A 55,504-nucleotide genomic window follows, 5' to 3' on the forward strand; every position below is an offset into this window, starting at 1 on the left:
ATCACGATCGGCATCTCGGCGCCGAGCGAGGAACTGCTCGGCGTATCGGCCGATGGGCGCGTCGTCGTCTGGGACGGCACGAGCGGTGCCGCGCCGATCGTCGCGGGTGTCGCCGCGCTCGTCCGATCGGCGCATCCCGCGCTCGACGCGAACAACGTCATCAACCGCATCATCCAGACCGCGCGTCCCGTGCCGGGTGTGACCGCCCGTCCGGATCCGCTGTACGGATACGGACTCCTGGATGCCGCTGCGGCGGTCTCCGCGTCCGTGCCCGCGGTGTCCGCCAATCCCATGGGCGACCTCGCCGAATGGATCCGCATCTACCGGCGGGCGGAGCAGGAACCCGCGCCGGCGCCCACGAGCACTCCGGTCGCTCTGCCGGAGCTGCCCGCGGCGGATTCCCCCTCCGGGCCGCCCCCGCCGTTCCTCCCCAGCATCGACACGCTCGTGTACGGCACCGTCCCGCTCTCGGGGGTCACGGTGGTGGCTATACTGGTGGCGCTCGGCGTCACCGCAGCTGTCCGGCGCATCCGATCGGCCCGCGCGTCGCGCTAGCCGAGCCCCCGATCAAGGAGTTCTTCCGAACGTGTCCACTTCCGTGCCCCAAATCCTCGTCGTCGGCGGCGGCTACGCCGGCTTCTACACCGCGTGGAAGCTCGAGAAGCACCTCCGCAAGGGTGAGGCCGAGGTGACCATCGTCGACCCGCTGCCGTACATGACGTACCAGCCCTTCCTGCCCGAAGTCGCCGCCGGCGAGATCGAGGGGCGCCACGTCGTCGTCGGGCTGCGCCGCCACCTCAAGCGCACCAAGGTCGTCAGCGCGAAGGTCACCAAGATCGACCACGCGACCAAGACCGCGACGATCACCCCGACCGACGGTGCGCCGTGGGAGCACCGGTACGACCAGATCGTCGTCACCGCCGGTGCGGTCTCGCGCACCTTCCCGATCCCGGGCATCGCCGACAACGCGATCGGCCTGAAGACGGTCGAAGAGGCGATGGCGATCCGCGACCGCATCCTCACCAACTTCGACCGCGCCGCCAACCTCCCGGCCGGCCCCGAGCGCGACCGCCTGCTCACCGTCGTCGTGGTCGGCGGTGGCTTCGCCGGTATCGAGGTCTTCGCCGAGCTTCGCGCGATGGCGTCGTCGCTGCTGAAGGACTACCCGCAGCTGCGTTTCGAGGACACGCACTTCCACCTGATCGAGGCCATGGGCCGCATCATGCCGGAGGTCTCGCTCGAGACGAGCCAGTGGGTGCTCAAGGATCTCGCCAAGAAGGGTGCCAACGTGCACCTCGACACGCAGGTCCAGGGCGCCGAGGGCGGCAACGTCGCCCTGTCGACGGGAGAGGTCATCCCGAGCGACGTCATCATCTGGACCGCCGGTGTCATGGCGAACCCCACCGTCGTCCGCGGCAGCGACCTCCCGGTCGAGGAGCGCGGCCGCATCCGCACCCGCGCCGACCTGCGCGTGGGCACAGCTGAAGAGATCGTCGAGGGCGCGTGGGCGGCCGGCGACATCTCGGCCGTCCCCGACCTCACCGGTGGCGGCGTCGGCGGGTACTGCGTGCCGAACGCCCAGCACGCCGTGCGCCAGGCGAAGCTGCTCGCCAAGAACCTCGTCGCGGTTCTCCGCGGCGAGACCCCGCGCGAGTACGTGCACAAGAACCTCGGCGCGGTCGCCGGTCTTGGCCTCGGCAGCGGTGTGTTCCAGTCGGGCAAGATCGCGATCAAGGGATTCCCGGCCTGGGTCGCGCACCGCGGCTACCACGGCCTGGCGATGCCGTCGTGGGAGCGCAAGTGGCGCGTCATCGGCGACTGGTGGATGAACTTCTGGCTCGGACGTGACAACGTGTCGCTGCAGGCGAGCCTGACGCCGCGTGCGACGTTCGAGGAGTTCGCGGCGCGTCCGCGTCCGGCTCAGCCCGAGCAGGCGAACCCGCAGCCCCCGATCGACCCGAAGAGCGTCGCGAAGGACGAAGGCGCCGCGGCGGTCGCCCCGGCTGAGAAGGACAACAAGGTCTCCTCGAACAGCTGAGTCCGTCACGACGAAGCCCCCGTGCCACGGTGCCCGGGGGCTTCGTCGTTCCGCGCGCGGCGTCGCGCGGACGCTCGGTCGGCAGCATCCGCGCCGGGTAACGTGGATGCCGGCCCCCGTAGCCCAATGGCAGAGGCAGGCGACTTAAAATCGCCTCAGTCTGGGTTCGAGTCCCAGCGGGGGCACCCCTCAGTCGCGTGATACCCGGCGACGACCGCCGCTGCCGATCACGGCCGCGACGCTCGCGATCACGACGGTGATGCCGGCGACCTGCAGGAGCGTCAGCGCCTCGCCCGCGACGACGAGCCCGAGCAGAACGGCGACGATCGGGCTGCTGAGCCCGAGGAAGGCCGGGATGCGGGCGGGGAGGGCCCGGACGCCGCGGAACCACAGCACGTAAGCGATCGCGGTTCCGATGAGCGACAGATACGCGTAGGCCGCGAGATGGGTCCCGTTCAGCGGTGCGGTCGGCGCCGGTTCGAGGATCGCCGCGACGAGCGCGAGCAGGACGCCTCCGGTCACCAGCTGCCACGAGGTGAGCGCGAGTGGGGGCACGCCGGCGCCCCACCGCTTCGTCAGGACCGTCCCGATGGCCATCGAGAACGCGCCGACGAGAGCCGCGGCGACGCCCAGCGGATCGAGGTCGACCTCCCCGGTGATCACGATCAGAGCCACTCCGACGGCTCCGGCGACGCCGGCGATCATCGCGACCGGGGTGAGACGCTCCGAGAGCAGGCGCGAGGCGATGAGGGTCACGATGAGGGGCTGGATGCCGCCGACGACGGCCGCCACGCCGCCCGGCAGGCGGTCGGCGGCGATGAACAGGCACGCGAAGAAGCCCGCGATGTTCAGGGCGCCCAGGACCCAGGAGCGCCACCACCACGCTCCGGCGGGGAGGCGGCGAGCGAGCGCGAGCAGCGCGATGCCGGCCGGTAGGGCGCGCACGGTAGCGGTCAGCAGCGGGTGGCCGGGCGGAAGGAAGGTCGTCGCAGTGAGGTAGGTAGTACCCCAGACCATCGGGGCGAGGGCCGTGGTGAGCACGAGCGCGGGTTTTTTGCTAAGCACTTAGTCAATATAGCGAAGCGCTTAGCAACTATGATCGTTCCCATGGATCACGTGGACGGCATTCTCGCGCAGTGGTCGCGTGAGAAGCCTGAGCTCGACGTCAGTCCGATGGCCGTCATCGGCCGTCTCGGGCGCGCCGCCGCGTTCGTCGACGCTCGGCTGGCCGTCACGTTCGCACGACACGGGATCGACGCGGCGACCTTCGACGTGCTGGCGACGCTGACGCGGCAGGGGAGCCCGTACGAGCTGACCCCGGCTCAGCTCGCGTCGGACGCCATGATCACATCGAGTGCCGTCGCGCAGCGGCTGAACCGGTTGGAGTCGCTGGGCTTCGTCAGCCGGCATCCCGACCCCGTTGACGGGCGAGGGAAGATCGTGCGGCTCACGCCCGCGGGCCGCGAAATCGTGGAGCGCGTCTTGCCCGACCACCTGGAGACCGAGCGCGAGGTGCTGGCCCCGCTGAGTGCAGTCGACCGAGCGACGCTCGCCGAGCTGCTGTCGCGTCTCGTCACGGGGCGGTCCGACGGCGACGGCGAACCGCGATGACGCCGGGCCCGCCCCCGCGGGGCCCCCGCGCGCGGTCCTCGGTGAGGATGCTCTGCGAGTCGGTCCGGTGTTCCGGAGTGCTCCCGGGGCGCCGACTAGACTGATCGCGGAGAAGGGGGACTTGCTATGGAGTGGCTGATCCCGGTCATCGTCGTCGTCGCTGTCGTCGCTGTCGTCGGCATCTACCTCTGGGCGACCTACAACTCGCTCGTCGCGCTGAACGTGCGGGTGGATGAGGCGTGGAGCGACATCACGGTGCAGCTGAAGCGCCGCGCGGATCTGCTGCCCAACCTCATCGACACGGTGCGCGGTTACGCCGCCCACGAGAAGGCGGTGTTCGAGAACGTCACACGGGCCCGAGCCGAGACCCTGTCCGCGTCGAGCCCCGCCGAGGCGGGGGTCGCCGAAGGTCACCTGCAGCAGGCGCTGAAGTCGCTCTTCGCCGTCGCCGAGGCCTACCCGCAGCTGCAGGCGAGCCAGAACTTCCTCCAGCTGCAGCAGTCGATCGTCGACACCGAGGACAAGATCCAGGCGTCGCGTCGCTTCTACAACGGCGGGGTGCGCGAGCTCAACACCAAGATCAAGGTGTTCCCCAACAATCTGTTCGCGCGCAGCCTCGGCTTCAGCGAACGTGAGTTCTTCGAGGTCGAGGGCGGGGCTGCGATCGCGGAGCCGCCGCGCGTCCAGTTCTGAGCGGCTTCTCGGGGCCGGGCCACCGCGGGCCGGACGATCAGGCACGCGGTTCTAGACTGGCGGGATGAGCGACGACAAGGCCGGGCGATCGTTCTTCGACGCTCTTCGCACACGCACCGTTGCCACCGAGACCTCGACCGGGATCCCGCGCGGCCTGCGATTGGCGACGGCATACTCGTGGCGGCTGCTCGTCGTGGCCGCAGCTGCCGGCGTCGCCATCTGGATCGTCATGCAGCTCAAGCTGCTCGTCATCCCGCTCCTGATCGCCATCCTGCTCGCCGCGCTGCTCTGGCCCGCCTGCCAGTGGATGCTCGATCACCGCTTCCCGCGCTGGGCGGCGATCGTCGTGAGCGTCCTGGCGACGCTCGCCGTCATCTCGGGACTGCTGAGCCTCGCGATCTGGCAGATCACGCAGCAGTCCGGGTCGGTGCGTGAACGCACCGTGGAGGCTGTGGAGCAGCTGCGGCAGTACCTCATCGACGGTCCGCTCGACCTGACATCGGCTGAGATCGACGATCTGCTCGTGCAGGGCTGGTCGTTCCTCGAGCAGCAGGCATCGCTTCTCTGGTCGGGCGCGCTCGCGATCGGCTCGACCGTGGGGCACGTCGTCACGGGAGCGCTGCTCGTACTCTTCATCTTGCTGTGCCTGCTGGCCGACGGTGGCCGGATCTGGCGCTGGGTGGTGCGTCTGTTCCCCCGGCAGGCGCGTCCCGCCGTCGACGGCGCGGGACGCACCGGCTGGCGCACCGTCGTCACCTATGCGCGGACGCAGTTGCTCGTCGCGACCATCGACGCCACGGGGATCGGCCTCGGGGCGCTGTTCCTCGGCGTACCCCTGGCGGCGCCGATCGCCGTCCTGGTGTTCCTCGGGGCGTTCATCCCGTTCGTCGGCGCCGTCGTCACGGGTGCCCTCGCCGTCTTCCTCGCGCTCGTCTACAACGGTCCGTGGATCGCGCTGTGGATGCTCGTCGTCGTCCTCGGTGTGCAGCAGGTCGAGGGGCACATCCTGCAGCCGCTGCTCATGGGATCGGCGGTGAAGGTGCATCCCCTCGCCGTCGTCATCGTCGTCGCCGGCGGCGCCATGATCGCCGGCATCCCCGGCGCCCTGTTCGCGGTGCCCCTCGCCGCGTTCGTCAACGTCGTCGTGCTCTACGTGTCGCGGCGCTCGTGGGAGACGGGCGTCGTGCCGCGACCCGACGAGATGATCTGGAGCACCGTGCCCAGAGACCGGAGGAAGAACGCATGACCGGACCCACCCCGGCCGACCTCGAGGATGCCGCGGCGGTCCTGCACGGCGTCGTGACCTGCACGCCGATGGAGTACTCCGAGCACCTCTCGGATCTCCTCGGCGTCCCCGTGCATCTCAAGCTCGAGAACCTGCAGCGGACCGGCTCGTTCAAGATCCGCGGCGCGACGTACCGCTTGTCGCGCCTGACGGCGGAGGAGCGCGCTCGCGGAGTCGTGGCGGCCTCCGCAGGCAACCACGCGCAGGGTGTGGCGCTTGCCGCGCAGAAGCTCGGGATCCCGGCGACGATCTTCATGCCGCTCGGGGTGCCCGTGCCGAAGCTGCTCGCGACCCGCGGATACGGCGCCGACGTCGTGCTCGAGGGGGCGACCGTCGAGACGCCGCTGCGCCTGGCCGCGGAGTTCGCCGAGCGCACCGGTGCCGTCCTCATCCACCCGTTCGATCACCCCGACGTGATCACCGGCCAGGGCACGCTCGGGCTGGAGGTCGTCGATCAGGTGCCCGACATCGAGACGCTCATCATCCCGATCGGCGGCGGGGGCCTCATCGCGGGCGTCGCCGCCGCCGTCAAGGCCCGGGCGGCGGTGGCCGGGCGGACCGTCCGCGTGATCGGAGTGCAGGCGGCCAACGCCGCGGCCTACCCGTCTTCGCTCGCAGCCGGTGAGCCGCTCGCCGTCGAGACCACGCCGACGATCGCCGACGGCATCGCGGTCGGGCGCCCGGGCGACGAGCCGTTCCGGGTCATCCGCGAACTCGTCGACGAGGTGGTGACGGTCTCGGACGACGACATCGCGCGCGCGCTGCTCGTGCTGCTCGAGCGCGCCAAGCAGGTCGTCGAGCCCGCCGGTGCGGCCGGGGTCGCGGCGATCCTCGCCGGCAAGGTGCGCGCGACGGGACCGACCGTCGCGGTGCTCTCGGGCGGCAACATCGACCCCCTGCTGCTGCAGCGGGTGGTGGCGCATGGGCTCGCGGCATCCGGGCGCTACATGACCCTGCAGATCCCGTTGCCGGACCGACCCGGCCAGCTCGCGCGCGTCTCCGACCTGCTCTCGGTCGCCGGCGCCAACGTGATCGAGGTGCTGCACACCCGTCACGGCCAGGGCCTGCAGATCAGCGAGGTGATCCTCCAGCTGAGTGTCGAGACACGCGGTCAGGAGCACCGCGCGCAGGTCATCACGATCCTCGAGGATGCCGGCTTCGCGCCGACCGTCGTCTCGGATTGACGACGGCCGGCGCGAAGCGCCGGGTCACTGACCCGAGTACGTCTCGACCTTGACGATCTCGACGCTGATGTCGCGACCGTTCGGGGCGGTGTAGGAGGTCTTGTCGCCCTCCTTGAGGCCGAGGATGGCGGCGCCCAGGGGCGAGGCCTCGCTGTAGACGTCGAGCTCGGAGCCCGCCGCGATCTCGCGACTGCCGAGCAGGAACACCTCTTCGCCGCCGGCCACCAGGGCGGTCACGACGGTGCCCGACAGCACGGTGCCGTCGGATTCGGGCGCCTCGCCGACGGTGGCGTCCTTCAGCAGCTGCTGGAGGGTGCGGATACGCGCCTCCTGCTTGCCCTGTTCGTCCTTCGCCGCGTGGTAGCCGCCGTTCTCCTTCAGGTCGCCCTCCTCGCGGGCGGCCTCGATGCGCTTGGCGATCTCTTCGCGGCCGGTCGTCGACAGGTGCTCGAGCTCGGCGACGAGACGATCGTAGGCATCCTGGGTGAGGAAGGTGACGGGAGCGTCGTTCGACATGGGATCTCCTTGCACTGGCGCGGCATCGGGCCGCCTATGGCGAACGCCCCGGCATCGGGCCGGGGCGCACAAGAAAGACCCAGACTACGGGATCCAGCAGGAGGTGACCAAACCGTTGGTCGCGAGGGCGGTCGTGGGGATCGTCTCGGTGAAGGCCCGTCGCAGCCCTCCGTCGGCCGGATACTCCACGATGCGCCAGCCGACCACCCCGTGCTCGGTGTCCTGCGCCTCCAGCGCACAAGCGAGGGGCTTGTCCGCTGCACCGCTGACCTGGAACGACACGACCACTTCATGCTCGTCCACCACTTCGAACCCGGTCGCGTCGGTGTCGACCGAGCCGAGGGCGCTGCTGACGGTGGTCCAGGCGACCAGTGCGAGCAGCGCCGCTCCCACGACCCCCGCGCTCGCGATCGCGATGCGCCGGGACCGCCGGTCACGCGTCCGACCGTAGCGGTTGTCGAGCTTGAGCTGCGTGGACATGGCGTCGGTCTCCGGAGCGGTTCGGCGGGATTAGGCTGGGAGTTCCAGGCTAAGCGCTTCGGGCGCGGATCGAGGACCCCATGCACTCCCTCCTGTGGCTCACGTCGGCGGCGACACCGATACCCGAGATCACGGTCGACCCGACCTCGGTCACCCCGGGACCCTGGGGGTTCGGTGCGATCGTGGTGCTCACGATCGCTGTCGTGCTGCTCCTGCTCGACATGCTGCGGCGCGTCCGACGCGGTCGCTACCGCGCAGAGGTCCGTGAGCAGCTCGACGAGGAGGAGCTGGCCTCCGACCGCCGCGGGGACGACGAGTCCCGCTGATCAGCCGGCGTGATACGCCGGAGACAGCGCGATGAGCAGGCTCGCGGTCCAGTGGCACAGGAAGGCCAGGACCGTGCACACGTGGAAGATCTCGTGGAAGCCGAAGTGGCCCGGCCACGGGTTCGGCTTCTTGAGCGCGTAGACGATCGCGCCGCCGGTGTAGAGCAGGCCGCCGATGATGACGAGCACCATCATCGCCGCGTTCGCCTGATAGAGCGGCACCATGTACATCACCGCGGCCCAGCCGAGCAGGAGATACAGCGCCACGTAGAGCCAGCGGGGTGCGTTGATCCAGAACACGCGGAAGAAGATGCCCGCGATCGCGCCGCCCCAGACGAGCGAGAGCAGCACCACGGACTGGTTCGTCGGCAGCGCCAGGACCGCCAGCGGGGTATAGGTGCCGGCGATCAGCAGCAGGATGTTCGCGTGGTCGATGCGCTTGAGGATCGCCTTCGTGCGCGGCTGCCAGTCGAAGCGGTGGTACAGAGCGGAGTTGCCGAAGAGCAGGAGGGATGTCGTCATGAACACGGCGCTCGCCCATTTCGCGGGCGTCCCCTCGGCGAGCACGATGAGCACGATGCCGGCCGCGATGGCCACAGGGAAGGTCGCGGCATGGATCCAGCCGCGCCAGGAAGGCCGGAGCTCCACCTGAGCGCTGGCAGCGGCGGCGTCGAGGAGTGGCAGCTGCGGCATCTCGGCGCCCTCGTCAGGTGCGGGTCGGTTCACAGGACGAGCGTACGCCGGACCATATGCCCCCGGTCACATGGGGGCGGGCGGTAGCGTAGGGGAGTGGCTGCGAACCAGGGGAGAGGCCCCCTCTATCGACTGTATGCGTCCCGCCTGCGCCGGCATCTGACGCCCGAGGTCGTTCCGCATCACGTCGCCATGATGATCGACGGCAACCGCCGATGGGCAAGGCAAGCCGGGTACCCCACCCCCGCAGAAGGCCACCGGGCGGGCGCGGCGAAGATGCACGAGTTCCTGCGATGGTGCGACGAACTCGGCATCCGGGTCGTCTCGCTCTACCTGCTCTCGCACGACAACCTGGCCAAGCGCGACTCTCGTGAGCTGGCCGACCTGCTCGAGATCATCGCGGAGTTGGCCGAGACGCTCGCGAGCGAGCCCGGGTGGCGCGTGCAGCATGTGGGGCGGGCGGCGCAGCTGCCCGAGGACCTCACCCGGGTGCTGTCGAAGGCACAGGAGAGTACAGCCGGCAACACCGGCCTGCACGTCAACCTCGCGGTGGGCTACGGCGGTCGCGGCGAGATCGTCGACGCCGTCCGGAGCATCATCGCGGCCCACCACGAGCACGGCGGCACGCTCGAAGAGCTCGCTGAGAGCCTCACGCCGGAGCAGATCGGCGAGCATCTCTACACGGGTGGGCAGGCCGACCCGGATCTGGTGATCCGCACCTCGGGAGAGCAGCGCCTGAGCGACTTCCTGCTCTGGCAGTCGGCGCACAGCGAGTTCTACTTCGTCGAGGCGCTCGGCCCTGATCTGCGTGAAGTGGACTTCCTCCGCGCGATCCGCGATTTCGCATCGCGTGATCGCCGCTTCGGCAGCTGACACCCAAGAGTTCACCCGGGCGAAACGATCGTCGGCGTGTCGCGTTCGCAACCGGTCGTCACCCGGTCGTACTGTCATCGCAACGGGCACGGTGCCCGTTCGAGTCGGCCGATCACGACTCGTGACCCACGGTCGACTCGGGAAATCGGGTGAGACACCCGAGGCGGGGAGTGGGTTGTGGCCGCACGAGCAACTGAGCAGCAGCGTCGCGTCATCCACGGCGGAGGTGACGCCTCCGACCAGGAGCTGCGCACCTACGTCCTGGACACGTCCGTGCTGCTGAGCGATCCCCGGGCGCTGTTCCGGTTCGCCGAGCATTCCGTCGTCATCCCGGTCGTGGTGGTCACCGAGCTCGAGGGCAAGCGCCACGACCCCGAGATCGGCTACTTCGCCCGTCAGGCGCTGCGCCACCTCGACGATCTGCGCGTCGAGCACGGTCGCCTCGACTTCCCGGTGCCCGTGGGTGAGGGCGGGACCTTGCGCGTCGAGCTCACCAACACCGACCCGTCGGTGCTGCCGGCGGGGATGCGTCTGGGCGACAACGACACCCGGATCCTCGCTGTCGCGATGCATCTCGCTCACGAGGGTCAGCCGGTGACGGTCGTGTCGAAGGACCTGCCGATGCGGGTGAAGGCGGCGTCGCTGGGCATCTCGGCAGAGGAGTACCTCGCCGAACAGGCGGTGGACTCGGGGTGGACCGGCATCGCCGACGTCGACCTGTCCGGCGATGAGATGAGCGACCTGTACGAGACCGAGATCGCCGCGAGCGACCAGGTGATCGGGATGCCGGTGAACACCGGGCTCGTTATCCACTCCGAGCGCGGCTCCGCGCTGGGCCGCGTGACGGGCGAGGGGTCGTTCCGCCTCGTGCGCGGCGACCGCGACGTCTTCGGGCTCCACGGGCGATCCGCCGAGCAGCGCATCGCGATCGACCTCCTCCTCGATCCGGAGGTGGGCATCGTCTCGCTGGGCGGCCGCGCCGGCACGGGCAAGTCGGCCCTCGCGCTGTGCGCCGCCCTCGAGTCGGTGCTCGAGCGGCAGCAGCAGAAGAAGATCATCGTCTTCCGGCCGCTGTTCGCCGTCGGTGGACAGGAGCTCGGCTACCTGCCCGGCGACGCCCAGGAGAAGATGAACCCCTGGGGTCAGGCGATCTTCGACACGCTCGGCTCGGTCGTCTCCAGCAACGTGGTCGAAGAGATCATCGCCCGCGGGCTGCTCGAGGTGCTCCCGCTGACGCACATCCGAGGCCGGTCGCTGCACGATGCCTTCGTGATCGTCGACGAAGCGCAGTCGCTCGAACGGAACGTCCTGTTGACGGTGCTCAGTCGCATCGGACAGAACTCGCGGGTCGTGCTCACGCACGATGTGGGACAGCGGGACAATCTCCGGGTCGGGCGCCACGACGGCATCGCCTCGGTCATCGAGACCCTCAAGGGCCACGGCCTCTTCGCCCACGTGACGCTGACGCGCTCCGAGCGTTCCGCCATCGCGGCGCTGGTGACGGATCTGCTGGAGGCGGGCGAACTCAGCTGAGCGCGGCGGGGTCGGCGCCGTCGCGATGCGGCGCCGACCTCACGCCTCCCAGCGGTAGCCCTCGCCGCGGACGGTGGCGATCCGACGGGCGCCGACCTTGCCGCGGAGGTACCGCACGTAGACGTCGACGACGTTCGATCCCGGATCGAAGTCCAGGCCCCACACCTGGCGCAGCAGCGTCTCACGGCTGAGGATCTCGCCGGGGTGGCGCAGGAACTGCTCCGCGAGGGCGAACTCACGTGCCGAGAGGTCGATCTCGCGCCCGTCGATGCTGGCGCGACGCGTGAGCATGTCGAGGCTCACGCCGTCGTGGGCCACGCTGGTCGCCGGAGCGGTGCTCTCGCGCAGGCGCGAGCGGATGCGGGCGAGCAGCTCGGCGACGACGAACGGTTTCGGGACGTAGTCGCTCGCGCCCGCGTCGAGCGCCTCGACCGTGTCGCTGGTCCCGCTGCGCGCGGTCAGCATCACCACCGGGATCGCCGATCCGTTCTCCCGGATCTGCCGCAGCACGTCGAACCCGTCGATTCCGGGCAGGCCGACGTCGAGCACGACGAGGTCGATCTGCTCGTCCGCGAGGATCTCGAGCGCGGTCTCGCCGTCTTCGGCTGCGACGGGCTCGAGGCCCTCGGAGCGCAAGGCGCGTTCGAGCAGGCTGATGATGTGGGGTTCGTCGTCGACGAGCAGGATGCGTCTCATCCGATCTCCTTGCGTTGGAGGACGACCTCGTCGGCGCGGACGGGGGCGGGAAGCCGCTGCGCCGACCGAAGGGGGATCTCGATCGTGAAGGTCGCGCCGCCCCCGGGAGTGTCGGCGACGCGGCAGGAACCGCCGTGGCCCTTCGCGATGGCGTCCACGATCGCCAGGCCGAGACCCGACCCGCCAGCCGAACGACGCCGGCCGCCGCGATCGAAGCGCCGGAAGATGCGGTGGCGTGCCGCCGGCGGGATGCCCGGTCCGTGATCGCGAACCCACAGGTGCGCACTTCCGGCATAGACACCGCTGCCGAGCTCGATCGCGGTGCCCACCGGCGTGTGCTTGGCGGCGTTGTCGGCGAGCTGAAGCCACGCCTGCAGCAGGCGGTCGGGGTCACCGGTCACGACCGCGCGCTGCGTCGTCTCGACGGCCCAGTCGTGGCCCGGGATGACGGTGACGAGATCGGCGACCCGCTGCGTCAGGGTCTCGAGGTCGACGTCGTCGGTGGCGAAGCGCGCCCCGTCGACGGAGGCGAGCAGATCGATGTCGCCGATGAGCCGCGTCATGCGGTCGAGTTCGGCCGTCGCGATCTGTCGGACCGTCTCGACATCCGCGCTGTCCGCCGCATCCATCAGCTCGAGGTGGCCGCGCACGATCGCGATCGGCGTCTTGAGTTCGTGCCGCACGTCGTCGAGCAGCCGGCGCTGCGCCTCGACGGCCGCGTCGGACGCGTCCTGCGCCGCGGCATCGCGCGGCGGGGTCGCCAGCAGGGGCCATCCGACCGCCCAGAGGGTGATCAGGGTCCCCAGACCCGCGACCGCGAACACCAGGATCGCCGGCCACGGCGGAGTGGCGCCCGAGAGCAGGAAGACGATCAGCGTCGCGATCGCGGCGACGACGAAGCCGGCGCACACGACAGCCAGGAGGGATCCCAGGATGCGTGCGCGCCGGGCTTCTGAGCGCGACGGACTCACTCTCCGATTATCAGCCGGCGTGGGTCATCGACAGCAGGTCGAGCTTCTCGTCGAGCTGCGCCTCGGTGAGCTCGCCGCGCTCGACGTACCCGAGCGCGATGACGGCCTCGCGCACCGTGATGCCCTCGGCGACGGCGTGCTTGGCGATCTTGGCCGCTGCCTCGTAGCCGATCAGCTTGTTCAGCGGCGTGACGATCGACGGCGACATCCCGGCGAAGGCCGCCGCGCGCTCGACGTTGGCTTCGAGGCCGGCGATGGTCTTGTCGGCGAGAACGCGCACGGCGTTCGAGAGCAGACGGATCGACTCGAGCAGCGCGGTGCCCATGACGGGGATCGCGACGTTCAGCTCGAACGAGCCGGAAGCCCCTGCCCACGCGACGGTGGCGTCGTTGCCGATGACCCGCGCCGACACCATGAGGACGGCCTCGGGGACGACCGGGTTGACCTTGCCCGGCATGATCGACGACCCGGGCTGCAGGTCGGGGATGTGGAGCTCGCCGAGACCGGTGTTCGGGCCCGAGCCCATCCAGCGGATGTCGTTGTTGATCTTCGTCAGCGACACCGCGATCGTGCGCAGCGCGCCGGATGCCTCGACGAGACCGTCGCGGTTGGCCTGCGCCTCGAAGTGGTCCTTGGCCTCGGTGATCGGCAGCTCGGTCTCGGCGGCGAGCAGCTCGATGACCTTCTGCGGGAATCCGAGGGGCGTATTGATGCCGGTGCCGACGGCGGTGCCCCCGAGCGGGACCTCGCCGACACGGGGGAGCACCGACTGCACGCGCTCGATGCCCAGGCGCATCTGGCGGGCGTAGCCGCCGAACTCCTGTCCGAGGGTGACGGGCGTGGCGTCCATGAGGTGGGTGCGGCCGGACTTCACGACGTCCTTCCACAGCTCCGCCTTCTCCTCGAGAGCCACCGCGAGGTGGTCGAGGGAGGGGATGAGGTCGTCGATCAGGGCCTGCGTGACGGCGATGTGCACCGACGTGGGGAAGACGTCGTTCGACGACTGCGACGCGTTGACGTGGTCGTTCGGGTGGACGGTCGAGCCGAGGGTGCGGGTCGCGAGCGTCGCGAGCACCTCATTCATGTTCATGTTCGACGACGTGCCCGAGCCGGTCTGGTAAGTGTCGACCGGGAAGTGCGCGTCGTGGCGACCGGTGACGACCTCGTCAGCGGCGGCGGCGATCGCGTCGGCGATCGCGGCGTCGAGTGTGCCGAGTTCCTTGTTCGCGAGGGCGGCCGCCTTCTTGATGCGCGCGAGGGCGGCGATCTGAGACGACTCGAGGCCCGACCCCGAGATCGGGAAGTTCTCGACGGCCCGCTGGGTCTGCGCCGCGTACAGGGCGTCCTTCGGGACGCGCACCTCTCCCATGGTGTCGTGTTCGATGCGGTACTCGATGTCGGTCACGTCGTCGTTCCTCTCTCGGTTGTTCGTGGTCAGGATGCGGCGGCGTCGTGGACGTCGCCGAGGATGATGTCGGGCACCGCGGCGCCCTCGGCCAGTCGATAGTTCGCGCCGATGATCGCGACGCGCCCTTCGGCCACGGCGGTGCTGATGAGCTCCGAGGCGTGCAGGAGCTGCCCGACCGTCTCGCGCAGGTGCTCACGTCCGACGGTCTCGGCGTCGACCGTCTCGGCGGTGACGCCGTCCGCGGCTCCGGCGCGCAGGACGCGACGCACGGCGGGGACGATGGGCGCGATCTGCCGCCAGATGAGGGGCGGGAGCGGCGGTGCGTCGACGCCGGTGCTGTCGATCGCGGCGCGCACGGCGCCGCAGGCATCGTGGCCGAGCACGACGATGAGCGGGACGTTGAGCACCGCGACCGCGTACTCGAGGCTGCCGACGACGGAGTCGGAGATGACCTGGCCGGCATTGCGGATGACGAAGAGGTCGCCCAGACCTTCGTCGAAGATGATCTCCGCGGCCAGTCGGGAGTCGGAGCAGCCGAACAGCGCGGCGCGCGGCGTCTGCAATCCGGCGATCTCGTGACGGCGCTCGACGTCCTGACGCGGATGGCGAGGGGTGCCCTCGACGAAGCGGATGTTCCCCGCGCGCATCTCGTCCCACGCCTCCTGGGGAGTGGGAACCGCGGTGTTTTCGGCCGTAGAGGTCATCGTGTCTCCTTCTGCAGGTCGGCTATCTGCGGTGCGAGCCCACGCGCTGCGTCGCGAACGGTCTCGGCGTCGACGGCGCCCCCGCCGTACACGAGGATCGTGTCGGTGCCCGCGGTCGTGGACAGGGCGTACGAGATGTTGCCGAAGCGGGCGGGATCGTTGATCTCGAAGACGTCCCAGTCGACATCCCCGAGCCGCTCGACCGTGGTCGCGCGGGCGCCGCTGATCTGTCGCGACGCCCAACCGGCATCGGCGTCGAAGCCCTGCTGAACGTTGACGTACCCGCTCTCGGGGGCGTAGACGACCTCCCACGTGCGCACGTCATCGCCGGCGAGCTCGGCCTTGTTGACGCGCCAGGCGTCGGGCACATCGGGTACGACCAGGTCGCGCCCGATCGCGGGGCCGACATCCGCGGCGACGGCGGCGACGTCGATGGCGGGACGCTCCGGGACCGAGCCGCGGGGCACACCGAACACGATCACCGCCACCACGGCGATGGTCACGATGAGCGCGGCGATGAGGTTGCGCGCGGTCTGGCTCGACCGGTAGACGCGGGAGGAGGCGGCTTTGCGTGCGGCTGTCTCGTCGGGGGTCTCGGGGCGCCCGAGCTCGGCGACGATCCGCGGACCTTTGGCCATCACGCGTCGCCCGTGGCGCCGGTGCGGGCCTCGTCGAGTCGCCGCTTCGCGCCGAGGAGCCATTCCTCGCAGCGGGCGGCGAGCGCCTCGCCGCGGGTCCACAGCTCGAGCGAGTGCTCGAGCGTCGGGGCGCCCTGCTCGAGCTCGGCGACGACGCGCACGAGCTCGTCCCGAGCCTGCTCGAAGCTGAGGGTCGCGACGTCGGCGGGAAGCCCATCGGCCGGCGAAGTCATGTCTCCCATCCTAGGACGGGTCGGCCGACGTGACCGTGCCGCCGGCGTCTGCCCCGGGGGCGACGGCATCCTCGGCGATCTCACCGTCGGAGTGCGCCCCGAACGAACCGCGCGCCACGGTGACCACGACGCGCGCGCCGGCGGCGGCCTGCGCCGCATCGCGGACGATGACGCCGCCATCCAGATGGGCGATCGCGTAGCCCCGATCCAGCGTGGCGCCGGGGGAGAGGGCGCGCAGCGAAGCTCGCAGGCGCGCCACCTCGTGCGACGCGGTGTCGACGCGGCGGGTCACCACATCGCGGCCGCGGGCGGTGAGGAGGTGGAGCTCGTGCGCGCGCGTCGTCATCAGCGACTCGGGATTGCGCAGGACGGGCCGCGACCGGAGTTGCTCGAGTTGGGCGAGGTCATGGCCGACACGCTGCGTCAGCCGGGTGCGCGCACGGCTGCGCAGCTGCTCGACGAGGGCCCGCTGCTCCGAGACGTCGGGGACGACGCGTTTGGCGGCATCAGTCGGTGTCGAGGCGCGCAGATCCGCGACATCGTCGAGCAGCGGATGGTCGTTCTCGTGCCCGATCGCCGACACGACCGGTGTCGTCGCCTCGGCGACCGCTCGCAGCAGCCGCTCGTCGCTGAAACCGAGCAGGGTCTGCGGGTCGCCACCGCCCCGGGCGATGACGATGACGTCGACGTCGGGGTCGGCGTCGAGGGTGCGCAGCGCGGCGATCGTCTCGGGGACGCAGCGATCGCCTTGCACCGCTGCGTGGACCGTGCGGAAGGCGACGTGGGGCCAGCGCAGCTCCGCGTTGCGGTGCACGTCACGCTCGGCGTCGCTGCGTTCTCCCGTGATGAGGCCGATGGTGTGGGGGAGGAAGGGCAGCGGCTTCTTGCGCGACGCGTCGAACAACCCTTCGGCCCGCAGTCGGGCGCGCAGCCGTTCGAGCTGCACCAGCTGATCGCCGAGCCCCGTGGGCCGCATCGCCGAGACCGTGAAGGAGAAGTCGCCCGACTTCACGAAGTAGTCGCTCTTCACGCAAGCGACGACGCGGTCGCCGACCTGCGGGCTCGCGCCCAAGCGCTGCAGCGTGCTCGACCACAGGCGGAACGACAGCGCGGCATCCGCCTCGGCGTCCTTGAGCCGGCCGAAGACGTGGCCGCCGCGCAGGTTCCACGACGTGATCTCGCCCTCGACCCAGACGGCGTTCCAGCGCTGGACGAAGTCGCGGATGGTCTCGTTCAGTCGCGAGATCGAGGTCGGCGTCTGCGGAGACGACTCCCGGGGGTGCACGGCGTCGGGCGGCGGTGTCTGACCGGGGGCGGCCTCGAACGACGGCATGGGTCTCCTCACGGCCGGTTCCGAGCGGGTCGCGGGGTGCGCCTCGTAGAATCGAGGAGTGAGCACACCCGCCGTCCGGCTGCCCGTACCCCGCGTGCCGGGGCGTCACGGCCGTCTCCAGGATATCCCGGTAGGCGCCGCCAAGCGGGTGCTTCTCGCCGCCCCGCGCGGTTACTGCGCCGGCGTCGACCGTGCCGTGGTCGCGGTGGAGAAGGCGCTCGAGCGCTTCGGTGCCCCCGTCTACGTCCGCAAGCAGATCGTCCACAACATCCACGTGGTGCGCGAGCTCGAGGAGCGCGGCGCCGTGTTCGTGGACGAGGTGGATGCCGTGCCCGCGGGCGCGCACGTCGTCTTCAGTGCCCATGGTGTGTCGCCGGCCGTCGTCGCGGCGGCATCCGATCGCGGCCTTCAGGCGATCGACGCGACGTGCCCGCTCGTGACGAAGGTGCACCGCGAGGCGGTCCGGTTCGCGCGCGACGAGCGGGAGATCCTCCTGATCGGCCACGAGGGCCACGAAGAGGTCGAGGGCACGGCGGGCGAGGCTCCCGAGCACATCACGATCGTCACCTCTCCCGAGCACGCGGATGTCGTCGAGGTCCGCGACCCGTCGCGAGTCGTGTGGCTGTCGCAGACGACGCTGTCGGTCGACGAGACGATGGAGACCGTCCGGCGGCTGCGCGTGCGGTTCCCCGAGCTGCAGGACCCGCCGTCGGACGACATCTGCTACGCCACCCAGAACCGCCAGGTGGCGATCAAGAAGATCGCCGCGGAGACCGACCTCGTCATCGTGGTCGGATCGGCGAACTCCTCGAACAGCGTGCGACTCGTCGAGGTCGCGCTCGAATACGGCGCTCGGGCTGCCTACCGCGTCGACTACGCCGACGAGATCCGGCAGGAATGGCTCGAGGGCGTTCGCACGGTCGGCGTCACGAGCGGTGCGTCGGTGCCGGAGGTGCTGGTGCAGCAGGTGCTGGCGAGCCTCGCCGATGCTGGCTACGGGGATGTCGACGAAGTGCGCACCGCCGAGGAGGACCTCATGTTCTCGCTGCCGAAGGAGCTGCGTACGGACGCGTCCGGTGCGCAAGATGCGCGCGCCCGCGGCGGACGGGGACGCGCGTGAGCGAGCAGGAGCAGCGGCCGCGCCCGCAGTACGGCGAGTACGCGACACCCGAAGAGCAGCGGGCGCGCATCGCCGCGCTCGGGGGCGGCACGGCGCCGCATCCGGATGTCGTCGACACCGCTGTTCCCCCTACGCCCCATTCCTCGGCTGCCGCGAACGGTGCGTCGACACGGCTGCCGTCGCCGCGCCCGACGACGACCGCCGCGCGACCGACGCGCACGGCCGACCGCGTGGTGACCATCGCGCTGCTCGCGTACGGTCTCATCACCCTGCTCGGTGCGATCCCGCAGCTCATCGACTTCGTCGGCTTCGCCGAGACCTGGATGGAGATGGCGGGTATCGACGCGACGCTCGCCGATCCCGCCGCCGGCCGGGCCTGGGGCATCGCCGCCGCGATCTTCTACAGCGTGGGATGGCTTACGACGGCGGGCCTGTCATGGTGGTCGCTCTCGCACCGGCGCCTGTCGTGGTGGATTCCGCTGGTCGGAGCGATCGTGACCTTCGTGATCGTGAGCCTCCTGCTCGCCGCACCGCTGCTGTCGGATCCGGGAGTGATGCAGGGCTTCTCCGCCCCGCGCTGATCGAAACGCACATAGCGAAGGGCCCCGAGGATTCCTCCCCGGGGCCCTTCGCTTTCGCGACGCTGGTTGTCAGCTCTGCGACGGTGCTGGTTGTCAGCTCTGCGACTGTGCTGGTTGTCAGCTCTGCGACTGGCCGAACGAGCCGAGCTGCTTGGTGGCCTCGACGACGCGGGCGGCCATGGCCGACTCGGCCTTCTTGCCCCAGGCGCGCGGGTCGTAGGCCTTCTTGTTGCCCACCTCGCCGTCGACCTTGAGGACGCCGTCGTAGTTCTGGAACATGAAGCCGGCGACGGAGCGCGTGAAGGCGTACTGCGTGTCGGTGTCGATGTTCATCTTGACGACGCCGTTCGCGACGGCGAGGGCGATCTCCTCGTCGGTCGAGCCGCTGCCGCCGTGGAAGACCAGGTCGAGGGGCTTCTCGCCGGTGCCGAACTTCTCTGCGATGCCGGCCTGGATCTCGCCGAGCAGCTCAGGCTTGAGCTTGACGTTGCCGGGCTTGTAGACGCCGTGGACGTTGCCGAAGGTGAGAGCAGCGATCCACCGACCCTGGTCACCGAGGCCGAGTGCGTCGACGACCTGCGAGACGTCGCCGGTCGTGGTGTACAGGGCGTCGTTCGAGCCCTCGTGCTGGACGCCGTCCTCTTCGCCGCCCACGACGCCGATCTCGACCTCGAGGATCGCGCGGATCGCCTTGATGCGGGGGAGGAGCTGCTGAGCGATCTCGATGTTCTCGGACAGGGGCACGGCGGAGCCGTCCCACATGTGCGACTGGAAGATCGGCTGACCGCCATCGGCGACGGCTTCTTCGGACGCCGAGATGAGCGGCAGCAGGAAGTCGTCGAGCGCCGGCTTCGGGCAGTGGTCGGTGTGCAGCGCCACGGTGACGGGGTAGTTCTTGGCGACCTCGTGCGCGAACTTCGCGAACGCGAGCGCGCCGGTCGCGCGGCCCTTGACGGTGTGGCCGGCGAAGTAGTCCGCGCCGCCCGTGGTGACCTGGATGATGCCGTCGGAGCCGGCTTCGGTCAGACCCTGGAGGACGGCGTTGATCGACTGCGAGCTGGCGGCGTTGATCGCGGGGTAGGCGAATCCGCCGGCCTTCGCTCGATCCAGCATCTCTGCGTACTGTTCGGGGGTGGCGATGGGCATGACAGCTCCTCAAGTCGGCGGTGTTACCGAGCCCACTTTATCGAAGGGCGCGCACGAGGTCTGCGGCCCGGGCCGGAGAAACGTCTCGCGGTCTCCGCGCCGTGACGTCGAGCACGGCGTCTTTACGTTTCATTAAGAATCGCGATTCCTTCATGGTCGGCCGCGCGAAACTCCCGGTCGATGCGGCGGGTGCGCCTCTAGGCTGAGGCCATGGTGAGTCTGACCGCCGACATGAGTCCGCTGCATCCCGACCGCAACCTCGCTCTCGAACTGGTGCGGGCGACCGAGGCGGCGGCCATCCGCTCCGTTCCCTTCATCGGACGCGGCCAGAAGGAACTGGCCGACGGCGCCGCCGTCGACGCGATGCGCGCCTTCCTCACGACGGTCAACTTCGACGGCGTGATCGTCATCGGTGAGGGCGAGAAGGATGCCGCGCCGATGCTCTTCAACGGCGAGAAGGTCGGTACGGGTCGCGGCCCGCAGGCCGATATCGCGGTCGACCCCATCGACGGCACGTCGCTGACGGCTGAAGGACGTAACAACGCGCTGTCCGTCATCGCCGTCGCCGACCGTGGCGCGATGCTCGACGCCTCGGCGGTGTTCTACATGGACAAGCTCGTCACGGGTCCCGCGGGCGTCGGTGTCGTCGACATCCGGCTGCCGATCGCCGAGAACATCCACCGACTCGCGAAGGCGCTCGGTAAGCCGGTCGACGAGCTGGTGGTGTCGGTGCTCAATCGTCCCCGCCACGCGAAGCTGATCGAGGAGATCCGCGCGGCCGGCGCCGGAACGCGACTGATGAGCGACGGCGACGTGGCCGGCGGGATCAACGCTGCGCGTCACAACGCCCGCACCGACATGTGCGTCGGCATCGGGGGCAGCCCGGAGGGCATCGTCACCGCGTGCGCGATCAAGGCCCTCGGCGGTCACATCCAGGGGCGGCTGTGGGCGCGCGACGACGACGAGAAGCAGCGTGGGATCGACGCCGGGCTCTCGTTGGACGGGCACGTCTACGAGGCGGACGACCTGGTGCGCGGCAAGAACACGATCTTCGTCGCGACGGGCGTCACCAACGGCGAGCTCGTCGGCGGCGTGCGCCGCGAGGGCGACTTCGTCTACACCGAGAGCGTCGTCCTGCGCGGCGCGTCGGGCACGCTCCGCCGCATCACGTCGGAGCACCTGACGTCGAAGTGGCTCTGAGCTCGGTTGTAACTATCACGACACGGCGGCGTGTCAACCGCTGAGCCTCTCAGACGGGGTCTGTCAGAATAGCGTCGGTATCAACGGCGATGACCACCCTCACGTCAGCACCCGGGAGAACCATGTCGATGACAGCGAACAGTCCGCAGACCGGCCAGATCGCGGTGACGATCGACCCCGCACGTCGCCCCGACGTGCTGCTTCGCCGGCGTCACCCGGAGGGCCATCAGGTCAGCGCATGGTGGATGATCGGGGCGTTCCTGGCGGTGTCGGCTGCGGTCGTCGCGCTGGTGAACATGTTCCCGGCCTGACAGCCGCGGATCACAGGTCGTCACTCCGCGTCCCGATCCGGTCGCGGAGTTCTCCGACGTCGGCGCTGAGAAGCTCGGGCGCTGTCGTCATCCGCGTCGCCGTGTCGATCGGCGCGGGCGCGGAGACCGCATCGAGACGCGTCTCATCGATCCCGGGGAACTTGCGAGCGGTGACCAGGACGCGGCTCTCGAGTGTGCCGACGAACTTGTTGTAGGACTCGACGGTGCGCTCGATCGCCCGTCGCAGGTCACCGGCGTGCGAGGCGAGGCTGCCGAGGCGCTGGTACAGCTCGTTGCCGAGCTCGAACAGGCGACGCGCCTCGTCCGAGACGTCCTGCTGCGTCCACGTGTACGCGACGGTCTTGAGAACCGCCCACAGGTTCACCGGTGAGGCGAGAGCGACGCGGCGGCTGAACGCATAGTCCAGGAGCGCGGGGTCTTCGTCGAGTGCTGCGGCCAGCAACGACTCGCTCGGGATGAAGCACACGACGAACTCCGGGCTCGTCGTCAGACCCGCCCAGTAGGCCTTCTTCGCCAGGGAGTCGACGTGGGCGCGCACGGCTTTCACGTGAGCGGCGAGGAGCGCCTTGCGGCGGCGCGCATCGTCGCCCTGTGCGGTGACGGGAATGGCGCTCGCCTCGAGGTAGGCCTCGAGCGGCACCTTGGCATCCACCGCGAGTGCCTTGTCGCCGGCAAGGCGCACCACGAGGTCGGGGCGACCCGCGCCGCTGTCGGACGAGACGGCGGCCTGAAGGTCGAAGTCGACGTAGCGCGTGAGGCCGGCGGACTCGACGATGCGGCGCAGCTGCGTCTCGCCCCACACACCGCGGGCTGCGCTGGACCGCAGGGCGCCGGCGAGCGACTCGGTGGTCGCGCGGAGCGCCTCGTCGGTCTCGCGGCCGAGCCGGAGCTGCTCGGCGAGCGACCCGAACTGCTCGCTGCGCTCACGCTCGAGCAGCTCGACCTTCGTCTGCATGGCCTGCAGCGACTCCTGCACGGGGGCGAGAGCCCGCAGGACCGCCTGTTCGCGACGTTCGCGCTCATCGCGCGCGGCCTGGTCGGCCCGCGCCTGGCTGCCGAACTCGCGCTGGAGTTCGCGCTGGCGCTCGAGCTGCTCTGCGAGGGCGCCGCGTTCGGCTTCGGCAACGGCGGCGCGGGACTCGAGGTGGGCGAGCTCGGCGGCGGAGCGCCGGGCAGTCGCGGCCGTGCCTGCGAACCAGCCCGCCGCGGCTGCGCCTGCAGCGCAGAGAACCACGACGACGACGATGAATGCGTCCATGAGTTCAGGATGCCGCGTGCCTCGGACATCGGTATGCACCCACGCGGAACGGTTCAGCCGCGGGCGGGTCGGAGACGCGATGGCTCGACCCGCGAACGGGCGCGCCGACCCGCAGACGGGTTGGCTCGGCCGAGGACGGGCGGTTCTTGCCGCAGACGTGGCGGCTCAGACGCAGACATGACGGCCCGGTCGAGGGCGGGGTGGCGCGGTCGCGGACCGGCCGAGTCGGACGAGGATTGTGCGGCATCGACGCCGCCCACCGCGTCAGAACGGGGGTTGGTCGTCGCGCGACGCGGACGGCGGCCGTGCCGTCACCATGCCAGGCCACGGCTCGGCGAGGGATCGGGTCGATCCAGATCTCGGCGGCGCCCCGGGCGCGCGGGCTTCGCCGTCGTCGAGAGAACGACCCGGTGGCGGGTCGGCCGTCGTGAACGCGACGAGCGGTGGTGGTGCGTCTTCGCGGTAGACCCTCCCGGCCGGTGAGGTCCATACGAGGAGTCCGCCCGCGAGCTGTTTGACGCGCCATCGGGTGTGGTGTTTGACGTCGTGGTGGCGTTTGCAGAGGTGGGCGAGGTTGCCGACGTGGGTGGGTCCGCCGTCGGATGCGGCGTGGGTGTGGTCGATCTCGCACCGGACGGCGGGTTGGCGGCATCCGGGGAATCGGCAGTGCCGATCTCGCGCCCGCAGGAGCCGTCTCATCGCTGCGGTGGGCTGGTAGGCGTCGCATTCGAGCACGGTTCCGGTGACGGGGTGGGTGAGGAGCCGGTCCCAGGTGGTGTTGTCGCCGGCGAGCTCTCGCGCGGTGGCGGCGTCGATGGGGGAGCGCCCCACGAGGTCGGCCGATCCGTCGTCTTCGCCGGTCAGGGTGAGCGCCGACACGACGACCTGCACCTTCGCGCGGATCGCGCCGAGCGCACCGTTCCCGTCGCCGTCGGCCGTGGGGTCGAGCGAGGGAGCCCCGGCGAGGAGGAGGTCGGCGAACACGTCCGCGCGGACCTGGTCGACCGTGCGGGTGTCTGCGGCGAACGACGACCCGTGGGAGTCGGCGGAACGGTCGGAGGCGTCGCCAGCGCTGCCAGCGGCATCCGTGTCGGCCACCTTCGTCGGATCAACTGCCGGATCCGTTGCTGCTTCCGCGGCCTCCGCCGCCTCCGCGTGCGGGCGGGCGTTGATGATCTCCCGAGCCTGTCGCGTGAGCCGGTCGACGACACCTTCGGCGATCACGGTCGGCAAGGTCGCAATCAGGTCGGACATCCCGTCCGGCCCGGGCTGCACCCGCACGCACCGCTGAGCCGCAGCTTCCTCATGCCGCTCGCTGAACGACCGCGGATGCAACCGCTCCGCGAGATGCACCAGTGCATCCCGCACTCGGTTCGGCGTTTCGCCCTCGCATCGCTCGATCGCCGCCCGCTCGAACTGGCCCCTCGCCTCGGCCGGGACGACGCACCCGGTGTCCTGGATCACGCGGACATGCCCGCGGCTGATGCGTCCTGCCTCCCACGCGTCCATCGTCGCCGGATAGTTCTCGACCAGGTCCAGTGCTTCGTCGATCCGGCGTTGCAGCGTGCGATCGGTCGCCGCGAACACCCCGGCGAGCTCCGCGGCGATCCCGCGTAACGCCATCTCGTGGCTCTTCACCCGCTCCGAGGCCCCCGCGGCTTGCTGCTGCGCGAGTCGGCCCGCCGCGGCCAGCACCCGCACCTCGCGGATCTGACCCGCGCGGACCACATCGACCGCGCCCTCGGCATCGGTGACGAGCGCGGCCAGCGCGGCGGCATCCGCGTCGCTGCCGAACCCTGCACTCGAAGACATGTTCGAATGTTCCCACGAACCTCCGACATCGGCCCGATAGCGCGTATCGGGCGACGCCGCGGCCGGACGCCTGTCAGGCTGGGCTGAGGAGCGACGCGACGAGGGGCTCGTGCTCGGGGACCCGAACCCCGAGCAGCATGGCGAGCTCGACGATGTCCTGGGCGCCTGCGCGACCCGCGGCGTCGATCGCGATGTGCGCGCACGCGAGCGCGTCGGCGAGGGCGTCGTGGTGGGCGAAGTCGAGGAAGCCGACCGCCGCGGCGACGAGGGGCAGCCGGTACGAGTCGAGGTCGTAGGTCTTTCGCGCCAACTGAACGCTGCACACTGAGCGGAACGCCGGGAGCGCGGCATCCGTCGCCTCGCACGCTCGGCGCAGCACAGCCATGTCGAACCCGGCGTTGTGCGCGACGAGGACGTCGTCGCCGACGAAGTCGAGCAGCCGCGGCAGCTGCGCGATCCAGTCGGGCTCGTTCGCGACGTCTGCCGCGGTGATGCCATGGATCGACACGTTGATGTCGAAGAAGCGGTCGTGGCCGGCGGGTGGCCGGATCAGCCAGCCGTCCGACGCGACGACGCGGCCGTCGCGAACGCGGACGAGTCCGACCGAACAGGCGGATGCGCTCGAGGAGTTCGCCGTCTCGAAGTCGATCGCGGTGAAGTCCAAAGCCACGGGAACAGGGTCGCTCGCACCGGCTGTGCTCGCGCGGAGGCGCGCCGTGTTCCGCCGAGGACAGATGCCGGGGGACGTACGGCTGCGGAGGGCGACAGCATGGGGGCCACGTAGACTCGATGCCCGTGGCTCTCACCATCGGAATCGTAGGACTGCCCAACGTCGGCAAGTCGACCCTCTTCAACGCCCTGACCAAGAACCAGGTGCTCGCGGCGAACTACCCGTTCGCGACCATCGAGCCCAATGTCGGCGTGGTGAACCTTCCCGACCCCCGCCTGAAGGTGCTGGCGGACATCTTCCACTCGGAGCGGATCCTGCCCGCCGCCGTCTCGTTCGTCGACATCGCCGGTATCGTCCGCGGCGCCTCGGAGGGCGAGGGCCTCGGCAACCAGTTCCTCGCGAACATCCGCGAGGCTGACGCGATCGCCCAGGTGGTCCGCGGCTTCGCCGACGACGACGTCGTGCACGTCGAGGGCGCGGTCAACCCGCAGAACGACATGGAGACGATCAACGCCGAGCTGCAGCTCGCCGACCTCCAGACCCTCGAGAAGGCGATCACCCGCTACGAGAAGGAGGTCCGCGGCAAGAAGCTCGATCCTTCCGTGCTCGATGCGGCGAAGGCGGCTCAGGACGCACTGCAGCGCGGCGAGCTGCTGTCGGGCTCGTCGATCGACCTCGAGCCCATCAAGGAGCTCGGTCTGCTGACGGCCAAGCCGTTCATCTTCGTCTTCAACGTCGACGAGGCCGTCCTCACCGACGACGCCCGCAAGGCGGAGCTCGCGGCTCTCGTGGCGCCCGCGCAGGCGGTGTTCCTCGACGCGAAGATCGAGTCTGAGCTCATCGACCTCGACCCGGAGGAAGCCGCGGAGCTCCTCGCCTCCACCGGGCAGGACGAGTCGGGGCTCGATCAGCTGGCGCGGATCGGCTTCGACACGCTCGGCCTGCAGACGTACCTGACCGCGGGACCCAAGGAAGCACGAGCCTGGACGATCGGCAAGGGCTGGAAGGCGCCGCAGGCCGCCGGTGTCATCCACACCGACTTCGAGAAGGGCTTCATCAAGGCGGAGGTCATCTCGTTCGACGACCTCGTCGCGACCGGCTCGGTCGCGGAGGCCCGCGCGAAGGGCAAGGCTCGCCTCGAGGGCAAGGACTACGTCATGCAGGACGGTGACGTCGTGGAGTTCCGCTTCAACGTGTGACGACGGCGCGAGATCGCACCGTTCCTCCGCTCACCACCGCCTAGAGTCGCCGTAACCTCACCGCACGAAGGAGCTCACCATGCCCGTCATCGCCATCATCGGAGCCGGACCGGGACTGGGAGCGGCGGTCGCGCGTCGCTTCGGACGCGAGGGCTTCTCGGTCGCCCTGATCGCACGCGACGAATCGAAGCTCGACGCCATGGTGGCGGAGCTGGGCTCGGCGGGCGTGACGGCTCAGGGCTACTCAGCAGACGTGCGTGTCCCCACGGAGCTCGAGGACGCGCTCGGCCGTGCAGCAACAGACCTCGGTCCCATCTCGGTCCTGCAGTACAGTCCGCTACCGTCTCGCGATTACCTGAAGCCCGTCCTCGATCTGACTCCGGAACTCGCGCTGGAGGCCGTGCAGTTCTCCCTGCTGGGCCTCATCCATGCCGTCCGCGCGGTGCTGCCCTCGATGCAGGAGTCCGGCCAGGGCAGCATCATCCTGATCAACGGAGGAACATCGGTGAAGGCACGCGCCGGCTTCGCGGGAACCTCCGTCGCCTTCCCCGCGGAGAGCGCGTACGGCGAGATGCTCCACGACGCCCTTGAGAACGAGGGTGTGCGGGTCATGCAGCTCGTCATTCCGGGAGCGATTCCCCGACTGCAGCTGCCCAACGGCATCGACGACGTCGCCGACCGTATTTGGGACGCGCACGCGACTCCCGGGCCCTTCCGCAGCATGCTCATCCCGCTCGAGGAGGGCCGGGAGTAACTGTCCCGGTTTCGCGCAGTTCGCCGAGGTCTCCGCTTCACCGCGTGAGTGCGGCGGCGTACGCGCGCATCGACCGCTGGTAGCGCGGCAATGCGTCGACCTGCGCCTCGATCGCCACCCGCAGCGCCTCGTCCTTGCGCCCCGCGCTGTGGAGGGCGAGGGCGAGCACGATGCGCGGGGCGATACCGGTGGACTCATGCGTCGGGGCGTTTTCGAGTACGGCGATCGCCTCGTCGAGCCGCCCGAGGTTGCGCAGCGTCGACCCGTACTGCACGGCGAGCCGCGCGTGGCGGGCATCGTCCAAGCCGTGGGCGAGTGCGCGCTCGTACTGCGCTCCGGCTTCGGCCTCGAATCCCATCGAGTCGTACATTCCGGCGAGTTCGAACGCCGCGCGGCCGTCGGCCGCCGGGCAGGATGTCGCGAGAACCCGCATCCGTTCCACGCCGCCGTGCCGATCGAGTTCCTCGAACCGTGCCCAGAGGTCGGCGACAGCGGCCTCCCACTCGTCCAGCGACATCGTCATGCCGACGATCTTGCCAGCGTCGCGGTGCGCCGACGCTGCGACGAGAGGGTGCGCGCGACTTTTACCGCGCCTTTATGCGTGGCGTGATGCGCTGAGGCGGGAGGTGCGGCATGCGGTTGCTGATTGCAGAGGAGGATCCGACGTCGGGTCGAGCGTTGCGCCAGGGGGGAGCATGGTGACGACGTGTAGGCCCGTCTGGGTGAACGGGCAGGCCGACCCGCCGTGCGCCGAGACGCTGCTCGAGAGAGCGTGGGACGAGAACGGCATCCTGTTCACGAACTCCGTGCGCGTGACCCATCTCAACTATTCGGAAGAAGCTCGGGCGACCCGATGCCATGCGCGGCGGCAATGGCTGACGGGCGACGGCCCGTGAGGCGGAGGACGTTCCGAGCCCGATCGATGATCGCCTTCGGGCTGGTGGCTCTCGGCTCCACCGCTCTCGTCATCGCCTCGATCTTGGTGTACGACGTCGTCATCGCGAGCCCCGCCGATGTGCCCGGGGTCATCCTGCGAGGCGGGGGAGCCGCGCTGGTCGTCGTCACCGCGCTCGCCGCCTGGTCGGGATGGGTTCTCTCAGGGCGGCTGCTGCGCCCCTTGTCCCGCATCAACGAGGCCGCCCGCCGTGCGGGCGAGGGCGACCTCTCGCATCGGATCCGACTGCACGGCCCGCCGGATGAGATCTGGGAACTGGCCGACACGTTCGATCGCACCCTCGACCGGCTGCAGCGGGCCTTCGAGGCCCACACGCGATTCGCGGCCAATGCGGCGCACGAGCTGCGTACTCCCTTGACGGCGACCAAGACCCTCCTCGACATCGCCGCGGCGCACCCGACGGCCATCGCGCCGGCCGACCTCATCGCGAACGTGCGGCACGACAACGATCGGAGCATCGAGCTCGTGCAATCGCTGCTGATGCTCACGACGCTCGAGGCGACCACCGCCGTCCTGGGCGACGTGGACCTCGCCGACCTGGCTGCCGAAGCGCTGCACCGCGCCGCGGCCACCGAGGCCGCCTTCGAGTACATCGGAGAGCTCGGCCCCTCGCCGACGCGTGCCGAGGGCGCGCTCGTCGCCCTCGTGCTCGACAACCTGCTGCAGAACGCCCAACGCCACAACGATGCGCGAGCCTACATCCGTGTGCGTACCGGGACGGCGGCGAGCGGGTCGTGGGTCGAGGTCGAGAACACGGGCGAGGTGATCGCCTACGGCGTCCTCGGGAAGCTGACCGAGCCGCTGTTCCGCCTCCGCCGCACCGCCGCGGACGGGCACGGGCTCGGTTTGGCGATCGTTCGTTCGGTGCTCGATCGTCACGACGCCGTCCTCCGGCTTGCTCCACGACACGGCGGCGGGCTCATCGTCACGGCGTTCTTCCCGTACGCAGATGCACCGCGGGACCACGCAGAGACCGGGCGCTGACGCGCAACGCACCTCGCCCGCGCACGCAAGCGGCAGGGAACGGCCGCCAGGGCGCCGCGACCGCCGCGACCATGGCCGGGGTGCCGCATACGCGAGCACGGGGCGGCGCCCGAGATCGCCGCGGGAGGGACGGACGACATGGACACGACGGGGCAGACGAGCGGCCTCGTTCCGCTCCGCATCGACGATCGCGGAAGCGTCGCCTGGTTGCAGGCGGCCGATGTGAGTTGCTGGCTGATCGGGTGGGCGGCCCCGGACTTCCTCGAGGTCGAGGAACGGTCGGGCTCGTCGCTCATCCCCGGCACCGCCGACGTGCTGCGCGCCCACGGCATGCGCCTGCGCCGCGGCACCGCCAAGCCGAAAGCCGAAGCGGAGGTCGTGGGTCGGACGCGCCGTGCCCGACTGGAGGTCCAGGAGCACGCGGCACGCGCCGGCAAGGTGATCGAAGACTCGCGGATGAGCGTGTGGTTCCTGCGCGAGCACGGGTCGGTCGCCGGGATGCTCGACGCCGGCTTCCCCGCGCTGGTCGACGCCGCGGCCGCGGCGCGCTCGGCGCCTGTCCTGTGCGGCCGTGAACTCGTCGACGAGGTGTACCGGGCGTGCGCCGCGATCATCGCTCGATCGCTGATGCTCGCGCAGATCAACGCGTGCGCACCGACGCAGCTGAACAACTCCTACGCGCGTTCGCTCGAGACCCTCGTGTGCTGGCAGCGGCCCGCACCCCACGCCGCCGCGTTACCAGCAGCGGCGACATCCGACAAGCGGTCGGCATCGCACGCGGCCGCTCTCTAGCGTGGATGACATCTCGACTCGAGGAGGCATCATGGCCACGAACACCACCACCCCCACGCGCAACAAGCGCCGCGCCGCCGGCGCCGGTCTGACCGACGAGCAGAACGCCGAGAGCGGGTTCCGCGCGTCGCAGAAGCTCAGCGAGAACACCCAGAAGGTGCTCGTCGACCTCATCGAGCTGTCGCTCCAGGGCAAGCAGGCGCACTGGAACGTCGTGGGCCGGAACTTCCGCGACACCCACCTGCAGCTCGACGAGATCATCGAGGCGGCTCGCGAGTTCGCCGACACGGTCGCCGAGCGGATGCGCGCGCTGCACGCTCTGCCCGACGGCCGCAGTGACACCGTCGCAGAGACGACGACGCTGCCGGAGTTCCCGCAGGGGGAGATCGAAACAGCAGAGGTCATCGATCTCATCACCGCGCGCCTCGAGGCCGTCGTCGCCACGTGCCGCGAGGTCCACGACGAGGTCGACGACGAGGACCCCACGACCGCCGACATCCTGCACTCGATCCTCGAGCGCCTCGAGCAGCTCGCCTGGATGGTCAGCGCGGAGAACCGTAAGCCCCAGGGCTGAGCCAGCGCCCGTCACGTAGATGCCTCGGCGGTTCCGGATCATCGGAGCCGCCGAGGCATCGGTGTTCACGCGGCGCGCTGCGGCGCCGCTCAGGCTTCGCGGAAGCCCTCGAGGTCGGGGTCCCACTGCACCGGCGCGGCATCCTCGACGATCGACAGGTGATCGCCGGGAGCCGCCCGGCCGGGGAAGCTCTCGTGCGCCCGCAACTCGTCGGCACCCTCGCGGAAGTCGGGCTCATCCTCGTCCCACTCCACCGGCGCCGACAGCACGTCGTTGCCGACGCCGATGACGAGCTCGGCCTCGTCGTGCTGGCCGCTCTCCTCGACGACGATGGGGATCCGCACCGCCTGAGCCCGGCCGTTGTTCGCGACCGCCGCCGTGAGCTCCACCAGCGCCTCCGCAACGTCATCCGTCGTGATCACCGTGTCGCCCGCGTACGTGATTCGTCTCATCCCCCCACTGTCGCCGCGTCGGAGCCGCGGCACCCTGTGCTTGCTTCCGCCGCCAGCATGGTCTACGGGGCGTTCGCTGTCTCGGGAGACCGCGATGATCGCATGCGCCGCGATCGCGGTCAATGCGCCTGACCCGGGTTCCGCCACTGCCTACGGTCGATGAGAGGCGACGCGACTGCCGCGGGCGCCGGGAACGGAGAATCGTCATGAGCGAGCAGGATCCCGCCACCGATCAGGAGCCGCTGACCGAACCGGAGGCAGTCCGCAAGGACATGCGCTACAGCCCGGCCAGCGACACCGAGACCCGCGAGAAGCAGCAGGACGCGGACACGAGCCCGGATGCCGGCGTCGACGACGACCTCGTGCGTGCGCGCCCCGGTACCGGCGGCCCGGATGACGTCGGCGATGTCGAGGTTCCCGAAGAGGAGTTCAACCTCCCGTGGCGGGACGACAGCACCGCCGACTGACTGATCCGGCGTCGTCAGTTCCAGCCGACGGTGTTGAACCACGCCGCGCGGTTCGCAGCCTCGGCCCCGTCGACCGCGCCGCGGAACGTGTCGTGGGGTACGACGGCACCGTTGTCGAGCGCGACGAAGTCGGAGCACACCGGGCACAGAGCTCGCCCCCCGGGGAATCCATTCGGCAGCAACGGCGCCGGCTGAGCCGCCGAACCGCCACCGGGGCACGCCGCCGGGTCCGCCTCAACGTCAGACCACATCTGCGACGTGCCCTGACGGTTGTGAAGTCCGGCGTGGCCCCGCGGGCGCGTGCAGAGGGCGCCATCCCGGCGTGACCTGCACCAGAGCGCGGTCGGGAAGGTCACGGCCTCAGACGCGCGTGCCGCACAGGCCGCATTCGCCGGCGGCCGAGACCTCGACGAAGCAGTCGGGGCACATGGCGCGGACGACATCGGATGCCGCGGGTGCCTTGGGCGCGCGCGGAGCGGCGGGGCGGGGCGTCGAGCGCCGGGCCGGCGCCGACCGCAGGGCCGGGGCCACGGGCTGCGTGCGCTCGGGCACGTGGGCCTCGCAATAGAAGCGGACGTACCCGCCATGGTTCGTCGGGTGCCGGTGCTTCACCGCCCACAGGTCGTCGCGATCGTAGGGCGCGGCGTCAGCGGGGCATGACGCGCAACGGGCGGCGTCGCCGGGCATGACCTCGGCGACGCGATAGGGCGTCTCGTAGGTGAGGCGGTCGCGCCAATCGGCGGAGTCGACGATTCTCATGGGGGTCCTCTCCGACGCTCAGGCGCCGGATTCCAGCGTACCCGCGGCTCCCCGGCGACGGGGCGCGCACCGTTCGGTGAACATCTCTCGAACGACGCGCGCCCCCGCCGCGCCAGAAAGCACCGTTTGCGACAGTTGTCCGGTCACCACGGGCGAGAGGGCGCGAATGGCAATGGCGACCCCGGCACCCACGGACGTGCTGCTCAGACCGGCGGCGATCGCGCGTGCGTGGATGGGGCCTGGCCGCCCGCAGGAGACGATCGCCGTGCCCGGCGTCGTCCTGGCCGCCGGCGAAGCGCTGCTGCGCGTGGATCTCGCGACCATCGCGGAGGACGACCTCGCCGTCACCGACGGCGACGAGGACTGCCCGGCTCCCACGGTCCTCGGCCGGGAGTTCGTCGGGCGGGTCGCCGCGCTGGGCGGTCGCGTCGTCGCCGCAGACGGCATCGCCCTGGAGCTCGGCGAGCGCGTCGTGTGCGCACCGCGCCCGCGCGAACGCATCGCGGCGCACCGCGAACTGGTCGGCGGCTTCGCGACCCACGTGCACCTGCCCGCCGGGACCCCGATCGTACGCGTGGGCGAGGTCCTTCCCGCCTGCATCCTGGCCCCGGTTCCCGGCGTCGTCGCCCGGGTCGCCGGGCTGCTCCGCGAGGTCGAGCAGCTCGTCGATCTGGAGGACGTGCTGCTGACGGTGTCGGGCGCTGGCGCGGATCCGCTCGTCCTCGCCGCGATGGCGACCGAGCGTGGTGCCGCGGTGTCGATCGCTTCGGCGGACCCGCGCGTCCGCTCGCGTGCGCATCGGTTCGGCGCCGCCGTGACCGCCGAGCGGTCCACGGTGCGCGGTCTGCGTGCGACGATGCGGCATCGCGATGGATCTCGCGCGGCGCTCACCGTCGCCGCGCCGGACTGCGCGGCCGTCGACCTCGCGACCGCGGTGGCGTTCATGCGCAGCCCCGGTACGCGGCGCTATCCCTTCGCCGACCTCGTGTCGACGCCGTTGCCCCTGGACCGTCTGGACGAGGCGATCGGTCTCGCACGGTCCGGCACCTTCCTCCGCGTGGCGATCGCCCCCGGAGCATGAGCTCCGAGGGCGATCGCGAGTCGCAGCGTCAGACCGTCTGACCGGCGTGCTGCCCTTCCTCGACCTCTTCGATCACCTTCGCGTTGAACGCGGGCAGGTCATCGGGGGTGCGGCTCGACACGAGACCCTGGTCCACGACCACCTCCTCGTCGACCCAGTTCGCGCCGGCGTTGACGAGGTCGGTGCGCAGGCTCGGGAAGCTCGTGAGCGTGCGGCCCGAGAGCACGTCCGCCTCCGCGAGGATCCACGCCGCGTGACAGATGGCACCCACCGGCTTGTGCTGCTCGAAGAATTCACGGGCGAAGTCCACGGCGTTGGGGTCCAGGCGCAGGTTGTCTGCGTTGACGACGCCGCCCGGAAGGACGAGCGCGTCGTAGTCGTCTGCGGAAGCGTCCGCCGAGACCACGTCAACCCGCTGCGCGTGACCGTTCTTGCCGGTGATCTCGCCGGCCTCGGGGGCGACGAGGACGACCGTGGCGCCCGCGTCCGACACGGCCTGCCACGGCGAGGTCAGTTCGCTGTCCTCGAAGCCGTCGGTTGCCAGGAATGCGATTCTCTTGCCATCGAGTGTGCTCATGTCGGCGACGCTACGCGCTGGGTGCCGCCGATTCGACGCGCTTGACAGCACCGGCGACGCATGGTCCAGGGAGACGGCAGCGGGGTTACGATGGCGGAATGTCCACAGCATCCACTCCTCAGCCCCAGACTCTGCAGCCGGTTCCCGACGAGAAGAACCTGCTGAAGAACGACGAAGCCGCCTCGTGCTGCGGCGGAGGCTGCTGCTCCACGTCCTGAGCCTCCCGCTCTCGGGCTCACGACGAAGCCGCCGGTGCTGATGCACGCGGCGGCTTCGTCGTATCGGAGGGTCGTCAGTGCGGAGCCGGGGCCCCGTCGGGGCTGTCGGCCGGCTTGCGGATGAGGAGTGCGCCGATGATCAGCGGCGACGCGATGATGGCGGCGACCAGGAACGCCGCGCGAGCACCCGCCGCGCCGGCGGCGGCCGTCCCGGGGTCCACCGCTCCGGCCTCGGCCGCGGACATGACCGTGATCAACAGGGCGATGCCGGCCGCACCCGCCACCTGCTGCATCGTCGAGACGATCGCGCTGCCGTATGAGTAGAACCGGGGCTGGAGCGAGCCGAGCGACGCGGTGAACAGCGGCGTGAACGACATCGCGAGTCCGAGCGAGAGCACCGTCTGCAGGGCGAGCAGCTGCCAGATGGAGGTCGTCTCGCTGAGCGTCGTGAAGGTCCACAGGATGCCGGTGACGAGCAGGGCCCCCGGAACGAGGAGGACTCGCGTTCCCCACCGGTCGTAGACACGGCCGATGAACGGCCCGGCGATGCCCATCGCGAGCGATCCCGGCAGGACGACGAGTCCGGACTCGAGCGCCGACAGACCGAGCACGTTCTGCATGTAGAGCGGCAGGAGCGTGATGACACCGAAGAAGGCCATCGACATGACGGCCAGCTGGGCGACCGAGAGCGAGAAGTTCAGCGACCGGAACACCCGCAGGTCGAGGAGGGCCTCGTCGGAGCGCTGCAGCCGCAGTTGGCGCCAGACGAAGGCCGCGAGGGCGAGGACCCCGATCGTGAGTGCTAGGATCAGCGGCAGCTGCCCACCGGCGGGTGCGGCATCGGCTTCGCCGCCATGGCCGGCGGCGCCGATCTGGTTGAGCCCGAACACGAGCCCGCCGAAGCCGAACGCGGACAGGACGATCGACAGGACATCGAGCGGTGCGCGGCGGGTCGAGCCGAGGTTGTGGATCCACATCACGCCGACCGTGAGAGCGACGAGCGCGATCGGGAGGACGATGCCGAAGATCCAGCGCCAGCTCAGCGTGTCGAGCAGGAACCCCGAGAGCGTCGGGCCGATCGCCGGGGCGAGAGACATCACGATGCTGACCCGTCCCATCATGCGGCCGCGGGCGTGCGGCGGCACGACCGTCATCAGGGTGGTCATGAGCAGGGGCATCATGATCGCCGTTCCCGAGGCCTGCACGACGCGGGCCACGAGCAGCACCGGGAATCCCGGCGCCAGCAGGGCGATGAGCGTGCCTGCCGAGAACAGGCTCATGGCCGCCGTGAAGACCGCGCGCGTCGTGAAGCGCTGCAGCAGGAAGCCCGTGATGGGGATCACGACCGCCATCGTCAGCATGAACGCGGTCGTCAGCCATTGCGCCGCGACGGCCGTGATGCCGAAGTCGACGATGAGATGGGGGATGGCGACGCCCATCGTCGTCTCGTTGAGGATCGCCACGAAGGCCGCGACCAGCAGCAGCCAGATCACGCGATTCGCCTCGGCGGAGACGACGGTGGGCACCGGTGCCGTCGCGGAGACGGCGGAGTCGGTAGCGGACGACGGCGCGACGGCCATAGGGGCTCCTCGGGGAAAGATCGGTCGTCATCCGAAGACAGACGTGCAGAGGGGCAACACCCTCGCGAGACGATTATTCCCGGTGGCGACGCGCCGGCCGCACACGTCCCGAGCTGTTCACCAGAGGCGTGCCGCCCGCAGCAGCTCCGCCGCGTCGCCGGCGCCCGACCGGTGGCCCGGAGCCCGAGCGATGAAGTCGCGGACGAGGGCGCCCACACGGCGCCGGTAGTCGGGGTCGGGATGGGTCTGCGCGATGCGCACGAGCGGTGGCACGTCGAGGTCGAGCACGAGGTCCACGCGCGCTTGCGCAGCGGCGCGGGCGTCGGCGGCGTCGAGCACCGCGAGGCCGCCGCGGAGTCCTTCGATGTAGTCGATCAGCACCGGAAGCTGTGCCCGGTGCTGAGTGATCGACGAGCCGTCGGCGCGTTCGCGCCACTGCACGACGACATCGGGGATGACGTCGAAGGCGCGCGCCCGGGTGTACATCTGCTGCGCGACGAGCTGATCCTCGTACAGCCGGTCGTCGGGGAAGCGCAGCCGGTTGCGGCGCCAGAACTCGACGCGGCTCGCCTTCGACCACGCGACGATGTTGCCCGATGCCGCCGGGTGGTCCGACAGCGTCACCCCTCGTCGCTCCGGATCCGTCGCCGCGGCGACCCAGGGCTGGACGGGTCCGGGGGCGTACCCCTCGTCGGTCGGTCGCAGCCGGACGTACGCGCCGACCACGAAGTCGGAGCCCGTCGCGTCGAGGGTGCCGACGAGTCGCTCGAGCGCGCGCGGAGTCAGGATGTCGTCGGCATCGAGGAAAGCGACGAACGGTGTCTCGACCAGATCGAGCCCGGCGTTGCGTGCGGCCCCGAGGCCGCGAGGCCGGTCGTGGGTGACGACGCGGAACCGCGGGTCGGTCGCGGCGGCCCTGTGGAACAGCGAGCCGGTCGCGTCGCGGGAGCCGTCGTCGATGAGGATCGCACGCCACGCCGGGAGGGTCTGCGTGCGGAGTGACTCCAGGGCCTCCTCGGCGTAGGGGGCGACGTCGCGACCGGGGACGATGACGGTGACGACCGGCGTGCTCACGCTGCTGATCGTACTGCGGCGACGGCCGCGCCCAACGCGTCCGCGAGGACGGCGGGGGTCGGAGGTTCGGAGCGGTCGAAGCTGAACCGCACGGCTGTCCGCGCTTCGTCCTCGTTCAGTCCGATCGCCGTCAGCACGTGCGAGGCGTCTGTGCTCCCGGCCGAGCAGGCCGACCCGCTGCTGGTGACGATGCCGCGGCGCTCGAGCTCGAGCAGGACGGCCTCGCCCGAGGTGCCGACGAACACGAACGACGCGAGGCCCGGCAGGCGATCGACGGCATCGCCCGTGAGGCGACTGCCGGGGATCGTCGCGAGCACGCGGTCGGTGAAGGCCCTGCGAGCAGCGGTCGCGCGCGACGCGGCATCCGCTCGCTCGTGCTCGGCCAGCTCCAGCGCGACGGCGAGGCCCACGGCGCCCGCGACGTTCTGGGTGCCTGCGCGGCGCCCGCGTTCCTGCCCTCCGCCGTGCAGGAGGGGCTCGAGCGGGAGGCGTCCGCGGACGGCGAGCGCACCGATGCCCTGCGGTGCGCCGAGCTTGTGCCCGGCGATCGAGAGCGCGGCCGCCCCCGTACCCGACAGCGGCAGCCACCCCGCGGCCTGGACGGCGTCGACGTGGAGCGGGATGCCGCCCGCGGCCGCGGCGACGGCGGCGAGGTCCTGCACCGTCCCGATCTCGTTGTTGGCGTACCCGATGCTGATCACCGCGGTGTCGACGCGCACGGCGGCCGCGATGTCGGCGGGGCGCACCCGTCCGTGCGCGTCGACCGGGAGGATGTCGAGGTCGTAGTCGTGCATGCGCTCGAGGTAGCGGCAGACGGCGAGGACGGAGGAGTGCTCGATCGCGGTCGTGATCACGTGACCGGGCCGACGTCCCCGTGCACCGAGCGCGATGCCGGCGATGGCGAGGTTGTTCGCTTCGGTGCCGCCGGAGGTGAAGACGACGTCTCCCGCCCGCATGCCGAGCACGGCGGCGATACGCCGACGCGCGTCCTCGAGTGCCGCCGAGACGTCCTCGCCGACGGTGTGGACACTGGAGGGGTTGCCGTAGCGGCCCAGGAGGAACGGCGCCATCGCGTCGAGGACCTCGGGGCGCACCGGGCCGCCGGCCGCATGGTCGAGGTACAGCATCAGGGGGCCGCGTCCGCCGGCTCCGACCCGAGATCGAGTCCCAGATCCAGCGCGGCGGCGGAGTGGGTGAGCGCGCCCACCGAGATGACATCGACACCCGTCTCGGCGATCGCCCGCACCGAGTCGAGCGTGACACCGCCCGACGCCTCGACGATCGCGCGTCCGGCGATCAGCTGCACGCCGCGGCGCAGGTCCGGCAGCGAGAAGTTGTCGAGCATGACCGTGTCGACCCCGGCGGCGAGCACCGGCTCGATCTGGTCGATGCGGTCGACCTCGACCTCGATATGCGTCGTGTGCGGCAGGGTCGCCTTCGCGTGGCGCAGCCCCTCGGTGAGCGAGAGACCGCCGGCGGTGATGACACCGAGGTGGTTGTCTTTGAGCATCACCGCGTCCGACAGCGAGAAGCGGTGATTCGCGCCGCCGCCGTCACGGACGGCGGCGCGTTCCACGGCGCGCAGGCCCGGCGTGGTTTTGCGGGTGTCGGCGATGCGCACACCGGTGCCGGCGATGGCGTCGACGTACCGGCGGGTGAGGGTCGCGATGCCCGACATGCGCTGCGCGAAGTTCAGACCGACGCGCTCGGCCGTCAGGACGGCCCGTGCCGGCCCGGCAACGGTGGCCAGCACCGCACCGGGGCAGATGCGCGCGCCATCCGGGACCTGCATCGTGACGGAGCAGTCCGGGTCGGTCAGCGTGAACGCCGCCGCGAAGAACGCCCCGCCGCTGAACACCCCGGCGGCACGGCTGACGAGCTGCGCTGACATCCGCGCGTCGGCCGGGACGAACGCGGCGCTGGTGAGATCGCCCCAGGGGGCGTCCTCGTCGAGCGCGGACTGGACGAGGCGGGAGATGTGACGAGCGGGGAGCATCAGGCGACCTTGTGGGAGAAGAGGGCGGGTGCGGCGGCGTGGTCGGGCGCATCGTCGGAGCGGTGGTGCGAGCCCAGTGATCGCGGGCGTGCGAGGGCAGCCCGTGTGAGCGTGCTTGCCACGAGAAGCAGGTTCGCGTCCTCGTGCTCTCGGACCGATCGAGGTCCGGCCGGCCCGCTTCCCCAGGCGTCGAGGACGGTGAGCGCATGGCGCAGTCCCGCGGCATCCCGGCGCAGCCCGACGTGCTGCCACATGAGATGCTGCAGCGCCGTGCGCGAGAACGATGTGAGCGGAGCCGACGGTGACGGTCGGCCTTCCCGCGAGCCGACGGTGGGGTCGGCGGCGGCGCCGGAAGTCGGGGTGTCACGGCGCGCGGCACGGTGCTCGTCGGTCGCCAGCGCCGTCGCCGCCCGCGCCGCGAACACGGCGGCCTCGAGCAGCGAGTTCGACGCGAGCCGGTTCGCCCCGTGCACACCGGTGCGCGCGACCTCGCCGACGGCGTAGAGGCCCGGGATGCTCGTGCGCCCGTCGATGTCGGTGGCCACCCCTCCCATGGCGTAGTGGGCCGCGGGCGTGACCGGGATCGGCCGGCGCGCCCAGTCGAGACCGCGCGCGCGGAGTCGGCGGTCGATCGAGGGGAAGCGTTCGGCCAGGAAGGATGCCGTCTGCGTCGCCGTCGGCCGGATCGCCGTCGCGTCCAGCCAGACCGGACGGCCGTCCTGGCGGTCCATGACCTCGGCGATCGCCCGCGCCACGACGTCGCGCGGCGCGAGCTCGGCGGCGGGGTGGGCATCGCCGCAGAACCGGCGTCCCGTCTCATCCCGCAGCACCGCGCCCTCGCCGCGCACCGCCTCGGAGACCAGCTCGCCTCCGGGCAGCGCGGTGGGGTGGAACTGCACGAACTCCAGATCGGTCACGCGTGCCCCGGCGCGCAGGGCGAGGGCGATCCCGTCGGCGGTCGCCACCTCGGGGTTGGTCGTGTGCGCGAACAGGCGGCCCGCGCCGCCGGTAGCGAGAACGACGGCGTCGGCCTCGATCGTGGTGTCGGCTCCGCGGAAGAGGGCGCGAACCCCGCGAGCCCGACCGCGCCCGACGACGACCTCGGTCGCGAGGGTGTCGGTGCGGATCTCCACATCGGATGCGTCGAGCGCGGCGTTCAGCGCGGACTGGATGGCTGCCCCGGTGGCGTCACCGCCCGCGTGCAGAATCCGCGGCCGACCGTGTGCCCCCTCCAGCCCGAGGCTGAGGGTGCCGGCGGCATCCCGGTCGAACGCGACACCGAGCCGCGCGAGCTCGTCGATGGCCGCCGGTCCCGCGGACACGAGGACGCGTGCCGCCGCCGGATCGACGATGCCGGCTCCCGCGGCGAGGGTGTCGGCCAGATGCGATGCCGCGTCGTCGGCGCCGCCGACCGCGGCGGCGATCCCGCCCTGCGCGTATGCGGTGTTGCCGTCGCCGAGGGCTCCCTTGCTCAGCAGTACGACCTCGCAGCCGGCGCGAGCCGCGTGCAGGGCGCAGAGCCCGCCGGCGAGTCCCGCACCGACCACGACCACGCGGGTCGTCACGGCCGCGCCGCCAGCATGCGTTCGAGGGCGACGCGGGCGGGGTCTGCGACGTCTCGCGGCACCTGGATGCGATTGGGCGTGCGGCCGGCGACGAGCTCGTCGAGCACCCACGCGAGATAGCCGGGGTGGATGCGGTACATCGTCGAGCACGGGCACACGACGGGATCGAGGCAGAAGATCTCGTGCTGCGGGTACTGCGCGGCGAGGCGCTGGACGAGGTTGATCTCGGTGCCGACGGCGAACGTGGTCGGCTCGGTCGCCGCGGCGATGGCCGTGCGGATGTACTCGGTCGATCCCGCCTCGTCGGCCGCGTCGACGACATCCATCGGGCACTCGGGGTGGACGATCACCCGCACTCCCGGGTGCTCGGCGCGTGCCCGGTCGATCTGCTCGACGGTGAACCGGCGATGCACCGAGCAGAAGCCGTGCCAGAGGATGACGCGAGCGCCGGCCAGTTCGTCGCGGTCGTTGCCTCCCCAGGCGCGGCGTGGATTCCACAGCGGCATCCGGTCGAGCGGCACACCCATCGCCTTCGCCGTGTTGCGGCCCAGGTGCTGGTCGGGGAAGAACAGGACGCGACGTCCCCGTGCGAAGGCCCACTCGAGGACGGTGCGCGCGTTCGAGGAGGTGCAGACGATGCCGCCGTTACGGCCGACGAATCCCTTGATGGCCGCCGAGGAGTTCATGTACGTGACCGGCACGACGGGGAGCAGTCCGTCCGCGTCCGGCTGACTCAGATCGCCGTAGAGCTCGCCGAGCTGCTCCCAGCACTCCTCGACCTCGTCGATCGAGGCCATGTCGGCCATCGAGCACCCCGCCGCGAGGTTCGGCAGGATGACCGCCTGGTCGGGTCGCGACAGCAGGTCGGCCGTCTCGGCCATGAAGTGGACGCCGCAGAAGACGATGGCCTCGGCTTCGGGATGGGACCGGGCCGCGCCCGCGAGCTGGAACGAGTCGCCGACGTAGTCCGCGTGGACGACGACCTCTTCGCGCTGGTAGAAGTGCCCGAGCACGACGACGCGGTCGCCGAGCACGGCTTTCGCCTCGCGGATGCGCTGCTCGAGCTCATGCTCCGACGCGCTCCGGTACCACGCGGGAAGCTCTCCCTGCCGCGGGGCTCCGGTCGGGATGACATCGCCCATCGACGACCCGGGACCGTAGCCGGGCCGCGTGTCGAACTCCCACGGGCCGGCAGCGAGATCCGTTGCGCAAGTCGCGGTGAGGGAGGCGCCGGCGACGATCGCCTGGATGCCGTGGTCGACGCTCGGGTCGAGGGGACGCGTGGTGAGCGGCAGAGATGTGACGGACATGACGGTTCCTTCATCGGGGGAGCGGGCCGCGGTCGGCCAGCTCGACGTCGTGGTTGTAGCGATAGAGGCGGGCCGGGCGATGGCTGCCCGTACGGAAGTCGTCGGTCGGGATGAGGGTGCCCGAGCCGTCGACCTGACGGCGGAAGTTCGCGGGGTCGAGTCGGCGGCCGCCGATCGCCTCGTAGACCTCGCGCAGTTCGGCGAGGGTGAACAGCTCGGGAAGCAGTCCGTGAGCGATCCGGCTGTAGCCGACCTTGTTCCGCAGCCGCCACAGGGCGTACTCGACGATGAGATCGTGGTCGAACGCGAGCGGGGGCAGCGCCGCGGCGTCGAACCACGCGACGTTCTCGTCGGCGGGCAGAGGCGTCGAGGCGATGTCCTCGCGGACCAGCGCCCAGTAGACGATCGACACGACGCGGGCGGGCGAGCGCCCGACGTCGCCGAAGGCGTACAACTGCTCGAGGTAGCTCGGGGCCAGCGCGGTGGTCTCGGCGAGAGTGCGGGATGCCGCGGCCTCGAGGTTCTCGGATGCGTCGAGCCATCCGCCGGGGAGAGCCCACTGACCTTCGTGGGGGTCTCGTGTTCGTCGCACGAGCGGCAGCACCACCGAGGGCAGCTCGCCGTCCTCGTGATGACGCAGGCTGAAGATCACCGTCGACACCGCGACGCGGATCTCTTCCGGCGACGCGCTGGCCGATGTTCTTGTCATTGTGACCCTAACTCTCGCACCGATCTTATAGTCACCTCGACCGAACGCCAAACACGCTGAGTAGTGTCGCGTCACGGCACGACTCCCAGGCGGGCCGCGTACGCTGATCCGGTCCCCGAGGAGGTCCTGTGCTGTTGGTCGACGTGATCGTCGTGATCCTTCTCGTCGGGGCATTCGCCATCGGCGTCACGCGCGGACTCGTGGCGATCGCCGGGTCGCTCGCAGGCCTGGTCGTCGGCTCCCTGCTCGCTGTGTGGGCGGTTCCCCTCATCGCGCCCGGTGTCGCCGACTGGGAGTACCGCTCGCTCGTCCTCACCATCTGCGCGATCGCCATCGTCGCGTTGTGCACAGCCCTCGGAACGGCCGTGGGAGCGGCGATCCGTCGCGGCGTCGACCGCGCCAAGCTGCGGGTGCTCGATCGGATCCTCGGGGCCGGTGCGGCGACCGTCGCGGGCGGGCTCGTCCTGCTCCTGGGCGCGGGAACCATCACCGCGAGCGGGATGCCGGTGGTATCGACGGCCATCGCCTCGTCGCGCGTGCTCAGCATCATCGACGGACTCACCCCCGCCCCCGTCGACACCGCGCTCGCCGAGGTGCGCGGGTTCGTGGTCGACGAGGGCATCCCGCGCATCGGCGAACTGCTGCGACCCGAGGTCGCGCCCACGGCTCCGGCGGTGGCTCTCGACGACCCCGAACTGCAGCGCGCTGCCGCATCCGTCGCGCGGATCAGCGGCACCGCCTACGCCTGCGGCGTGTCGATGACCGGGTCGGGCTTCGTGGCCGCCGACGGTCTCATCGTCACGAACGCTCACGTCGTCGCGGGCGTCGACACGCCCGTCGTCGAGCTCCCCGGACGCGACGCGAGAGAGGGGCGCGTGGTGTACTTCGACCCGACCGATGACCTGGCTGTCATCGCCGTCGACGGTCTCGAGGCCGCACCGCTGAGCATCGTGCCGCCCGTGGCGCCGGGCACCGCGGTCGCGGTGCAGGGCTACCCGCTGGGCGGACCCTTCACCAGCGGCGCCGCCTTCGTCCTGTCGGTCGGGTCGGCACCCGTTCCCGACATCTACGACGGCTCGAGCTCGCCGCGCGAGATCTACGCGCTCGAGGCCGACGTGCGGCCCGGCAACTCGGGCGGCCCGGTGCTCACCGACGCCGGCGCCGTCGCCGGAGTGGTCTTCGCCCGCGGCGCCGAGGGCGAGCAGCGCGGTTACGCGATGACCACGACGGAGCTGCTGCCGGTGCTCGCGGGCGTGGATGCCGCCGCACCCGCCGTCGCCTCGGGCGCCTGCACGCGCTGACACCGCGCCAGCGCTGGTCGGGCGCGCCCCACGCGGTGCCGCTATGCTGATCGCGCAACTGAAGACAGGCCGCATGACGCACGCGGGAGAGCTCCGGTAATACCGGGCACCGAAGGAGCAAGCCTCCCCGCCAATCTCTCAGGTCCGCGTACCGCGCGCGTCCGGCCGCTCTGGAAAGCGATCCTGCACGGATCCGCCGACGGTGAAAGCCGGGTCCGCCCGGTGAAACTCTCAGGCCCAAGACAGAGGGGGAGTTCCCGGATGCCGCGACCGTGGCATTCGGCAGCCCGTCACGGGAGAACTCATGTCAGATCCCCGCTCCACCGTCCTGCATCACCGTCATGCCGCGCTCGGCGCGTCCTTCACCGACTTCGGCGGCTGGCTCATGCCGGTCCGTTACACCTCCGACCTCGCCGAGCACCACGCGGTCCGCACGGCCGCCGGGCTGTTCGACATCTCGCACATGGCCGAGTTCGAGGTCACCGGGTCGGTGGCCGGCGAGTGTCTTGACGCGGCACTCGCGAGCCGGTTGTCGACGTTGGCCGTCGGCAAGGCGAAGTATTCGCTCGTGCTCGCCGACGACGGCGGGATCATCGACGACGTCATCGTCTACCGCCTTGCGGAGGAGCGGTTCCTCATCATCGCCAACGCCGGCAACCGCGCGGCGGTGTGGGCCGCGCTGCAAGAACGCGCCGAGGGCTGGGACGCGCAGGTCCGGGACCTGACCGACGACTACGCGCTGCTCGCCGTGCAGGGCCCGGCGGCGGTGTCGGTGCTGGCGGCGACGACGGGGCTGTCGGCCGCCGGCGTCGCCCTCGCGGAGACGGCGTACTACGCCTGGACCGCGGGGGAGTTCGCCGGTGCGCCGCTCCTCATCGCGCGCACCGGCTACACCGGCGAGGACGGCTTCGAGCTGATGGTGCCCGTCGGCGCAGCCGAGGCGCTGTGGGACGCTCTGCTGACCGCGGGCGAGCCGCTCGGTCTCGTGCCCGCGGGCCTCGCCTCGCGCGACACGCTGCGCCTCGAAGCGGGCATGCCGCTGTACGGGCACGAGCTCTCGCGAGACGTGACGCCCGCGCAGGCGGGACTGGGTCGCGTCGTCGCCGCCGACAAGAGCACCTTCGTCGGGCGTGACGGACTGGCCGCGCGCGGAGCTGCGTCGGCGCCCGTCCTCGTCGGCCTGGTATCCACGGGACGGCGCGCCGGACGCGCCGGCTACAGCGTGCTCGGCCCCGACGAGGAGCGCATCGGCGAGGTCACGAGCGGCGCGCTGAGCCCGACCCTCGGGCACCCCATCGCGCTGGCCTACGTCGCGCCCGAGCACGCCGCGGTCGGTACCGAGCTCGGTATCGACGTGCGCGGCACCCGCATCCCCGCCACCGTCACCCCGCTGCCGTTCTACCGGAGGAAGAAATGACCGATCTCGACGCCCTGAAGTACACCGCCGAGCACGAGTGGGTCTCCCTCTCGGGCACGACCGCCACGGTCGGCATCACCGACTACGCCGCCGAGAAGCTGGGCGACGTCGTCTACGTCGACCTCCCGGCCGTCGGCACGGCCGTGACCGCCGACGAGGTCTGCGGCGAGATCGAATCGACCAAGTCGGTCGGCGAGCTCTACGCCCCCCTCAGCGGCGAGGTGGTCGAGGTCAACGACGCCGTCGTCGACGACCCGTCGCAGGTCAACGCCGGGCCCTTCGACGGCGGATGGCTGATCCGCATCTCGGTGGACCCCGCGGCGGTCGAGCGCCTCCTCGACCGCGACGCCTACCTCGCCCTCACGGGCGGAGACCGATGAGCTCGGCATTCGCCGCGCGCCACATCGGCACCGACGGCGCGGCCCAGCGCCGCATGCTCGACGTCCTCGGCTACGACACGGTCGACGCGCTGGTGCGTCGCGCGGTGCCCGCGTCGATCCATGCCGCGGACGTGACCGACAGCGTCATCCCGACAGCGGCGTCCGAGAGCGAGGCGCTGGCCGAGCTGCGCACCCTCGCCTCGCAGAACCGCGGCGCCCGCTCGATGATCGGGCTGGGCTACTACGACACGCATACCCCCGCCGTGATCCAGCGCAACGTCCTCGAGAACCCCTCCTGGTACACCGCCTACACGCCGTACCAGCCCGAGATCTCGCAGGGGCGCCTCGAGGCCCTCATCAATTTCCAGACGATGGTGACCGATCTCACGGGCCTCGCCACGGCGAACGCTTCGATGCTCGACGAGTCGACGGCCGTGGTCGAGGGCATGCTCGTGGCCCGTCGCGCGTCGAAGAGCCGCTCGTCGGTGTTCCTCGTCGACGTCGACGCGCTGCCTCAGACGAAGGCGGTGCTCGCTCACCGCGCCGAGGCCGTCGGCATCGAGCTGCGCGAAGTCGATCTCACGTCGGACCCGGTCGGCGAAGGGAACGAGGCGTTCGGAGCGTTCCTGCAGTACCCGGGCGCCTCGGGGCGGGTCTGGGACCCGTCGACCGTGATCGCCGACGTCCAGGCGGGCGGGGGACTGGTCGTCGTCGCCGCCGATCTCCTCGCGCTGACGCTGCTGCGCTCGCCCGGCTCGCTCGGAGCCGACGTCGCGGTCGGCACGACCCAGCGGTTCGGCGTGCCGATGGGATTCGGCGGCCCGCACGCCGGCTACATGGCGGTGCGTGCAGGACTCGAGCGTCAGCTGCCCGGTCGGCTGGTCGGGGTCTCCGTCGACGCGGCGGGCCACCCGGCGTACCGCCTCTCGCTGCAGACGCGCGAGCAGCACATCCGGCGTGAGAAGGCGACATCCAACATCTGCACGGCGCAGGTGCTGCTGGCGGTCATGGCGTCGATGTACGCCGTGTACCACGGCCCCATGGGCCTGCGTCGCATCGCCGAGTCCGTCGCCGAGCACGCCGCGCTGCTCGCCGCGTGGCTCACGGATGCCGGCGCCGAGGTCGTCCACGACCAGTTCTTCGACACCGTCACGGTGCGTGTCGCCGGCCGCGCCCGCGAGGTCGTCGCCGCCGCACGCGAGCGCGGGTACCAGCTGTGGCTGCGCGACGAGGACACGGTCCAGCTCGCGGTCGACGAGACCACGACGCCGGCCGACCTCCATGCGGTCGTCGCGGCATTCGGCGGGCCGGCGGAACGGGCCTTCCCCTTCGCGGGCGGGTCCGTCGCCGCCCGTCACCTCGTGCCCGCTCTCGTGCGCGAGGACGAGTACCTGACTCATCCGGTCTTCGCGACGCACCACTCCGAGACCGCGATGATGCGCTACCTCAAGCAGCTCGCCGACCGCGACTACGCGCTCGACCGCGGCATGATCCCCCTCGGTTCGTGCACGATGAAGCTCAACGCCGCCACCGAGATGGCCGCCGTCACCTGGCCCGAGTTCGCGCGCGTGAACCCCTTCGCCCCGGCCGAGGACGTGCGCGGCTACCTCGAGCTCATCGACCAGCTCGAGGCGTGGCTCGCCGAGGTCACCGGGTACGACGCGGTGTCGCTGCAACCGAACGCCGGCTCTCAGGGCGAACTCGCCGGGCTGCTGGCGATCCGCGGGTACCACCGCTCGCGCGGGGATGACGCCCGCGTGGTCTGCCTGATCCCGTCGTCGGCGCACGGCACGAACGCGGCGTCGGCGGTCCTCGCCGGGATGCGGGTCGTCGTCGTGGCCTGCGACGAGGCCGGCAACGTCGACCTCGACGACCTGCGCGCGAAGATCGACGAGCACGCCGCGGCGCTGTCGGCGCTCATGATCACCTACCCCTCGACGCACGGCGTGTACGAGCACGAGGTGCTGGCGATCACGCAGGCGGTGCACGACGCCGGAGGACAGGTCTATGTCGACGGCGCCAACCTCAACGCGCTGCTCGGCTTCGCCCGATTCGGCGACCTCGGCGGCGACGTCTCGCACCTCAACCTGCACAAGACGTTCGCCATCCCGCACGGCGGCGGCGGCCCGGGAGTCGGTCCCGTCGCGGCGAAGGCGCACCTGGCTCCTTTCCTTCCCGCTCACCCGCTCGCCCAGCGCGCCGAGCACGCCGGTGGCTTCTCGTTCGCGGGTGGTCCGGTCTCGGCGGCGCCGTACGGCTCGGCGTCGATCCTCCCGATCTCGTGGGCGTACGTGCGCATGATGGGCGGCCCGGGACTCCGCGCCGCCACCGGTGCCGCCGTTCTCGCGGCCAACTACGTCGCCGCACGCCTGCGCGAGCACTACCCGGTGCTCTACGCCGGCGAGGGCGGGCTCGTCGCCCACGAGTGCATCCTCGACCTGCGTCCCCTGCGGGAGCGCACCGGGGTCACCGTCGACGACGTGGCCAAGCGTCTCATCGACTACGGCTTCCACGCCCCGACGATGTCGTTCCCCGTCGCGGGCACGCTGATGGTCGAGCCCACCGAGTCGGAGGACCTCGCCGAACTCGATCGCTTCGTCGAGGCAATGGTGGCGATCCACGCTGAAGCCGAACGTGTCGCGACGGGGGAGTGGCCGGCCGACGACAACCCGCTCGTGGCGGCACCGCACACGGCGGAGTCGGTCGTGGCGGCCGAGTGGCGGCATCCGTATACGCGCGACGAAGCGGTCTTCCCCGTCCGCTCACTCGTCCGCGGCAAGTACTGGCCCCCCGTGCGCCGGATCGATCAGGCGTACGGCGACCGCAACCTCGTGTGCGCCTGCCCACCACCGGAGGCCTTCGCCTGATCGGATGCCGCGAACGCGGACGTTCCCGCCGACCACGCATCGTCCACGGTGCGCTGTCGGCGGGAACGTGTGTTTTTCGGCGAGGTGTCAGAACAGCGTCGGCCACCAGGCCGCGGCGAGCGGATAGCCGATGAAGGCGATCAGATCGATCACGACGTGGGCGATGACCAGCGGCATCACGCGGCCCCAGCGGTGATACACCCAGCCGAAGACGATGCCCATCGCGAGGTTGCCGAAGATCGGACCGATGCCCTGATACGCGTGGTAGAGCCCGCGCAGCGCAGCGGTCGACAGGATGATCGTCCACGTGCTCCAGCCCAGACGCCGCAGCCGATCGAAGAGGTACGCGATGAAGATGACCTCCTCGGTCAGACCCGCGCGCACAGCGGCGAGGGTGAGAAGGAGGATGGCGGTCCACGCGCCGTCGAGCGGGGCGGCGCCGACCTGCACCGTGATGCCGAGCGCGCGCCCGAGCGCATACAGACCCAGCCCCGGCACGCCGATGATCAGGACGAGAAGGATGCCGGTACCGGCATCCGTCCCGAACCTGCGGAAGTCGAGTCCGATCCGGCGCAGCGCCGAACGACCGGGTTCCCACAGGAAGTAGATCGCGAGCGCCACCGGCGCCAGATTGAACAGGTGCGAGAACGCCTGCGAGACCACTGACCAGGGGTCGACCGTCGCGGCACCGGGATTGAGTGAGGTCGACTGCTCGCCCAGGCCGACGTCCCGGGTCAGCGCTTGCAGGAACGACAGCACCGAGAAGAAGGCGGATCGCCCGACCGAGAGGGCCAGGACGATCACGATCTCCCACCCCAGGCGGACGCGTGATGGTGATGCCATGGAACCTCCTCGGGTCGCCTCCGGCGTCCCCTCGACCGGCGGGATGCCGCGCCGCCGAGCAGACTGCTTCGCGCCGCGCTCGGCGGGTTAAGGATATGTAACGTTTGCTGTACGCGTTTTGACCAACGTCTGACCGCTCCTTATCGTCTTGGTATCCGCGGCGGTCGATCGTGACCGGTCTGCCGACCCGCACCCATCCCTTGCACAGGAGGAAATGTGTCTGGAAAGACCTGGCGCTCGCGCGCCATCACGGCGGGAGCGGGTGTCGCTGTCGCGTCCCTGGCCCTCGCCGGCTGCACCACAGCACCCACCGAAGAAGGCTCGGGCGAAGAGGGCGGCACGATCACGATCGCGACGACCAACGCCTTCACGTCCTTCAACGGCGACACCCCCGAGGCGAACCTCGACACCAACGGCATGGTGGGCTACCTCACCGGTGTCTCCGGTGGCCTGGGCCTCGGCGGCTTCCTGCGCCTCGACTCGGACTTCAGCGTGCTCCCGAACACCGACTTCGGCACGTACGAGACCGTCTCGGAAGACCCGCTGACCGTCAAGTACACCCTCAACGAGGGCCTCACGTGGTCGGACGGCGAGCCCATCGACGCCGACGACATGCTCGTGAACTGGGCCATCTCGTCGGGCTACTTCGACGACGCCGTCCTCGACCCCGCCACGGGTGAGGTCACCAACGGCGGCACCCAGTACTTCAGCCTCGCCGGCAGCACCGCCGGGCTCGACACCACCGCGTTCCCCGAGATCGGCGACGACAACCTGTCGATGACGATCACGTACGGCACGCCCTACGTCGACTACGAGCTCGTCAACCCCATCGGCAAGCCGGCTCACGTCCTGGCCGAGAAGGCCGGCGTCTCCGAGGAGGAGTTCATCGAGCTCCTCAAGACGCTGCCCGAGGGCAACCCCGAGGCCCCCGTCCCGGCGAACGAGACGCTCAAGGCTGCCGCCGACTTCTGGAACACCGGCTACGACGTCACGGCGATGCCGACCGACGAGAGCCTGCTCGTCGCGAGCGGTCCGTTCATCGTGACCGACTTCGTGCCGGAGTCGAGCATCACGCTCGGCAAGAACCCGGAGTACAAGGGCGAGATGTCGCCCGCCTACGACCAGCTCGTGATCCGCTTCATCGGCGACTCGAACGCTCAGGTCACCGCTCTTCAGAACGGCGAGGTCCAGGCGATCCAGCCGCAGGCCTCCGCCGACACGCTGACCGCTCTCGAGAACGCCAACGCGACCGTCCACCCGGGCGACCAGCTGGCGTACGACCACCTCGACCTGAGCTTCAGCGGTGTCTTCGCCGAGGCGAACGTCCGTGAGGCCTTCCTCAAGACGATCCCGCGTCAGCAGATCCTCGAGTCGATCGTCACCCCGGTGAACCCGGAGGCCTCGGTCCTCAACTCGCAGATCTTCCTGCCCACCGACGGCGAGCAGTACGAGACGGCCGTCGCCTCGAGCGGCTACGACGCCTTCACCGAGCCCGACATCGAGGGCGCCAAGGCGCTCCTGGCTGGTGCGACCCCGACGGTCCGCATCCTCTACAACACCAACAACCCGAACCGTGTCGACACCTTCCGCGCCATCCAGCAGTCGGCGCAGGAGGCGGGCTTCGTGATCGAGGACGCCGGTTCGCCGGACTGGGGCTCGCTCCTGGGTAGCGGCAGCTACGACGCGTCGATCTTCGGCTGGGTCTCGCCGGGTGCCGGCAACGCCGCCCTGCCGCAGATCTTCAAGACGAACGGTGGTGGCAACTACAACGGCTACTCGAACCCCACGGTCGACCAGCTGGTGGACGAGAGCCAGGTCACGCTCGACCCCGAGCGCCTCGCCGAGATCAAGGTCCAGATCGACACCGAGACCGCGAAGGACTTCTACGGTCTGCCGCTGTTCCAGTCGCCGGGCCTGTTCGCCGACAACGGCTCCGTCACGGGCATCGAGTACTTCGGTGGCCAGACCGGAATCGTCTGGAACGCACAGGAGTGGACGCTCGCCGGCTGACCGCCGGCGGCTGACACCCGGTTAACCTGAAGGGCGCCGGAGTCGACACGGCTCCGGCGCCCCGCCATGTCCGCAGAGCGGGCGCTATCCTGTCGAGGCGCTACAGCGCCCACGACCCCCCAACAGAAGGAAGATCCACGCGATGGTCGGATTCGTCCTCAGGCGTATCGCCGTCTCGATCCTGGTCCTGCTCGCAGCGTCGTTCATCATGTACGTGCTGTCCGCCAACTCGGGCGACCCCCTGCAGGACTTGCGCGAATCGAGCGCGCCGAACCGAGACCAGCTCATCGCCGCACGCGTCGCGGCCCTGGATCTGGACACGCCGGTTCCGCTCCGATACTTCCTGTGGCTCGGCGGTGCCGCTCAGTGCCTCGTGCCGTTCATCGGCACGTGCGACCTCGGCTCGACCATCTCCAACGCGCAGGTGACCGACATCCTGCCGACGGCGATGATCTCGACGCTTCAGCTCGTCACCGTCGCCCTCGTCGTCGCGATCGTCCTCGGCATCGCGGTCGGCATCGTCACGGCGCTGCGCCAGTACAGCGGGTTCGACTTCTCGGTCACGCTGCTCAGCTTCTTCCTCTACTCCCTCCCCGCCTTCCTCATCGCGGTGCTCCTGAAGGAGTTCCTCGCGCTGGGCTTCAACAACTTCCTGCAGTCCGAGACCAGCATCGCGCCGTGGGTCATCGTGCTGCTCACGGTTCTGAGCGGCTTCATCTGGCAGGCCGCGGTCGGCGGTGCGCTGAAGCGCCGTCTGCTCGTCGCGGGCGTCTCGGCAGCGGCGACGGCGGCGCTGCTGGTCTACTTCGACCTCACGAACTGGTTCCGTCAGCCCGGACTGGGCCCCCTCGGCATGCTCCTTCTCACCGTCGGCGTGGTCGTCGTCACCACCGCGCTCGTCGCCGGTCTCGAGAACCGTCGAGCCCTCATCGTCGCCGGTGTGAACGGCCTCATCGGTTACGTCCTCTACTTCGCGCTCCAGGGGCTGCTCGACATCTCGTCGATCGGTACGCTGCTGTTCCTCGCGCTCGGGGCGGTCGCCGTCGGCCTCGTCACGGGGTGGCTGCTGGGCGGAACCGACCGCGGACAGGCCATGCGCATCGGCGTCATCGTCGCCGTCTTCGTCGGCGCCCTCACGCTGATCGACCGCTTCATGCAGTCGTGGCCGCAGTACATGTCCAACCCGCGGATCAACAACCGTCCCATCGCGACGGTCGGCGCCGCGACCCCCGGGTTCACGGGCGACGTGTGGCTGACCGGCATCGACACCTTCACCCACCTCCTCCTGCCGACCATCGCGCTGCTGCTGATCTCGTTCGCGGGCTACACGCGCTATGCGCGCTCGGGCCTGCTCGAGGTCATGGGTCAGGACTACATCCGCACGGCGCGCGCGAAGGGCCTGTCGGAGCGCACCGTCGTCATGCGTCACGCGCTGCGCAACATGCTGATCCCCATCGCCACGCTCGTCGCGACGGATGTCGGAGCACTGCTCGGCGGCGCCGTGATCACCGAGCGCGTCTTCGCGATCAGCGGCATGGGGTCGCTCTTCGTGTCGTCGCTCGAGCGGGTCGATGTCAACCCGATCATGGGTTACTTCCTCGTCATCGCGTTCACCGCGATCCTGTTCAACTTCCTCGCGGACCTCGCGTACGCCGCGCTCGACCCCCGAGTGCGAGTAGCCGCGTGATCGTCCCGACCCCTCGTACCCCGGAGGCCATCCGATGAGCCAGATGATGCCCGAGCCCGTCGAGGCTCCCGCCGCCCCGACGACCGTCGACGACACCGTCGGCGTCAGCCAGGGACGCCTCATCCTCCGTCGCTTCCTCGCGAACAAGGTCGCCGTCGTGTCCGGCATCCTGTTTCTGCTTGTCGTCGGATTCTCGATGAGCGCCATCGGGTTCGGCCCGATCCCGGGATGGTGGAAGCACGACTACACCACCCTGTCGCCGCAGACCGGCGGCGGCGCTCCCACCCTGTCGCTCGTTCCGGAGTGGCTCGGCGGCAACGGCATCTCGCTGGGTGAGCACCCGTTCGGACAGAGCCGCATCGGCATCGACTACTTCGCGATGACGATGCGCGGCGTGCAGAACTCCGTGATCGTCATGTTCGTCATCGGCGTCGGCGGCACGGTGATCGGAACCGTGATCGGTGCGATCGCCGGCTACTACCGCGGCGTGATCGACGCCATCCTCATGCGCATCACGGATGTCTTCATCGTGATCCCCGCCCTCGTGATCGGCGCCATCGTCGGTCGCGCCACCGGTGGCCTCGGCGTGTGGCTGCTGGCGGCCTTCCTGGCGCTGGTGTCGTGGATGGTCATCGCACGTCTCGTGCGCGCGGAGTTCCTGAGCCTGCGCGAGCGGGAGTTCGTCGAAGCGGCACGCGTCGCCGGAGCGAGCGATCTGCGCATCATCTTCAAGCACATCCTGCCCAACGCGATCGGCGTCGTCATCGTCGCCGCGACGCTGCTCGCCGCCGCCGCGATCCTGCTCGAGACCTCGCTGAGCTACCTGCAGCTCGGCGTGCGTCCGCCCGACGTCTCGCTCGGCCTCATCATCTCCGACAACCAGTCCGCCTTCCAGACGCGCCCCTGGCTGTTCTGGTGGCCCGCGACGTTCATCGTTCTGCTCGCGCTGCTCGTGAACTTCGTCGGCGACGGTCTGCGTGACGCGTTCGACCCGCGTCAGAAGCGCTTCTCGCGCCGCCGGACGAAGGAGCGGGCATCCTCGTGATGCGCGTTCCGCTGTCAGAGCAGGAGCACTCCTGCGACGAGCGCCGTCGTGCCGAGCACGACCGCGACGATCTCGGCGACGCGCGGGCGGCGCTCGACGGCGATGCGGTCAGCCCGACCGGGCTCGATGGCGCCGCTGTCGCGCAGTCGCTCCCAGCGGCCGCGGACGAGCTCCGCGGCTCGACCGGAGTCGGTGCCGGGCAGATCACCGGGACGGATGCCGTCGTCGCCGCCGAGTCGGTCGAGGCGACGCTTCTCGGATCGGGTCGCGCGGAACGCCGTCAGCTGGCCGGGGGCGGGAGCCGCCGTCGCGCGGATGCGCCGGCCCGGAGTGTGGAGCGTCAGGGCGAACGCCGTGTCGACGTGGATGAGAGCGCCCCAGGGGATGCGGTGCTCGAGCAGCACGTTCTCGACGTGCACGGCCTCGTCGTCGACGGTCACCCGCGGCGACCACAGCAGCGCCCACACCAGTGCCGCTCCGCCCGCGGCCGCCACCGGCACGCCGACCAGCAGCGGAAGCGCGCCCGGGCTGACCAGCGTGGCCCCGGCCGCGGCGGCGAGCCCCGCCCACAGCAGGATGCTCAGCACCTTGTTGAACGTGGACCGGAACGTGACCGCCTGCATCCGCTTATTCTTTCATCCGATGCCGCCGCGACCCGGCGGACCGAGCCGCGAAGGATCGCGCCATGAGCACCCCCATCGACACCACTGTTCCCGCGCTGGAGATGAACGACGTCAGCGTCGACTTCGCCGTGGACGGCTACTGGGTCCCCGCCGCCAAGAACCTCAACTACAGCATCGCGCGCGGCCAGGTCGTCGCCGTCGTGGGTGAGTCGGGCTCGGGCAAGAGCGCGAGCTCGATGGCGATCCTCGACCTTCTGCCGATCAACAGCCGGGTGCGCGGCGAGATCAAGGTGAACGGGCGCGACGTGACCGGTCTCAGCCCGCGGCAGCTGCGTCAGCTGCGCGGCTCGGAGGTCGCCGCGATCTTCCAGGAGCCCATGACGGCGCTCAACCCGGTGCTCACGGTCGGCTTCCAGATCATCGAGGCGATCCGCGCGCACACGTCGAAGACCCCCAGTGAGGCGAAGGCGCGAGCGCTCGAGCTGCTCGGCATGGTCGGTCTGCCCGACCCCGAGAAGGCGTTCTCGTCGTACCCGCACCAGCTGTCGGGCGGCCAGCGCCAGCGCGCCATGATCGCGCAGGCGATCTGCCTCGACCCGGCGCTCCTGATCGCCGACGAGCCGACGACGGCGCTCGACGTCACGGTGCAGGCCGAGATCCTCGACCTCCTCCGCGACCTGCGCGACCGGCTGCAGTCCGCCGTGCTGCTGATCACGCACGACATGGGCGTGGTGGCCGACCTCGCCGACTGGATCGTCGTCATGAAGGACGGCGAGGTCGTCGAGCAGGGAACGGTCACACAGGTTCTGGGCGACCCGCAGGCGGTCTACACGCGCGAGCTGCTGGCCGCCGTGCCCCGTCTCGGACAGGGCGGCGAGGGCGACGAGACCGTCGACGTCGTCGAGGCCCTGGCGAGCGTCGTCGAGGAGCACGTTCCCGTCCCGGACGTCG

At 70.5% G+C, this 55,504-nt stretch carries 58 protein-coding genes, 1 tRNA gene and 2 riboswitches (2 of these 61 only partly in view); of the genes, 30 read left to right on the forward strand and 29 right to left on the reverse strand.

The window, feature by feature from the left end; translation table 11 throughout:
• The 3 genes from JOF37_RS00450 to JOF37_RS00460 form a co-directional block, all read left to right on the forward strand.
• Window positions 1-555, forward strand: the 3' portion of a protein-coding gene (locus tag JOF37_RS00450; RefSeq protein ID WP_271174887.1) for a S8 family serine peptidase. It extends 711 nt beyond the left edge of the window; only the last 555 of its 1,266 coding nucleotides appear in the window; its start codon lies beyond the left edge, outside the window; the stop codon is at window positions 553-555.
• A 43-nt stretch (window positions 556-598) separates the two neighbouring features.
• A complete protein-coding gene (locus JOF37_RS00455; protein ID WP_210007614.1) occupies window positions 599-2,038 on the forward strand; it encodes an NAD(P)/FAD-dependent oxidoreductase in 1,440 nt (479 codons plus the stop codon).
• A gap of 112 nt (window positions 2,039-2,150) precedes the next feature.
• Window positions 2,151-2,223, forward strand: a tRNA-Leu gene (locus JOF37_RS00460).
• A gap of 4 nt (window positions 2,224-2,227) precedes the next feature.
• Here JOF37_RS00460 and JOF37_RS15730 read toward each other — a convergent pair.
• Window positions 2,228-3,103, reverse strand: coding sequence for an EamA family transporter (locus tag JOF37_RS15730; protein WP_210004062.1), 876 nt, complete (start codon window positions 3,101-3,103; stop codon window positions 2,228-2,230).
• A gap of 42 nt (window positions 3,104-3,145) precedes the next feature.
• Here JOF37_RS15730 and JOF37_RS00470 point away from each other — a divergent pair, with 42 nt between their 5' ends.
• The 4 genes from JOF37_RS00470 to ilvA all read left to right on the forward strand — a co-directional run bounded on the left by JOF37_RS00470 (window position 3,146) and on the right by ilvA (window position 6,811).
• Window positions 3,146-3,649, forward strand: a complete 504-nt coding sequence (locus tag JOF37_RS00470) for a MarR family winged helix-turn-helix transcriptional regulator (protein WP_210004064.1) — start codon at window positions 3,146-3,148, stop codon at window positions 3,647-3,649.
• Between the two features lie 126 nt (window positions 3,650-3,775).
• Window positions 3,776-4,342 carry a LemA family protein gene (locus tag JOF37_RS00475; RefSeq protein WP_210004066.1) on the forward strand — a complete coding sequence of 189 codons (567 nt, stop codon included), beginning with the start codon at window positions 3,776-3,778 and terminating at the stop codon, window positions 4,340-4,342.
• 64 nt (window positions 4,343-4,406) lie between these two features.
• Complete coding sequence (locus JOF37_RS00480; RefSeq protein ID WP_210004068.1) at window positions 4,407-5,588, forward strand: AI-2E family transporter; 1,182 nt, start codon at window positions 4,407-4,409, stop codon at window positions 5,586-5,588.
• Window positions 5,585-6,811: a threonine ammonia-lyase gene (ilvA, locus tag JOF37_RS00485; protein WP_210004070.1), complete on the forward strand. Its 1,227-nt coding sequence runs from the start codon at window positions 5,585-5,587 to the stop codon at window positions 6,809-6,811. The genes JOF37_RS00480 and ilvA overlap by 4 nt, the downstream gene beginning before the upstream one ends.
• Before the next feature lie 24 nt (window positions 6,812-6,835).
• Here ilvA and greA read toward each other — a convergent pair whose 3' ends face one another.
• Window positions 6,836-7,327: a transcription elongation factor GreA gene (gene greA, locus JOF37_RS00490; RefSeq protein ID WP_210004072.1), complete on the reverse strand. Its 492-nt coding sequence runs from the start codon at window positions 7,325-7,327 to the stop codon at window positions 6,836-6,838.
• 84 nt (window positions 7,328-7,411) lie between these two features.
• The gene (locus JOF37_RS00495; protein WP_210004074.1) at window positions 7,412-7,807 is read right to left on the reverse strand and encodes a DUF4307 domain-containing protein; all 396 of its coding nucleotides are present in this window, start codon (window positions 7,805-7,807) and stop codon (window positions 7,412-7,414) included.
• 80 nt (window positions 7,808-7,887) lie between these two features.
• On the opposite strand from JOF37_RS00495, the gene JOF37_RS00500 reads away from it, so the two are divergent.
• A complete protein-coding gene (locus JOF37_RS00500; protein ID WP_210004076.1) occupies window positions 7,888-8,133 on the forward strand; it encodes a hypothetical protein in 246 nt (81 codons plus the stop codon).
• Here the strand turns inward: JOF37_RS00500 and trhA are convergent, their stop codons facing one another.
• Window positions 8,134-8,826 carry a PAQR family membrane homeostasis protein TrhA gene (gene trhA, locus JOF37_RS00505; RefSeq protein WP_210007615.1) on the reverse strand — a complete coding sequence of 231 codons (693 nt, stop codon included), beginning with the start codon at window positions 8,824-8,826 and terminating at the stop codon, window positions 8,134-8,136. It lies immediately after the preceding gene.
• Window positions 8,827-8,922: 96 nt separating this feature from the next.
• On the opposite strand from trhA, the gene JOF37_RS00510 reads away from it, so the two are divergent.
• Both JOF37_RS00510 and phoH2 read left to right on the forward strand, forming a co-directional pair.
• Entirely contained in the window at window positions 8,923-9,699 is a 777-nt protein-coding gene (locus JOF37_RS00510) for an isoprenyl transferase (protein WP_210004078.1), read from the forward strand.
• A gap of 177 nt (window positions 9,700-9,876) precedes the next feature.
• A complete protein-coding gene (phoH2, locus tag JOF37_RS00515; RefSeq protein ID WP_372445397.1) occupies window positions 9,877-11,232 on the forward strand; it encodes an RNA 5'-3' helicase PhoH2 in 1,356 nt (451 codons plus the stop codon).
• A gap of 39 nt (window positions 11,233-11,271) precedes the next feature.
• Here phoH2 and JOF37_RS00520 read toward each other — a convergent pair whose 3' ends face one another.
• The 7 genes from JOF37_RS00520 to xseA are packed head-to-tail and all read right to left on the reverse strand — an operon-like array spanning window position 11,272 to window position 17,215.
• Entirely contained in the window at window positions 11,272-11,928 is a 657-nt protein-coding gene (locus tag JOF37_RS00520; protein ID WP_210004080.1) for a response regulator transcription factor, read from the reverse strand.
• Window positions 11,925-12,899, reverse strand: coding sequence for a sensor histidine kinase (locus JOF37_RS00525; RefSeq protein ID WP_210004082.1), 975 nt, complete (start codon window positions 12,897-12,899; stop codon window positions 11,925-11,927). The genes JOF37_RS00520 and JOF37_RS00525 overlap by 4 nt, the downstream gene beginning before the upstream one ends.
• A gap of 10 nt (window positions 12,900-12,909) precedes the next feature.
• Window positions 12,910-14,304 (reverse strand): class II fumarate hydratase, encoded by a 1,395-nt coding sequence (locus JOF37_RS00530; protein ID WP_210004084.1) that lies wholly within the window; start codon window positions 14,302-14,304, stop codon window positions 12,910-12,912.
• Window positions 14,305-14,333: 29 nt separating this feature from the next.
• A complete protein-coding gene (locus JOF37_RS00535; RefSeq protein ID WP_210004086.1) occupies window positions 14,334-15,011 on the reverse strand; it encodes a carbonic anhydrase in 678 nt (225 codons plus the stop codon).
• Entirely contained in the window at window positions 15,008-15,649 is a 642-nt protein-coding gene (locus JOF37_RS00540) for a DUF4245 family protein (RefSeq protein ID WP_210007617.1), read from the reverse strand. Before JOF37_RS00540 ends, JOF37_RS00535 begins: the two co-directional genes overlap by 4 nt.
• Window positions 15,649-15,882, reverse strand: coding sequence for an exodeoxyribonuclease VII small subunit (locus JOF37_RS00545; RefSeq protein ID WP_210004088.1), 234 nt, complete (start codon window positions 15,880-15,882; stop codon window positions 15,649-15,651). The genes JOF37_RS00540 and JOF37_RS00545 overlap by 1 nt, the downstream gene beginning before the upstream one ends.
• Before the next feature lie 10 nt (window positions 15,883-15,892).
• Window positions 15,893-17,215 (reverse strand): exodeoxyribonuclease VII large subunit, encoded by a 1,323-nt coding sequence (gene xseA / locus JOF37_RS00550; RefSeq protein WP_210004089.1) that lies wholly within the window; start codon window positions 17,213-17,215, stop codon window positions 15,893-15,895.
• 58 nt (window positions 17,216-17,273) lie between these two features.
• Here xseA and JOF37_RS00555 point away from each other — a divergent pair, with 58 nt between their 5' ends.
• Both JOF37_RS00555 and JOF37_RS00560 read left to right on the forward strand, forming a co-directional pair.
• Complete coding sequence (locus JOF37_RS00555) at window positions 17,274-18,335, forward strand: 4-hydroxy-3-methylbut-2-enyl diphosphate reductase (RefSeq protein WP_210004091.1); 1,062 nt, start codon at window positions 17,274-17,276, stop codon at window positions 18,333-18,335.
• Window positions 18,332-18,916: a DUF6264 family protein gene (locus JOF37_RS00560; protein WP_210004093.1), complete on the forward strand. Its 585-nt coding sequence runs from the start codon at window positions 18,332-18,334 to the stop codon at window positions 18,914-18,916. The genes JOF37_RS00555 and JOF37_RS00560 overlap by 4 nt, the downstream gene beginning before the upstream one ends.
• Window positions 18,917-19,033: 117 nt before the next feature.
• Here JOF37_RS00560 and fbaA read toward each other — a convergent pair whose 3' ends face one another.
• Window positions 19,034-20,062 carry a class II fructose-bisphosphate aldolase gene (gene fbaA, locus JOF37_RS00565; RefSeq protein WP_210004095.1) on the reverse strand — a complete coding sequence of 343 codons (1,029 nt, stop codon included), beginning with the start codon at window positions 20,060-20,062 and terminating at the stop codon, window positions 19,034-19,036.
• Window positions 20,063-20,272: 210 nt separating this feature from the next.
• Between fbaA and glpX the strand changes: the two genes are divergently transcribed.
• On the forward strand, window positions 20,273-21,262 hold the full coding sequence (gene glpX / locus JOF37_RS00570; RefSeq protein ID WP_210004097.1) for a class II fructose-bisphosphatase: 990 nt from the start codon (window positions 20,273-20,275) through the stop codon (window positions 21,260-21,262).
• A 128-nt stretch (window positions 21,263-21,390) separates the two neighbouring features.
• Window positions 21,391-21,573 (forward strand): UDP-N-acetylmuramyl pentapeptide phosphotransferase, encoded by a 183-nt coding sequence (locus tag JOF37_RS00575; protein ID WP_245338072.1) that lies wholly within the window; start codon window positions 21,391-21,393, stop codon window positions 21,571-21,573.
• 10 nt (window positions 21,574-21,583) lie between these two features.
• Here JOF37_RS00575 and JOF37_RS00580 read toward each other — a convergent pair whose 3' ends face one another.
• The 3 genes from JOF37_RS00580 to JOF37_RS00590 all read right to left on the reverse strand — a co-directional run bounded on the left by JOF37_RS00580 (window position 21,584) and on the right by JOF37_RS00590 (window position 25,334).
• A complete protein-coding gene (locus tag JOF37_RS00580; protein WP_210004101.1) occupies window positions 21,584-22,852 on the reverse strand; it encodes a DNA recombination protein RmuC in 1,269 nt (422 codons plus the stop codon).
• A 264-nt stretch (window positions 22,853-23,116) separates the two neighbouring features.
• A complete protein-coding gene (locus JOF37_RS00585; RefSeq protein WP_210004103.1) occupies window positions 23,117-24,664 on the reverse strand; it encodes an HNH endonuclease signature motif containing protein in 1,548 nt (515 codons plus the stop codon).
• A gap of 73 nt (window positions 24,665-24,737) precedes the next feature.
• A complete protein-coding gene (locus tag JOF37_RS00590) occupies window positions 24,738-25,334 on the reverse strand; it encodes an exonuclease domain-containing protein (protein ID WP_210004105.1) in 597 nt (198 codons plus the stop codon).
• A 125-nt stretch (window positions 25,335-25,459) separates the two neighbouring features.
• Here JOF37_RS00590 and ychF point away from each other — a divergent pair, with 125 nt between their 5' ends.
• Both ychF and JOF37_RS00600 read left to right on the forward strand, forming a co-directional pair.
• The gene (ychF, locus tag JOF37_RS00595; RefSeq protein ID WP_210004107.1) at window positions 25,460-26,533 is read left to right on the forward strand and encodes a redox-regulated ATPase YchF; all 1,074 of its coding nucleotides are present in this window, start codon (window positions 25,460-25,462) and stop codon (window positions 26,531-26,533) included.
• Window positions 26,534-26,612: 79 nt separating this feature from the next.
• Window positions 26,613-27,287, forward strand: a complete 675-nt coding sequence (locus JOF37_RS00600) for an SDR family NAD(P)-dependent oxidoreductase (RefSeq protein ID WP_210004110.1) — start codon at window positions 26,613-26,615, stop codon at window positions 27,285-27,287.
• Window positions 27,288-27,324: 37 nt separating this feature from the next.
• Here JOF37_RS00600 and JOF37_RS00605 read toward each other — a convergent pair whose 3' ends face one another.
• Entirely contained in the window at window positions 27,325-27,810 is a 486-nt protein-coding gene (locus JOF37_RS00605; RefSeq protein ID WP_210004112.1) for a tetratricopeptide repeat protein, read from the reverse strand.
• 199 nt (window positions 27,811-28,009) lie between these two features.
• Here JOF37_RS00605 and JOF37_RS00610 point away from each other — a divergent pair, with 199 nt between their 5' ends.
• The 4 genes from JOF37_RS00610 to JOF37_RS00625 all read left to right on the forward strand — a co-directional run bounded on the left by JOF37_RS00610 (window position 28,010) and on the right by JOF37_RS00625 (window position 30,592).
• Entirely contained in the window at window positions 28,010-28,183 is a 174-nt protein-coding gene (locus JOF37_RS00610) for a hypothetical protein (RefSeq protein WP_210004114.1), read from the forward strand.
• Between the two features lie 26 nt (window positions 28,184-28,209).
• A complete protein-coding gene (locus JOF37_RS00615) occupies window positions 28,210-29,226 on the forward strand; it encodes a sensor histidine kinase (RefSeq protein ID WP_210004115.1) in 1,017 nt (338 codons plus the stop codon).
• Between the two features lie 138 nt (window positions 29,227-29,364).
• Complete coding sequence (locus JOF37_RS00620; protein WP_210004117.1) at window positions 29,365-30,018, forward strand: hypothetical protein; 654 nt, start codon at window positions 29,365-29,367, stop codon at window positions 30,016-30,018.
• 31 nt (window positions 30,019-30,049) lie between these two features.
• Window positions 30,050-30,592, forward strand: coding sequence for a Dps family protein (locus tag JOF37_RS00625; protein WP_210004118.1), 543 nt, complete (start codon window positions 30,050-30,052; stop codon window positions 30,590-30,592).
• Window positions 30,593-30,681: 89 nt separating this feature from the next.
• Here JOF37_RS00625 and JOF37_RS00630 read toward each other — a convergent pair whose 3' ends face one another.
• Entirely contained in the window at window positions 30,682-31,044 is a 363-nt protein-coding gene (locus JOF37_RS00630; RefSeq protein ID WP_210004120.1) for a hypothetical protein, read from the reverse strand.
• 206 nt (window positions 31,045-31,250) lie between these two features.
• Here JOF37_RS00630 and JOF37_RS00635 point away from each other — a divergent pair, with 206 nt between their 5' ends.
• Entirely contained in the window at window positions 31,251-31,511 is a 261-nt protein-coding gene (locus JOF37_RS00635) for a hypothetical protein (RefSeq protein WP_210004122.1), read from the forward strand.
• 14 nt (window positions 31,512-31,525) lie between these two features.
• On the opposite strand, the gene JOF37_RS15640 is transcribed toward JOF37_RS00635, so the two are convergent.
• Together JOF37_RS15640 and JOF37_RS00645 are read right to left on the reverse strand one after the other, a co-directional pair.
• The gene (locus JOF37_RS15640) at window positions 31,526-31,651 is read right to left on the reverse strand and encodes a hypothetical protein (RefSeq protein ID WP_271174884.1); all 126 of its coding nucleotides are present in this window, start codon (window positions 31,649-31,651) and stop codon (window positions 31,526-31,528) included.
• 220 nt (window positions 31,652-31,871) lie between these two features.
• On the reverse strand, window positions 31,872-32,270 hold the full coding sequence (locus JOF37_RS00645; RefSeq protein WP_210004127.1) for a glucose-6-phosphate dehydrogenase: 399 nt from the start codon (window positions 32,268-32,270) through the stop codon (window positions 31,872-31,874).
• A gap of 166 nt (window positions 32,271-32,436) precedes the next feature.
• Here JOF37_RS00645 and JOF37_RS00650 point away from each other — a divergent pair, with 166 nt between their 5' ends.
• On the forward strand, window positions 32,437-33,351 hold the full coding sequence (locus JOF37_RS00650; protein WP_210004129.1) for an alcohol dehydrogenase catalytic domain-containing protein: 915 nt from the start codon (window positions 32,437-32,439) through the stop codon (window positions 33,349-33,351).
• Between the two features lie 28 nt (window positions 33,352-33,379).
• On the opposite strand, the gene JOF37_RS00655 is transcribed toward JOF37_RS00650, so the two are convergent.
• From JOF37_RS00655 to JOF37_RS00690, 8 genes are all read right to left on the reverse strand, one after another.
• A complete protein-coding gene (locus JOF37_RS00655) occupies window positions 33,380-33,928 on the reverse strand; it encodes a type 1 glutamine amidotransferase domain-containing protein (RefSeq protein WP_210004131.1) in 549 nt (182 codons plus the stop codon).
• Window positions 33,929-34,220: 292 nt separating this feature from the next.
• Entirely contained in the window at window positions 34,221-35,726 is a 1,506-nt protein-coding gene (locus JOF37_RS00660) for a DHA2 family efflux MFS transporter permease subunit (RefSeq protein ID WP_210004133.1), read from the reverse strand.
• Between the two features lie 117 nt (window positions 35,727-35,843).
• On the reverse strand, window positions 35,844-36,800 hold the full coding sequence (locus JOF37_RS00665) for a glycosyltransferase family 2 protein (RefSeq protein ID WP_210004135.1): 957 nt from the start codon (window positions 36,798-36,800) through the stop codon (window positions 35,844-35,846).
• Window positions 36,797-37,927 (reverse strand): cysteine desulfurase family protein, encoded by a 1,131-nt coding sequence (locus tag JOF37_RS00670; protein ID WP_210004138.1) that lies wholly within the window; start codon window positions 37,925-37,927, stop codon window positions 36,797-36,799. The genes JOF37_RS00665 and JOF37_RS00670 overlap by 4 nt, the downstream gene beginning before the upstream one ends.
• Complete coding sequence (gene nadC, locus JOF37_RS00675) at window positions 37,927-38,796, reverse strand: carboxylating nicotinate-nucleotide diphosphorylase (protein WP_210004140.1); 870 nt, start codon at window positions 38,794-38,796, stop codon at window positions 37,927-37,929. Before nadC ends, JOF37_RS00670 begins: the two co-directional genes overlap by 1 nt.
• Complete coding sequence (gene nadB / locus JOF37_RS00680; RefSeq protein WP_210004142.1) at window positions 38,796-40,361, reverse strand: L-aspartate oxidase; 1,566 nt, start codon at window positions 40,359-40,361, stop codon at window positions 38,796-38,798. The genes nadC and nadB overlap by 1 nt, the downstream gene beginning before the upstream one ends.
• Entirely contained in the window at window positions 40,358-41,671 is a 1,314-nt protein-coding gene (nadA, locus tag JOF37_RS00685; RefSeq protein ID WP_210004144.1) for a quinolinate synthase NadA, read from the reverse strand. Before nadA ends, nadB begins: the two co-directional genes overlap by 4 nt.
• Before the next feature lie 10 nt (window positions 41,672-41,681).
• On the reverse strand, window positions 41,682-42,380 hold the full coding sequence (locus JOF37_RS00690) for an NUDIX hydrolase (RefSeq protein WP_210004146.1): 699 nt from the start codon (window positions 42,378-42,380) through the stop codon (window positions 41,682-41,684).
• 128 nt (window positions 42,381-42,508) lie between these two features.
• Here JOF37_RS00690 and JOF37_RS00695 point away from each other — a divergent pair, with 128 nt between their 5' ends.
• From JOF37_RS00695 to gcvP, 4 genes are all read left to right on the forward strand, one after another.
• A complete protein-coding gene (locus JOF37_RS00695) occupies window positions 42,509-43,681 on the forward strand; it encodes a MarP family serine protease (RefSeq protein WP_210004148.1) in 1,173 nt (390 codons plus the stop codon).
• A gap of 73 nt (window positions 43,682-43,754) precedes the next feature.
• Window positions 43,755-43,845: riboswitch (glycine riboswitch) on the forward strand.
• 1 nt (window position 43,846) lies between these two features.
• A riboswitch (glycine riboswitch) is annotated at window positions 43,847-43,934 on the forward strand.
• Between the two features lie 51 nt (window positions 43,935-43,985).
• A complete protein-coding gene (gene gcvT / locus JOF37_RS00700) occupies window positions 43,986-45,098 on the forward strand; it encodes a glycine cleavage system aminomethyltransferase GcvT (RefSeq protein WP_210004151.1) in 1,113 nt (370 codons plus the stop codon).
• Window positions 45,095-45,478, forward strand: a complete 384-nt coding sequence (gene gcvH / locus JOF37_RS00705; RefSeq protein ID WP_210004153.1) for a glycine cleavage system protein GcvH — start codon at window positions 45,095-45,097, stop codon at window positions 45,476-45,478. The genes gcvT and gcvH overlap by 4 nt, the downstream gene beginning before the upstream one ends.
• On the forward strand, window positions 45,475-48,345 hold the full coding sequence (gene gcvP, locus JOF37_RS00710) for an aminomethyl-transferring glycine dehydrogenase (RefSeq protein WP_210004155.1): 2,871 nt from the start codon (window positions 45,475-45,477) through the stop codon (window positions 48,343-48,345). Before gcvH ends, gcvP begins: the two co-directional genes overlap by 4 nt.
• Window positions 48,346-48,432: 87 nt before the next feature.
• Here gcvP and JOF37_RS00715 read toward each other — a convergent pair whose 3' ends face one another.
• Window positions 48,433-49,188, reverse strand: a complete 756-nt coding sequence (locus JOF37_RS00715) for a CPBP family intramembrane glutamic endopeptidase (protein WP_210004157.1) — start codon at window positions 49,186-49,188, stop codon at window positions 48,433-48,435.
• 216 nt (window positions 49,189-49,404) lie between these two features.
• Between JOF37_RS00715 and JOF37_RS00720 the strand changes: the two genes are divergently transcribed.
• The 3 genes from JOF37_RS00720 to JOF37_RS00730 all read left to right on the forward strand — a co-directional run bounded on the left by JOF37_RS00720 (window position 49,405) and on the right by JOF37_RS00730 (window position 53,930).
• Window positions 49,405-51,198, forward strand: a complete 1,794-nt coding sequence (locus JOF37_RS00720; protein WP_210004159.1) for an ABC transporter family substrate-binding protein — start codon at window positions 49,405-49,407, stop codon at window positions 51,196-51,198.
• Window positions 51,199-51,340: 142 nt separating this feature from the next.
• Window positions 51,341-52,885 carry an ABC transporter permease gene (locus JOF37_RS00725; protein ID WP_210004161.1) on the forward strand — a complete coding sequence of 515 codons (1,545 nt, stop codon included), beginning with the start codon at window positions 51,341-51,343 and terminating at the stop codon, window positions 52,883-52,885.
• Between the two features lie 34 nt (window positions 52,886-52,919).
• The gene (locus JOF37_RS00730; protein WP_307803438.1) at window positions 52,920-53,930 is read left to right on the forward strand and encodes an ABC transporter permease; all 1,011 of its coding nucleotides are present in this window, start codon (window positions 52,920-52,922) and stop codon (window positions 53,928-53,930) included.
• A 14-nt stretch (window positions 53,931-53,944) separates the two neighbouring features.
• On the opposite strand, the gene JOF37_RS00735 is transcribed toward JOF37_RS00730, so the two are convergent.
• Entirely contained in the window at window positions 53,945-54,553 is a 609-nt protein-coding gene (locus JOF37_RS00735; protein ID WP_210004164.1) for a PH domain-containing protein, read from the reverse strand.
• Between the two features lie 62 nt (window positions 54,554-54,615).
• Between JOF37_RS00735 and JOF37_RS00740 the strand changes: the two genes are divergently transcribed.
• Window positions 54,616-55,504 carry the 5' portion of a dipeptide ABC transporter ATP-binding protein gene (locus JOF37_RS00740; protein ID WP_210004166.1) on the forward strand. It continues 851 nt past the right edge of the window, so only the first 889 of its 1,740 coding nucleotides appear in the window; it begins with the start codon at window positions 54,616-54,618; its stop codon lies off the right edge, out of view.

Source organism: Microbacterium imperiale (assembly GCF_017876655.1).
GTDB lineage: Bacteria > Actinomycetota > Actinomycetes > Actinomycetales > Microbacteriaceae > Microbacterium > Microbacterium imperiale.

Coding starts and splice junctions, on each gene's coding strand:
- JOF37_RS00605 (WP_210004112.1), bottom strand. CDS start 27,810: ATGACGATGTCGCTGGACGAGTGGGAGGCCGCTGTCGCCGACCTCTGG.
- JOF37_RS00725 (WP_210004161.1), top strand. CDS start 51,341: ATGGTCGGATTCGTCCTCAGGCGTATCGCCGTCTCGATCCTGGTCCTG.
- JOF37_RS00575 (WP_245338072.1), top strand. CDS start 21,391: ATGACAGCGAACAGTCCGCAGACCGGCCAGATCGCGGTGACGATCGAC.
- JOF37_RS00545 (WP_210004088.1), bottom strand. CDS start 15,882: ATGACTTCGCCGGCCGATGGGCTTCCCGCCGACGTCGCGACCCTCAGC.
- JOF37_RS00520 (WP_210004080.1), bottom strand. CDS start 11,928: ATGAGACGCATCCTGCTCGTCGACGACGAACCCCACATCATCAGCCTG.
- nadA (WP_210004144.1), bottom strand. CDS start 41,671: ATGTCCGTCACATCTCTGCCGCTCACCACGCGTCCCCTCGACCCGAGC.
- JOF37_RS00670 (WP_210004138.1), bottom strand. CDS start 37,927: ATGCTGTACCTCGACCATGCGGCCGGCGGCCCGGTGCGCCCCGAGGTC.
- JOF37_RS00470 (WP_210004064.1), top strand. CDS start 3,146: ATGGATCACGTGGACGGCATTCTCGCGCAGTGGTCGCGTGAGAAGCCT.
- JOF37_RS00715 (WP_210004157.1), bottom strand. CDS start 49,188: ATGGCATCACCATCACGCGTCCGCCTGGGGTGGGAGATCGTGATCGTC.
- gcvP (WP_210004155.1), top strand. CDS start 45,475: ATGAGCTCGGCATTCGCCGCGCGCCACATCGGCACCGACGGCGCGGCC.
- JOF37_RS00690 (WP_210004146.1), bottom strand. CDS start 42,380: ATGACAAGAACATCGGCCAGCGCGTCGCCGGAAGAGATCCGCGTCGCG.
- JOF37_RS00585 (WP_210004103.1), bottom strand. CDS start 24,664: ATGTCTTCGAGTGCAGGGTTCGGCAGCGACGCGGATGCCGCCGCGCTG.
- JOF37_RS00625 (WP_210004118.1), top strand. CDS start 30,050: ATGGCCACGAACACCACCACCCCCACGCGCAACAAGCGCCGCGCCGCC.
- JOF37_RS00580 (WP_210004101.1), bottom strand. CDS start 22,852: ATGGACGCATTCATCGTCGTCGTCGTGGTTCTCTGCGCTGCAGGCGCA.
- trhA (WP_210007615.1), bottom strand. CDS start 8,826: ATGCCGCAGCTGCCACTCCTCGACGCCGCCGCTGCCAGCGCTCAGGTG.
- greA (WP_210004072.1), bottom strand. CDS start 7,327: ATGTCGAACGACGCTCCCGTCACCTTCCTCACCCAGGATGCCTACGAT.
- JOF37_RS00615 (WP_210004115.1), top strand. CDS start 28,210: ATGATCGCCTTCGGGCTGGTGGCTCTCGGCTCCACCGCTCTCGTCATC.
- JOF37_RS00645 (WP_210004127.1), bottom strand. CDS start 32,270: ATGAGAATCGTCGACTCCGCCGATTGGCGCGACCGCCTCACCTACGAG.
- ilvA (WP_210004070.1), top strand. CDS start 5,585: ATGACCGGACCCACCCCGGCCGACCTCGAGGATGCCGCGGCGGTCCTG.
- JOF37_RS00655 (WP_210004131.1), bottom strand. CDS start 33,928: ATGAGCACACTCGATGGCAAGAGAATCGCATTCCTGGCAACCGACGGC.
- JOF37_RS00540 (WP_210007617.1), bottom strand. CDS start 15,649: ATGGCCAAAGGTCCGCGGATCGTCGCCGAGCTCGGGCGCCCCGAGACC.
- JOF37_RS00730 (WP_307803438.1), top strand. CDS start 52,920: ATGAGCCAGATGATGCCCGAGCCCGTCGAGGCTCCCGCCGCCCCGACG.
- JOF37_RS00650 (WP_210004129.1), top strand. CDS start 32,437: ATGGCAATGGCGACCCCGGCACCCACGGACGTGCTGCTCAGACCGGCG.
- xseA (WP_210004089.1), bottom strand. CDS start 17,215: ATGCCGTCGTTCGAGGCCGCCCCCGGTCAGACACCGCCGCCCGACGCC.
- JOF37_RS00735 (WP_210004164.1), bottom strand. CDS start 54,553: ATGCAGGCGGTCACGTTCCGGTCCACGTTCAACAAGGTGCTGAGCATC.
- gcvT (WP_210004151.1), top strand. CDS start 43,986: ATGTCAGATCCCCGCTCCACCGTCCTGCATCACCGTCATGCCGCGCTC.
- JOF37_RS00620 (WP_210004117.1), top strand. CDS start 29,365: ATGGACACGACGGGGCAGACGAGCGGCCTCGTTCCGCTCCGCATCGAC.
- fbaA (WP_210004095.1), bottom strand. CDS start 20,062: ATGCCCATCGCCACCCCCGAACAGTACGCAGAGATGCTGGATCGAGCG.
- JOF37_RS00475 (WP_210004066.1), top strand. CDS start 3,776: ATGGAGTGGCTGATCCCGGTCATCGTCGTCGTCGCTGTCGTCGCTGTC.
- JOF37_RS00660 (WP_210004133.1), bottom strand. CDS start 35,726: ATGGCCGTCGCGCCGTCGTCCGCTACCGACTCCGCCGTCTCCGCGACG.
- JOF37_RS00635 (WP_210004122.1), top strand. CDS start 31,251: ATGAGCGAGCAGGATCCCGCCACCGATCAGGAGCCGCTGACCGAACCG.
- JOF37_RS00630 (WP_210004120.1), bottom strand. CDS start 31,044: ATGAGACGAATCACGTACGCGGGCGACACGGTGATCACGACGGATGAC.
- JOF37_RS00495 (WP_210004074.1), bottom strand. CDS start 7,807: ATGTCCACGCAGCTCAAGCTCGACAACCGCTACGGTCGGACGCGTGAC.
- JOF37_RS00600 (WP_210004110.1), top strand. CDS start 26,613: ATGCCCGTCATCGCCATCATCGGAGCCGGACCGGGACTGGGAGCGGCG.
- gcvH (WP_210004153.1), top strand. CDS start 45,095: ATGACCGATCTCGACGCCCTGAAGTACACCGCCGAGCACGAGTGGGTC.
- JOF37_RS00535 (WP_210004086.1), bottom strand. CDS start 15,011: ATGACCTCTACGGCCGAAAACACCGCGGTTCCCACTCCCCAGGAGGCG.
- glpX (WP_210004097.1), top strand. CDS start 20,273: ATGGTGAGTCTGACCGCCGACATGAGTCCGCTGCATCCCGACCGCAAC.
- JOF37_RS00480 (WP_210004068.1), top strand. CDS start 4,407: ATGAGCGACGACAAGGCCGGGCGATCGTTCTTCGACGCTCTTCGCACA.
- JOF37_RS00500 (WP_210004076.1), top strand. CDS start 7,888: ATGCACTCCCTCCTGTGGCTCACGTCGGCGGCGACACCGATACCCGAG.
- nadC (WP_210004140.1), bottom strand. CDS start 38,796: ATGCTCCCCGCTCGTCACATCTCCCGCCTCGTCCAGTCCGCGCTCGAC.